General features: G+C 41.9%; 50 protein-coding genes and 1 pseudogene (1 of these 51 only partly in view). 7 read left to right on the plus strand and 44 right to left on the minus strand.

Going from position 1 to position 55,966, the window contains the following annotated elements; translation table 11 throughout:
- From A5882_RS14875 to A5882_RS14905, 7 genes are all read right to left on the minus strand, one after another.
- A protein-coding gene (locus tag A5882_RS14875; protein ID WP_008378231.1) for a peptide chain release factor 3 crosses the window boundary here: on the minus strand, window positions 1–1,030 show its 5' portion. It extends 551 nt beyond the left edge of the window; only the first 1,030 of its 1,581 coding nucleotides appear in the window; it begins with the start codon at window positions 1,028–1,030; its stop codon lies beyond the left edge, outside the window.
- A 192-nt stretch (window positions 1,031–1,222) separates the two neighbouring features.
- Window positions 1,223–2,038: a MetQ/NlpA family ABC transporter substrate-binding protein gene (locus tag A5882_RS14880; protein WP_016612200.1), complete on the minus strand. Its 816-nt coding sequence runs from the start codon at window positions 2,036–2,038 to the stop codon at window positions 1,223–1,225.
- Between the two features lie 5 nt (window positions 2,039–2,043).
- Window positions 2,044–2,712 carry a methionine ABC transporter permease gene (locus tag A5882_RS14885; RefSeq protein ID WP_086373039.1) on the minus strand — a complete coding sequence of 223 codons (669 nt, stop codon included), beginning with the start codon at window positions 2,710–2,712 and terminating at the stop codon, window positions 2,044–2,046.
- Window positions 2,699–3,424 carry a methionine ABC transporter ATP-binding protein gene (locus tag A5882_RS14890; RefSeq protein WP_086332440.1) on the minus strand — a complete coding sequence of 242 codons (726 nt, stop codon included), beginning with the start codon at window positions 3,422–3,424 and terminating at the stop codon, window positions 2,699–2,701. The genes A5882_RS14885 and A5882_RS14890 overlap by 14 nt, the downstream gene beginning before the upstream one ends.
- 10 nt (window positions 3,425–3,434) lie before the next feature.
- Window positions 3,435–4,451: a lipoate--protein ligase gene (locus A5882_RS14895; RefSeq protein ID WP_086332441.1), complete on the minus strand. Its 1,017-nt coding sequence runs from the start codon at window positions 4,449–4,451 to the stop codon at window positions 3,435–3,437.
- A 238-nt stretch (window positions 4,452–4,689) separates the two neighbouring features.
- The gene (locus A5882_RS14900; RefSeq protein WP_005235523.1) at window positions 4,690–6,066 is read right to left on the minus strand and encodes a hemolysin family protein; all 1,377 of its coding nucleotides are present in this window, start codon (window positions 6,064–6,066) and stop codon (window positions 4,690–4,692) included.
- A 112-nt stretch (window positions 6,067–6,178) separates the two neighbouring features.
- Window positions 6,179–7,294, minus strand: a complete 1,116-nt coding sequence (locus tag A5882_RS14905; RefSeq protein ID WP_034872555.1) for an AI-2E family transporter — start codon at window positions 7,292–7,294, stop codon at window positions 6,179–6,181.
- A gap of 142 nt (window positions 7,295–7,436) precedes the next feature.
- Here A5882_RS14905 and A5882_RS14910 point away from each other — a divergent pair, with 142 nt between their 5' ends.
- Window positions 7,437–7,880, plus strand: coding sequence for a GNAT family N-acetyltransferase (locus tag A5882_RS14910; protein ID WP_016612205.1), 444 nt, complete (start codon window positions 7,437–7,439; stop codon window positions 7,878–7,880).
- 57 nt (window positions 7,881–7,937) lie between these two features.
- Here A5882_RS14910 and A5882_RS14915 read toward each other — a convergent pair whose 3' ends face one another.
- The 5 genes from A5882_RS14915 to recX form a co-directional block, all read right to left on the minus strand.
- A complete protein-coding gene (locus A5882_RS14915; protein WP_254908520.1) occupies window positions 7,938–8,735 on the minus strand; it encodes an N-acetylmuramoyl-L-alanine amidase in 798 nt (265 codons plus the stop codon).
- A 21-nt stretch (window positions 8,736–8,756) separates the two neighbouring features.
- Window positions 8,757–8,900 (minus strand): hypothetical protein, encoded by a 144-nt coding sequence (locus A5882_RS20175; protein WP_254908521.1) that lies wholly within the window; start codon window positions 8,898–8,900, stop codon window positions 8,757–8,759.
- Window positions 8,901–9,061: 161 nt separating this feature from the next.
- Window positions 9,062–9,595 carry a DUF402 domain-containing protein gene (locus A5882_RS14920; RefSeq protein WP_005225863.1) on the minus strand — a complete coding sequence of 178 codons (534 nt, stop codon included), beginning with the start codon at window positions 9,593–9,595 and terminating at the stop codon, window positions 9,062–9,064.
- Window positions 9,596–9,688: 93 nt separating this feature from the next.
- Complete coding sequence (gene mutY, locus A5882_RS14925) at window positions 9,689–10,840, minus strand: A/G-specific adenine glycosylase (protein WP_016610228.1); 1,152 nt, start codon at window positions 10,838–10,840, stop codon at window positions 9,689–9,691.
- Window positions 10,833–11,627: a recombination regulator RecX gene (gene recX, locus A5882_RS14930; RefSeq protein ID WP_008378247.1), complete on the minus strand. Its 795-nt coding sequence runs from the start codon at window positions 11,625–11,627 to the stop codon at window positions 10,833–10,835. The genes mutY and recX overlap by 8 nt, the downstream gene beginning before the upstream one ends.
- 114 nt (window positions 11,628–11,741) lie before the next feature.
- Here recX and rlmD point away from each other — a divergent pair, with 114 nt between their 5' ends.
- Complete coding sequence (gene rlmD, locus A5882_RS14935; RefSeq protein WP_008378249.1) at window positions 11,742–13,118, plus strand: 23S rRNA (uracil(1939)-C(5))-methyltransferase RlmD; 1,377 nt, start codon at window positions 11,742–11,744, stop codon at window positions 13,116–13,118.
- 329 nt (window positions 13,119–13,447) lie between these two features.
- Here the strand turns inward: rlmD and glyS are convergent, their stop codons facing one another.
- The 5 genes from glyS to A5882_RS14960 form a co-directional block, all read right to left on the minus strand.
- Window positions 13,448–15,520: a glycine--tRNA ligase subunit beta gene (gene glyS / locus A5882_RS14940; RefSeq protein WP_086373040.1), complete on the minus strand. Its 2,073-nt coding sequence runs from the start codon at window positions 15,518–15,520 to the stop codon at window positions 13,448–13,450.
- A 1-nt stretch (window position 15,521) separates the two neighbouring features.
- Entirely contained in the window at window positions 15,522–16,433 is a 912-nt protein-coding gene (gene glyQ / locus A5882_RS14945) for a glycine--tRNA ligase subunit alpha (RefSeq protein ID WP_086373041.1), read from the minus strand.
- Window positions 16,434–16,448: 15 nt separating this feature from the next.
- Complete coding sequence (locus A5882_RS14950) at window positions 16,449–16,688, minus strand: hypothetical protein (protein WP_086373042.1); 240 nt, start codon at window positions 16,686–16,688, stop codon at window positions 16,449–16,451.
- A 299-nt stretch (window positions 16,689–16,987) separates the two neighbouring features.
- The gene (locus A5882_RS14955; protein ID WP_086332443.1) at window positions 16,988–18,745 is read right to left on the minus strand and encodes a beta-galactosidase family protein; all 1,758 of its coding nucleotides are present in this window, start codon (window positions 18,743–18,745) and stop codon (window positions 16,988–16,990) included.
- Window positions 18,745–20,757 (minus strand): beta-galactosidase, encoded by a 2,013-nt coding sequence (locus A5882_RS14960; protein ID WP_086316205.1) that lies wholly within the window; start codon window positions 20,755–20,757, stop codon window positions 18,745–18,747. Before A5882_RS14960 ends, A5882_RS14955 begins: the two co-directional genes overlap by 1 nt.
- Before the next feature lie 121 nt (window positions 20,758–20,878).
- On the opposite strand from A5882_RS14960, the gene A5882_RS14965 reads away from it, so the two are divergent.
- A complete protein-coding gene (locus A5882_RS14965) occupies window positions 20,879–21,685 on the plus strand; it encodes an AraC family transcriptional regulator (RefSeq protein WP_005235493.1) in 807 nt (268 codons plus the stop codon).
- Here A5882_RS14965 and recO read toward each other — a convergent pair.
- From recO to A5882_RS15010, 9 genes are all read right to left on the minus strand, one after another.
- The gene (gene recO / locus A5882_RS14970; protein WP_005235491.1) at window positions 21,679–22,452 is read right to left on the minus strand and encodes a DNA repair protein RecO; all 774 of its coding nucleotides are present in this window, start codon (window positions 22,450–22,452) and stop codon (window positions 21,679–21,681) included. The two genes, A5882_RS14965 and recO, sit on opposite strands and share 7 nt — an antisense overlap.
- Before the next feature lie 93 nt (window positions 22,453–22,545).
- Window positions 22,546–23,445, minus strand: a complete 900-nt coding sequence (era, locus tag A5882_RS14975) for a GTPase Era (protein WP_008378264.1) — start codon at window positions 23,443–23,445, stop codon at window positions 22,546–22,548.
- 35 nt (window positions 23,446–23,480) lie between these two features.
- Complete coding sequence (locus tag A5882_RS14980; RefSeq protein WP_016612211.1) at window positions 23,481–23,870, minus strand: diacylglycerol kinase family protein; 390 nt, start codon at window positions 23,868–23,870, stop codon at window positions 23,481–23,483.
- Entirely contained in the window at window positions 23,854–24,330 is a 477-nt protein-coding gene (gene ybeY / locus A5882_RS14985) for an rRNA maturation RNase YbeY (RefSeq protein WP_086373043.1), read from the minus strand. The genes A5882_RS14980 and ybeY overlap by 17 nt, the downstream gene beginning before the upstream one ends.
- On the minus strand, window positions 24,330–26,531 hold the full coding sequence (locus A5882_RS14990; protein WP_016612212.1) for an HD family phosphohydrolase: 2,202 nt from the start codon (window positions 26,529–26,531) through the stop codon (window positions 24,330–24,332). The genes ybeY and A5882_RS14990 overlap by 1 nt, the downstream gene beginning before the upstream one ends.
- Before the next feature lie 21 nt (window positions 26,532–26,552).
- Window positions 26,553–27,527, minus strand: a complete 975-nt coding sequence (locus tag A5882_RS14995; RefSeq protein WP_005235484.1) for a PhoH family protein — start codon at window positions 27,525–27,527, stop codon at window positions 26,553–26,555.
- A gap of 171 nt (window positions 27,528–27,698) precedes the next feature.
- Window positions 27,699–28,148, minus strand: coding sequence for a GatB/YqeY domain-containing protein (locus A5882_RS15000; protein WP_005235483.1), 450 nt, complete (start codon window positions 28,146–28,148; stop codon window positions 27,699–27,701).
- A gap of 33 nt (window positions 28,149–28,181) precedes the next feature.
- Window positions 28,182–28,358, minus strand: a complete 177-nt coding sequence (rpsU, locus tag A5882_RS15005) for a 30S ribosomal protein S21 (RefSeq protein WP_002356740.1) — start codon at window positions 28,356–28,358, stop codon at window positions 28,182–28,184.
- 160 nt (window positions 28,359–28,518) lie between these two features.
- Window positions 28,519–28,950: a Fur family transcriptional regulator gene (locus tag A5882_RS15010; RefSeq protein WP_008378408.1), complete on the minus strand. Its 432-nt coding sequence runs from the start codon at window positions 28,948–28,950 to the stop codon at window positions 28,519–28,521.
- A gap of 95 nt (window positions 28,951–29,045) precedes the next feature.
- Between A5882_RS15010 and A5882_RS15015 the strand changes: the two genes are divergently transcribed.
- Window positions 29,046–29,933: a pyruvate, water dikinase regulatory protein gene (locus A5882_RS15015; RefSeq protein WP_008378409.1), complete on the plus strand. Its 888-nt coding sequence runs from the start codon at window positions 29,046–29,048 to the stop codon at window positions 29,931–29,933.
- An 80-nt stretch (window positions 29,934–30,013) separates the two neighbouring features.
- Here the strand turns inward: A5882_RS15015 and thrB are convergent, their stop codons facing one another.
- From thrB to trxB, 6 genes are all read right to left on the minus strand, one after another.
- Window positions 30,014–30,883 (minus strand): homoserine kinase, encoded by an 870-nt coding sequence (gene thrB, locus A5882_RS15020; RefSeq protein WP_008378411.1) that lies wholly within the window; start codon window positions 30,881–30,883, stop codon window positions 30,014–30,016.
- A complete protein-coding gene (gene thrC, locus A5882_RS15025; protein WP_086332445.1) occupies window positions 30,880–31,938 on the minus strand; it encodes a threonine synthase in 1,059 nt (352 codons plus the stop codon). Before thrC ends, thrB begins: the two co-directional genes overlap by 4 nt.
- A gap of 2 nt (window positions 31,939–31,940) precedes the next feature.
- Window positions 31,941–33,191, minus strand: a complete 1,251-nt coding sequence (locus A5882_RS15030; RefSeq protein WP_086373044.1) for a homoserine dehydrogenase — start codon at window positions 33,189–33,191, stop codon at window positions 31,941–31,943.
- Window positions 33,192–33,307: 116 nt separating this feature from the next.
- Window positions 33,308–33,601, minus strand: coding sequence for a metalloregulator ArsR/SmtB family transcription factor (locus A5882_RS15035; RefSeq protein ID WP_005235473.1), 294 nt, complete (start codon window positions 33,599–33,601; stop codon window positions 33,308–33,310).
- Between the two features lie 246 nt (window positions 33,602–33,847).
- On the minus strand, window positions 33,848–35,575 hold the full coding sequence (locus A5882_RS15040) for a phospho-sugar mutase (RefSeq protein ID WP_086373045.1): 1,728 nt from the start codon (window positions 35,573–35,575) through the stop codon (window positions 33,848–33,850).
- Between the two features lie 147 nt (window positions 35,576–35,722).
- Window positions 35,723–36,655: a thioredoxin-disulfide reductase gene (gene trxB, locus A5882_RS15045; RefSeq protein WP_008378419.1), complete on the minus strand. Its 933-nt coding sequence runs from the start codon at window positions 36,653–36,655 to the stop codon at window positions 35,723–35,725.
- A 185-nt stretch (window positions 36,656–36,840) separates the two neighbouring features.
- On the opposite strand from trxB, the gene A5882_RS15050 reads away from it, so the two are divergent.
- Window positions 36,841–38,226 carry an MATE family efflux transporter gene (locus A5882_RS15050; protein WP_008378420.1) on the plus strand — a complete coding sequence of 462 codons (1,386 nt, stop codon included), beginning with the start codon at window positions 36,841–36,843 and terminating at the stop codon, window positions 38,224–38,226.
- Between the two features lie 153 nt (window positions 38,227–38,379).
- Window positions 38,380–38,850, plus strand: coding sequence for a glutathione peroxidase (locus A5882_RS15055; RefSeq protein ID WP_008378422.1), 471 nt, complete (start codon window positions 38,380–38,382; stop codon window positions 38,848–38,850).
- 232 nt (window positions 38,851–39,082) lie between these two features.
- Here A5882_RS15055 and A5882_RS15060 read toward each other — a convergent pair whose 3' ends face one another.
- Together A5882_RS15060 and A5882_RS15065 are read right to left on the minus strand one after the other, a co-directional pair.
- A complete protein-coding gene (locus A5882_RS15060) occupies window positions 39,083–40,516 on the minus strand; it encodes a 6-phospho-beta-glucosidase (protein WP_008378424.1) in 1,434 nt (477 codons plus the stop codon).
- Window positions 40,517–40,536: 20 nt separating this feature from the next.
- Window positions 40,537–41,928 (minus strand): 6-phospho-beta-glucosidase, encoded by a 1,392-nt coding sequence (locus A5882_RS15065; RefSeq protein WP_008378426.1) that lies wholly within the window; start codon window positions 41,926–41,928, stop codon window positions 40,537–40,539.
- A gap of 260 nt (window positions 41,929–42,188) precedes the next feature.
- Here A5882_RS15065 and A5882_RS15075 point away from each other — a divergent pair, with 260 nt between their 5' ends.
- Window positions 42,189–43,109 (plus strand): MurR/RpiR family transcriptional regulator, encoded by a 921-nt coding sequence (locus A5882_RS15075; RefSeq protein ID WP_005235454.1) that lies wholly within the window; start codon window positions 42,189–42,191, stop codon window positions 43,107–43,109.
- Window positions 43,110–43,185: 76 nt separating this feature from the next.
- On the opposite strand, the gene A5882_RS15080 is transcribed toward A5882_RS15075, so the two are convergent.
- The 10 genes and pseudogenes from A5882_RS15080 to A5882_RS20180 all read right to left on the minus strand — a co-directional run.
- On the minus strand, window positions 43,186–45,105 hold the full coding sequence (locus A5882_RS15080) for a beta-glucoside-specific PTS transporter subunit IIABC (protein ID WP_005235453.1): 1,920 nt from the start codon (window positions 45,103–45,105) through the stop codon (window positions 43,186–43,188).
- Window positions 45,106–45,302: 197 nt separating this feature from the next.
- On the minus strand, window positions 45,303–46,145 hold the full coding sequence (gene licT, locus A5882_RS15085; RefSeq protein WP_086373046.1) for a BglG family transcription antiterminator LicT: 843 nt from the start codon (window positions 46,143–46,145) through the stop codon (window positions 45,303–45,305).
- Between the two features lie 307 nt (window positions 46,146–46,452).
- The gene (locus A5882_RS15090) at window positions 46,453–48,228 is read right to left on the minus strand and encodes an ABC transporter ATP-binding protein (protein WP_005235438.1); all 1,776 of its coding nucleotides are present in this window, start codon (window positions 48,226–48,228) and stop codon (window positions 46,453–46,455) included.
- The gene (locus A5882_RS15095; RefSeq protein WP_086332450.1) at window positions 48,228–49,976 is read right to left on the minus strand and encodes an ABC transporter ATP-binding protein; all 1,749 of its coding nucleotides are present in this window, start codon (window positions 49,974–49,976) and stop codon (window positions 48,228–48,230) included. Before A5882_RS15095 ends, A5882_RS15090 begins: the two co-directional genes overlap by 1 nt.
- A gap of 198 nt (window positions 49,977–50,174) precedes the next feature.
- Window positions 50,175–50,393, minus strand: coding sequence for a YneF family protein (locus A5882_RS15100; protein WP_005235432.1), 219 nt, complete (start codon window positions 50,391–50,393; stop codon window positions 50,175–50,177).
- A gap of 107 nt (window positions 50,394–50,500) precedes the next feature.
- Entirely contained in the window at window positions 50,501–51,304 is an 804-nt protein-coding gene (locus A5882_RS15105; RefSeq protein WP_008378441.1) for an ABC transporter permease, read from the minus strand.
- A 2-nt stretch (window positions 51,305–51,306) separates the two neighbouring features.
- Window positions 51,307–52,215, minus strand: coding sequence for an ABC transporter ATP-binding protein (locus A5882_RS15110; RefSeq protein WP_086332451.1), 909 nt, complete (start codon window positions 52,213–52,215; stop codon window positions 51,307–51,309).
- Window positions 52,216–52,467: 252 nt separating this feature from the next.
- On the minus strand, window positions 52,468–53,991 hold the full coding sequence (locus tag A5882_RS15115) for a helix-turn-helix domain-containing protein (protein WP_086373211.1): 1,524 nt from the start codon (window positions 53,989–53,991) through the stop codon (window positions 52,468–52,470).
- Window positions 53,992–54,289: 298 nt separating this feature from the next.
- On the minus strand, window positions 54,290–55,339 hold the full coding sequence (locus A5882_RS15120) for an LPXTG cell wall anchor domain-containing protein (protein WP_086373047.1): 1,050 nt from the start codon (window positions 55,337–55,339) through the stop codon (window positions 54,290–54,292).
- Between the two features lie 182 nt (window positions 55,340–55,521).
- Window positions 55,522–55,966, minus strand: a pseudogene (locus A5882_RS20180) (hypothetical protein); the annotation flags it as partial.

The following is a 55,966-nucleotide window of genomic DNA, read 5'->3' on the forward strand; positions in this document are numbered from 1 at the left end:
TGAGTTTCATTTTTTTGCCAGTACGTTCTAAAGTAACGTCCATGCCTCGTTCAAAGGTTCCTGAACAAATGCGGACAAAGGCGATCCGGTCACGATGGGCAGGATTCATGTTTGCTTGGATCTTGAATACAAACCCAGACATTTCTGGTTCATAAGGACTGACTTCCTCACCAGCTAGTGTTTTATGTCCGTAAGGTGCTGGTGCAAAAGTCAAGAAGGTTTCTAAAAAGGTCTGTACGCCAAAATTTGTGAGAGCAGAACCAAAGAATACAGGGGTTTGATCGCCCCGAGCGATTTTTTCTGTATCAAAGGCGTCGCCAGCTTCTTGCAGCAATTCCACTTCTTCTAAAACTTGTTGGAACAGCCCATCTTCGGCAAATGGATGATCTGCTGGGAATTGACCATTTTCATCTAGGGCAACTAAACGTTCCCCACCGTGATTGTCAGGACGGTAAAATTCGACCCGTTGGTTGTGGATATCATACAGTCCTTCCAAGCCTTTCCCCATGCCGATCGGCCAATTCATTGGAAATGATTCGATCTCTAAAAGATCTTCTAGTTCTTCTAATAATTCTAATGGTTCGCGGCCATCACGGTCGAGTTTATTGATAAAAGTAAAAATCGGAATACCACGTTTTTTAACGACCTGGAAGAGTTTTTTCGTTTGTGCTTCGATCCCTTTTGCGCTATCGATCACCATGACAGCACTATCCACCGCCATCAAGGTACGGTAGGTATCTTCAGAAAAGTCCTCATGCCCAGGGGTATCTAAAATATTGACCCGTTTGCCTTGGTAATCAAACTGCATAACGGAACTGGTAACGGAGATCCCCCGTTGTTTTTCGATTTCCATCCAGTCGGACTTTGCGAAATTACCAGTCTTTTTCCCTTTGACCGTACCAGCTTGGCGAATCGCGCCACCGAATAATAATAATTGTTCTGTAATGGTTGTTTTCCCCGCATCCGGATGGGAAATAATCGCAAAGGTACGGCGACTATCGACTTGTTGTTTTAATTTTGGATTATCCATTGATTCTATTGCTCCATTTCTTGTATTTACAATGCGAACAGTGTCTATTTTAGACTGTCGCTAGTTTTCTGACCAAATCAGTATATCATGGATAAGGGTGATAAAAAAGCAAAAAAAGACAAGAAACCCCTTTGACTACTCTCTTTTAGAGAGTTAGGCAAAGGGCGTTCCTTCCATTTTGATAGAAATAAATTAAAATGCTGGCAATAAGGTATCGCTATGCTCGTTTTCTAAAAACTCACGAACTTTATCGCTAGTCATGGCACGGCGCAATACAGCGATTTTTTCAGAATCTTGATTGTCTTCTCGAGCAACCAATGAGATAGCAAAGCGATCATCGATGGTCTTTTCTAAGAAAAGGGCATCTGCTGGTTTCAAACCGATCTTCGCGATATAGGTTGGGTAATTGTATACCAAAGATACGTTTGGTTCATCATAGGCTTCCGCAAGATTCAGTAAATCGACAGATAACCACTCAAATTTTTTCGGATTTTCGGTAATGTCTTTTAATGTCCCATTGACACCAACGCCTTCTTTAAGGGTAATCAATCCTTCTTCTGCTAAAATCGCTAACGCTCGACCTTCATTGGACACATCATTTGGCAATGCGACTTTCGTTCCTTCTGGAATATCATTGATATCCGTATACTCTTTGGAATAAAAACCGACTTTTGCGTTGTAGATTTTATCTAGTGCCACTAGGTTTGCATCTTTTTCTTCATTATACATTTGCATATATGGTTCATGTTGCGCAAAGTTAGCATCGACCTCGTCATTATTCAGCAACTCATTGTACTGGATATTGTCATTGACTTGGACCAATTGGATTTCCCAGCCATCTTCCACTGCTTCAGCTGCAACCTTTACGACATCGGTCATTGGCGTCGTTTGCGAAGCGACCTTGATGATTTTCTCTTCGCTCGCTTCATCAGAACCTGTACCGCAAGCCCCCAATACACCTAATGCCAATACACTCAGTCCTAAAACAAATCCTTTTTTCACTTTCATTCCTCCTATTTTCGTTTATCAAGTTTTCTTGCTGCTTGATTGCCAATCCCTTGCAGGATAAAGACCAAAAGAATCATGATGATAATTGCAAAATACATCACGCCATACTCATAACGCTGGTACCCATAACGGATCGCAAAATCGCCGATACCGCCACCACCAACGATCCCCATCACCGTCGAATAAGAAACCATGCTGACTGCTGTCGTCGTTAAAGATAAAATCAAGCCGCTTCTAGCTTCCACTAGTAAAAACGACCAAACATACTGCCATTGACTGACACCAAGAGATTTCGCCAAATAAGAAACTTCTTCTGGAACATCCAACAGCACTTGCTCCGTCAAACGAGCAAAAATACTCATAGCAACGATGCTCAAAGGAAAACTGGCGGGAATCGGTCCAAATGAGCTGCCTAAAAGCATCCGCGTCAACGGGATCAACGCTACAACAAATAATAAAAAAGGAAACGAGCGGATGATCGTCACAACGAGATTCAAACACTCATAAAGAAATGAGATTTTTTTCCCTCGGCTGCGACTGAGAAAAAGCCAGACACCTAACGGTAGACCTAAGACAATGGCTGTGAGCATCGAAATGCCCATCATGATCGCTGTTTCTTTCAAAGATTGCAGCAATTCAGGCAGATAATACAAAATACTCTCACTGATCGTCATGCAGCAGACTCCTCTCCACTTTGTTCACATAAGAGCTTTCAATGCGGACGATTGGTTGTGGCTGATTGGCAAACTCCGCCTCAAAGACGGCATCCTCCAATACAAACACACGTTGACAAATTTGTCGGACGGCCGATAGCTCATGACTGACAAAGACGACAGCTGGTTGAAACGTCTGTTGAACTTTTTGCAGCAAAGCAAGAACATCGGCTTTCGTATCTTCGTCCAGCGCACTAGTGGGCTCGTCACACAGCAAGATTTTTGGCTCACGGATCAAAGCCCGTGCAATAGCCACTCGTTGTTTCTCTCCGCCGCTTAACTTGGCCGGATAGATGTGGGCTTTATCTTCCATGCCAACAAACGAAAGCATCTCAAGTACCATATCTGCTGACTTTCCCATTAACTTCAAGGGCAAATAGACATTTTCGAAAACGGTTCGATTGTGTAACAGATTGTAATTTTGAAAAATCATGCCGATTTCTTGTTGTGCACGTAGCAGATGCTTTTTATTCGATGTATCGATTTTTTTGCCATCAAAAAGTAATTCCCCGCTGTCTGGGGTTTCAATAAAGTTTAAAAGCCGCAACAACGTCGATTTTCCTGAGCCGCTTTTGCCGACGACCCCAACGATTTCTCCTGCCTGAACAGAAAAAGACAAACCATCGAGAACCTTTCGATCGTAACGCTTTGTGAGATTGATCGCTTCTAACATCTTTTTCCTCCTAATCAAACAGCAATGCTAAAAATTCAGAAGCGGTCATCTGATGGATAAACTGATCGATGGCGATTCCCTCTAGCAAGCGGCTAATGGTGCTTTTTTCAAAATCAATACCTTGCAACATCGCTTCAAGTTCACTGATCTCTTTTTGTCCAAAAAAATCACCGGTAATTTGAATCGCTGCAATCTTGCCTTTGTTGACAGTAAAATCGACTTCAACAATCCCAACCTGCTCAAACCGCTTTCTTTTTTGCCATTCGAAAGCAGGCGCTTCATTAAAAATCCACTCATTATTGGCATATCGTTCTTCAAACAGTGCTTGGATCGCTTGTCGATCGTTTTCCGTTAAGACGATCTCTTGCTCACTGATTTCATCAATCGATTCTACTTCATAGATTCGGCAAAGCAGTGTATCTCGAAATTCCTTGGTATCCATTGATTGGTATTGCTCTGCCAAAAAGGGCTTGATATTCGTCACACTTTTCCGAACTGATTTCGTGGCTTTAGAAGCAATTTTTTCTTGGGCAACATGTAGAACTTTCGTCAATTCTTCTAGATCCACATCATACATCAACGTGCCATGAGAATACGTCCGGCCTTTTTTTGTATACATCGCATTGCCAGAAAACTTTTTCCCATCAATGAACAGATCATTACGGCCATGTACTTCAACATCCTTGGCTCCCATTGCCGCTAAGCCTTTCATGATCGGTTGTGTTGCACTTTGATAGTCACCAAAACTCGTGGCATCTTTTTTGGTGACAAAACTAAAACTCATATTGCCTAGATCGTCATAAACCGCTCCACCACCAGACGTTCTGCGAGTCAAAACGATCTTACGGCTTCTTAGATAGTCAAAATCAATCTCTTGATACGCATTCTGATTTCTGCCGATTATAACACATGGTTTTTGTATGTATAACAGAAGACAAGGTTCCGAAACATCTACGTTATTCATCAGATACTCTTCAGTCGCCAAATTGTAACGGATATCTTCACTAAGCATACGGTAAAATTTCATTTCAAGCCCCTCATTCTCATTATATTTCTATGGATATTCTCGCTTTTCTTACGGAAAATTGCAATCAAACTGCTTAACGATAAGATACACGTGTTTTTTTATCTGTTTTTAAACTGTATTATTCAATAAATTTATCGTAACCGTTTCTTCCATACAAATCAAGGGGAATACGTAAAAAAACGGACAAAAAAGACCAAAGCAACTGCCTTGGTCTTTCTCATTTCATTTATACGGAACTTTAACGGCGAGGCTCATCTTCCTCAAAATCTTTACGGAAATAGCGCCGCTCTTCCTCTGGTTCCACTTCCCCTTCTTCTGGGTCGTGGAAAATCACCCGGATCTTCAAGACGCGTGATCCTTCCATTTCTTCAGAGATCAGCTTCACATTGTCCACTTCGAAGGATAGTTTTTCTCCTTCATCAGGGATTAATCCTAAAGCAGTGATCAAATATCCTGCCATCGTATCCACATCACTCATATGCAAGCTCATGTTGAAGGCTTCATTAAAATCATCGATCAACATGCGTCCTTGGATGACATATTCTTTATCAGAGATTTTTTCATAAAGCTCTTCGACTTCATCTGATTCATCATCGATCTCGCCGACGATTTCTTCTAGCAAGTCTTCTAGTGTAACCAATCCAACGACGCCGCCATATTCATCAAGCAAAATCGCCATTTGGTTTTGGGTTTTCTTTAATTCATAAAGCAAATCATCGATAAAGACCGTTTCTGGCACAAACAATGGTTCCTGCAGGATTTGTTTGATGTCCATCGTATCAAAGCCGTATTTGTACGCACATTTCAAAAGATTTTTGGTATGTAGAATCCCTACGACTTTGTCTTTATCTTCATTATATACAGGAATACGAGAATAATTTTCTGCTAAAATTTCAGTCAAAATTTCTTCTACTGAGTCATTGATGTCCACCATAAAGGCTGAGGTTCTAGGAACCATGACTTCCCGGGCGACTTTCGTGTCTAATGAAAAGATCCCTTGCAGCATCTCTAATTCATCTTCTTCAAAGACCCCTTCTGTTTCCAACATATACCGCATTTCATCACGGGTCATCTTCGTGTCTTCATCGTCAAATTCCATTGGAGTGATGCGCGCCAATAAACTTGTCGAAGCAGATAAGAACCAGACGAAAGGTTTTGCAATAATCCCGATCGTTCGAATGACACCAGAAGTGAACTGGGCAACTTCTTCTGATTTGTTCATGGCGATCCGTTTTGGATACAACTCACCGAAAACGATCGACACATACGTCAAGATCGCTAAAACAATAATGTTCGCTAAGCTTTTAGCCGCCGTCCCTCCACCTAATAAAGGTGCCAAACGGGTCGACAAGGTATCTGCCAGAGATGCCCCAGATAAAATATTCACCAAGGTAATCCCAACTTGGATCGTTGACAAGAAATTTGTTGGATTATCAATGATTTTCAATAATTTTTGTGATTTGACATTTCCTTCTTCCGCTTTTTGCTCCACACGGTTTTTGTTAACTGAGACAACTGCGATCTCAGAGGCCGCTAGAAAAGCGTTGATCAATGTCAAAACGATCAATAATAAAATTTGCGCTAGAAGCGACTGACTCTCGGGGTCAGCATTCATAATAGCATTCTCTCCTTATTTTTTCATTTTCTAAAAAAAATCGTGGGCTTAGCCCACGATAAAATCCTATCACAAAGTTTTTTTCTTTGCAATAAAAAACACCAGTCATTGATTATTCGATCAACCGTTCCTGATTTTTCTTGATTTTGTCGTCTTTGATCAGGCGAACAATAAAGACGACGATCGTTCGGCAAATCGCATAAAATGGCACACCTAGGAAAATCCCCAGCAAGCCAGCTAGATTTCCAGCAACTAATAAGACCAAAATGATCGTTAACGGATGGATCGCCAATGATTTTCCGATTACATTCGGGTAAATAACATTTCCGTCTAATTGTTGGACGACCAGAACCACGATACAGCATAATAATGCGCGAAATGGTTCATCAAAGACCGTCACTAACACCGCCGGAATCAAACCAAGATATGGGCCTAAATAAGGGATCAAGTTTGTGACGCCTGCAATTACCCCAAAAAGAAAGGCATAGTTAACGCCGATCATCCAGTAACCAATAAACGTGAAGGTAGCGACAAAAATACATTCGATCGCTTGCCCACTAATGTAATTGGATAATGTCTTGTTTAAGTCACCTAGCAACCCAACAATCTGATCTCGTCTTCTTTCTGGAAAGACAGTTTTCAGATTAGGAACTAGCTTTTCTCCATCCTTCAACATGTAAAAAAGGATGAATGGTACTGTAACGATGATCATCGTCGCGGAAGCAATCGTACTGACGATCGATCCTAAGCTAGTGGATAACCCACTAAGAAACTGCTGCAGCAAAGAACCATAAGAAAGATTTAGGTTTTCTAACTGCTGCGCGATATCGATTTGTTTGAAAAATGGATCATCTGCGATTCTTGAGATCCAACTTTCCATATTTTTGGCAAATGTTGGAATATTTTCCGCCAATGAAGTAATCTGACTCACTAGATTAGGAATAACGCTGACGAAAATCAAGATGATTGCTGCTACTAATAACAACAGAACCAATATGACAGCAAACAGTCGTTTTATTTTTGTGGTTCTCATCAAAAATAAGACGATTGGATTTAGCAGGTAATACAGAAAGCCAGCAATCAATACTGGTGCAAATAAAGTAGAAAAAAACGTGCCAATCGGTGCAAATAGAAAATTGACTTTACTTAACACAAACACGAGTGTCACTAAAACCAATGCTTCCAATGACCAAAAGAACAGTTTTGATTGTTTGAATTTGTCGAACAAAAGATTCCCTCCCTTTTTTATAACATTATAGATGATTTTGAAAAAAAAAGCTTGCGACTTTAGCCGCAAACAAAAAAAATTTGTAAAAAAAGTGGTATACTATTAAAAATAACGGAGAAATCTTAGCTGAGGTGAATTTTTTATGCATATTGCACAAACAAAAGATACGCTGAGTGACATTTATTTGGCGTCATTGAAAATACGAAATCAAGTATTCGTGAAAGAGCAAGGTGTTCCATTAGCATTGGAAGTAGATGAAAATGAAGCATTGGCAGTCCACTTTGTCTTATATGACGACGATAATGAAGCAGTCGCAACCTTGCGTTTCTTACCTATCTCTGATCATGAAGTGAAGTTGCAGCGAATGGCGGTCCCCGCTGCTCATCGAGGTTCAGGTTATGGCAGACAACTGATCGAAGGTGCGGAAGCCTTCATTCAAAAACAAGGAATCAAAAAAGTCACTTTAGGGGCACAAATAACCGCCAAAGAGTTTTACTTGAAGTTAGGCTATCAGCCTGAAGGCGATGTTTTTTTAGACGCAGATATGCCCCATATCAAAATGAGCAAAATCTTTAACGAGAAGTGATTCCTTAAAATAGCGACCACAAAACAGATCCTTCCTCTGTTTTGTAGTCGCCGTTTTTTATTCCTCTGCTTCAACGATCTCTTCAATCGCTGTCAGCAACGCTTGCGCCACCCTTTGATCATACCCTTCACTTGTAATCATTGCCAAATCATTGTCACTGTTCAAATAGCCTAACTCCAATAATACTGCTGGAAGATATTGTTCTCGCAACACATAATAGTTACCAAAACGAGTGCCGTTGGAACTCAATGCCACCGAAGAACTCAAATTGGCAGTGATCGTTTCTGCCATCTCTTTTGACCCAGTATAGTAATAGTAAGTTGTCAGTCCTTGATTACTGTTTGGTATTTCTGAATTATCGTAATGAATGCTAATAAATAAATCTGGTTCTTCTGAAAGCGAAGCAGCGGTGATATCAGACAGCGAGAGATAACGATCTTCAGTGCGTGTATAACTGACTTGAATACCTGCTTCTGTCAACACTTCGCCGATCGTTTGGACCGTTGTTAGCGTCAAGTCTTTTTCCATGATCGTTTGATCCGTTGACAGTGCCCCAGAATCTTCGCCGCCGTGACCTGCATCAAGGACGACTTTGAAGTTCGATAGATCTTTTGGGATTGCCGAAAGCGCGACTTCTTGAATCGATGCTGATTGCTTTTCAATATAACCAGTTACCCCATCGTCTGTTTGAATTTCAACCATGTCTTCTGTTTGACTGATGAAGGTTGCCCAACTTCCCCGATGGATTTTCCCAATGACTGTCTCTTGACTTGTTGACTGATAAATCGGTACATAATCGTTCTCACTTTCAATCGCTGCATCGTATTCTGAGGGATCTACATAAATTTGAACCATACTGGCAGTCTGAGCGGTCTCTTAAGTTTGAGCGTTAAGCTCAGTTTGAGAAGTACTTTCTTGACTCTCCTCACGAGCGGATTGGTCGTTTCTCAACACAGCAAACCCCGCTGCAAAAAGCAGAATCATGGTGGTCCCGATAACAAGCTTCCCTTTTTTCTTCATGTGCTTCCCCCACTAATTTTCTTGGTCTCTCTATCATGGGACTGTCAGCTTAAACAGAACTTAAAACCTGCTGATTGAAGCATTCCATTAGAAACACAAAAAAACTCCAACCAACTTGGTTGAAGTTTCTTAGGGAAAATGAGCGATTCGACCCATTTTACTTATTTTTGAGACAACTGCTTGTAGCGATCATACCAAATGTCCACATACCCTTGCGAAAAGGGTCCTTTGCCATTATTGATCCAATCTACTAAAATTTTGACATTTTCTTTTAAGATAAAATCAATGTCTTGCGGATATTGCATAATCTTACTGTGCAATTCATACTCATCCACATCTAGTAAACGTTTCTCGCCATCAGGAAATACTTTGATATCAAGGTCATAATCGATATATTTCAATGCCTCTTCATCAAGTAAATACGGTGAAGCAAGATTACAATAATAGGAAACCCCCTTTTCTCGAATCATTGCAATAACATTAAACCAGTATTTTTTATGAAAATATACAATTGCTGGTTCACGGGTAACCCAGCGTCTTCCATCTGATTCGGTCACTAATGTATGATCGTTGACCCCTATCACTGAGAATTCACTGGTCTTTAAGACCATCGTATCCCGCCACGTTCGATGCAAATTGCCGTCATGTTTGTAGCTTTGAATGCTGACAAACTCTCCTTCTTTTGGAACTCGCATAGCAACCCTTCCCTCAGCAAGAAAACTTGCGTTTTGTTTGGGTGTTCATTACACCGACATCGTTAATATTATAGCAATAAAAGAAAGCTTTGCCTAGAAATCTTTATCGAGTTTCTGATATTTCTTTAATTGATCCACCAATTTCTGCTGGGGTTTTGGGAAAACATAGTTTTGAAAGGATTCTTTTGCTGCCCATTCGCTGTCTTGTAACGTGAGCTCTCCACGTTTTCTGCCGTAAAATAAAAGGACGTGCCATTTCAAATGACTAAAGATATGAGTGATCTCGCCAAAATGTCGTTTTTGCCAAACGACAGGCAGATCAGGAAAAATTTCGAGCGCATCATCTTCGGCAATCAAATCCAACTGCAGCTGCTCCTCTTTTGCCCATGTTCGCTGCAGAGCCTCGTACTGTTCTTTCGTCACTTCTACCAAAGGAAAATGCCACATAGAAGCTAATAAGCCTGTTTCAGGTCGCTGCACGAGTAAAAACGAGCCTTGATCTTCGATGGCGCCTGCGATGTAATAGACATCTTTTGGCTTTGCTTTTTTCGATTTCACTGGAAAGTCTGTTTGTCGATTCTCCGCATAAGCAAGACAATACTGACTGATGGGACACTCTTCACATTTCGGGGTAGTGGGTGTACAGATTCGTGAGCCAAGATCCATCAAGGCTTGATTAAACTCACCAGGTTCATCGGGGGAAATGATTGTTCTCATCGCCTCGTCAAATGGTCTTCGGCTGCTGGCTTTCGCAATATCTGCTTCGATACAAAATAACCGACTGACGACCCGCATCACATTTCCATCGATTGCCGGTTCTGGCAAGCCAAAAGCAATACTGCCAATGGCTCCAGCTGTGTAGGGACCAATTCCTTTTAATGAGCGAATCTCTTCAATTGATTGGGGCATTTCTCCGTCGAATTCGGCAACGATTTGCTGTGCAGCAGCCTTAAGGTTACGGGCACGAGAGTAATAACCTAAACCTTCCCAAACCTTTAAAAGCTTTTGTTCTTCGGCTGCCGCCAAGTCTTGGATCGTCGGGAATTGTTCCATAAAACGATAGAAATAGCCAATCACTGTTTCCACTCGTGTTTGTTGAAGCATGATCTCTGAGATCCAGATTGCATACGGATCGTTGGTCGCCCGCCAAGGCAGATTGCGTTTTTCTTTATGATACCAAGTTAAAAATGTTTCTTGGAACGTCTTGATTTTTTCTTCATCCCAAGTTTCCCATTGCTTACTCATCCATTACTTCCTCATCTAAGAATCGTTGTATATCATCGATGGCAAACCCTTTTTGATAAAGGCCTTGCTTGATTTTCATTTTTCGTTTCATCAATGGTAACCGCTGATGCCGCCGCATAAGTCGGGCCCCTTCTCTTTGGAGCGCTTCATTTTCTTGGTCCTCATCTTTTTCCATCGGTAATTCATCCAAAATCATCTGAATGACTCCTTGATGAAAACCTTTTTGCATCAAATGCATTTTTATCTTTTGGATCATTTCTTTATGGCTTTTGTTGTGAAAACGACGCATCGCTTTTTCAGCCGTATGATACCCGACTTCAAACTGCATTTCCTCGGTATACAAAGGCAATACTTCCTGAATCACGGGATCTTTTAATCCTTTTTTTCTCAATTGCTGACTGATGACCACGGGTCCTTTATCACTCATGCGGACTTGGGTGCGAATGTAGCTTTCTCCGTAGTTTTTGTCATCGATCAAATTCAACTCTTTCAGACGTTCAACGACTAAGTCTCGGTCTTGTTTTTCGATTTCTTTGTCTTTCAAATAGGTACGGACTTCCATTTCAGAACGCAGCTGATAGCTGATATAGTTCATGGCTTGCTGCAATCCTAAATCAAACCCCGCACTTTTTTTGATTTCTTTTAATTCTTCTTCACTCAGTTCCTTGCCTTTTAATAGCCGAAAACGGACCAAAAGATCTTCTGAGACCCGCAGCGTTTCACCTTCTGATGTCGCCACTTCATAAAATGGTCCTTTTCCTTTATTGATACGAATAATTGTATTCATCTTCTTCACCTCGCGAACGTACATTCTATTTTACCACAACTACGATGAAATTCCTTCTAATCAAGCTGAAAAAATGTGGTAAAATGAACTGACTATTTTATTTAAGGAGTTCACATGGCAAATACACAAGTCCAGCTTGGACAAAAACTACAACTAACGATCAAACGCTTGGGGATCAACGGAGAAGGCATCGGGTATTACAAAAAGCTGATCATCTTTGTTCCCCGTGTTCTACCGGGGGAACAGGTCATTGCCGAAGTCACCAAAGCCTCTCCCCGCTTTGCTGAAGCTAAGATGACCAAAATCATCAAGCCAAGCAGCGATCGCATCCAACCACCCTGCAAGTTTTACGACCGGTGCGGCGGCTGCCAATTGCAGCACTTAGTCTACGACAAACAATTAGACTTCAAAAAAGACCTATTGAAACAAGCACTTGAAAAATTTAAGCCAAAAGGTTACCAACAGTTTGAACTAAGGGATACTTTAGGCATGGATGTTCCTTGGCATTACCGCAACAAAGCACAATTTCAATTGCGTTACAACAGTCAAACCAAACGAATCGAAGCGGGTTTATACGAAATGGAGTCTCATCGCTTAGTCGCCATTGATGATTGCCTCGTACAAGAACAAGATACGCAAAAAGTGATCAACGGCATCGTCCAATTGTTGAACAAATACCAGATCCCGATTTACGATGAACGAAAAAATAGCGGGATTCTACGGACATTGATGGTTCGTATCGGGATCGCGACTGGCGAAGTTCAAGTCGTGTTTATTACCAACTCTGTCAAACTGCCGCAAAAAAATGCGCTGATTCGCGAGATCAATCAGCGCTTGCCGCAAGTCGTTTCCATCATGCAAAATGTGCAAAACAAAAAAACGTCCGTCGTCATGGGAGAGGAAACGATTCATCTTTGGGGCAAAGAAGCAATCGAAGAACGGTTGAATGAACTGACCTTCGATTTGTCCGCCCGCGCATTCTTCCAGCTGAATCCGCAGCAAACCAGCGTCTTGTATCAAGAAGGGTTAAAAGCCCTTGACTTGAGCAAAAATGAAACAGTTGTTGATGCTTACTGTGGTGTGGGGACGATTGGGTTGAGTGTGGCACCTTATGCCAAAGAAGTCCGCGGCATGGACATTATTCCTCAAGCGATCGAAAATGCCCAAGAAAATGCCCACCGTATTGGTGCCCAAAATACCCATTATGAAACGGGAACTGCTGAGGAGCTCTTACCAAAATGGTTCAATGAAGGCTTCAAACCTGATAGCATCATTGTTGATCCGCCAAGGACAGGCTTGGATGAACGATTATTGCAAGCTTTGCTGAAACAACCACCGAAGAAGATGGTCTATATATCTTGTAATGTTTCTACTTTAGCAAGAGACTTAGTCCAATTAGCCAAAGTGTTTCACGTAGAATATCTGCAATCAGTAGATATGTTTCCACAAACCGCACGCTGCGAAGTGGTGGTAAAATTGACCCGCAAATAAACATTCGCCTGACAAATCATTTTGTGATCTGTCAGGCTATTTTATTGCACCTATCGTTTCAGCGTATTTTCAATGGAAAAATGAATCGGTCTGTATGATGAGAATCTTTGTATCATTATAAGCATCATCAAATCCCCAATCATTAAAGCCGAAGAATCGTTCGATTCCTTGAAAAGTAATGGGTCAAAATGTTTTTTATTATATAATATTTAACACTGCAAGAAAGCAATTCTAAGTACAAAAAAAATCGAGAAACATAGAAAAAAAGCCAGAACTGATTCTTTCAGTTCCAGCTTTTTTATTTAGAAATGTGCAACTGCAAGCTTCTTTTATTTTGTAATCAAAGCATCTAAACTAGCCACTGCCAGACTCATCTTCGCGATTTTATCCAACAAGGCAAAACGGTTGCGGCGAATCTGTTCATCTTCCACCATGACCATTGTTTGATCAAAATAAGATTCAATCAATGGGCGCAGTGCCACTAAGCTTTGGTAGTTTTCTTCCATCGTTTGATGTGGGAACTTGTTCTCTACTGTTAAGACCGCTTCATACAAGGCAGTTTCAGAGTCGTTTTCAAACAAGGCAGGATCAATTGCTGCTTGTTCCAATTCGGCTTTTTTCGCTAAATTGATTACTCGGGTCAAGGCTTCCATCGATGGTTTGAAGTCGGTGTCTTGCAAATGTTCTCTTAACATCTGAGCCGTTTCAAATAGCGTACTGATATCTGCTTGGCGTGCGCCTAAAACAGCTTCAATGACATCATGACGCGTATTTTTGCTGAGTAAGAATTGACGCAGACGGCCTTTCACAAAATCGGTCACTTGTTCTTGACCTGCGGCAAGTTGAATACCAAAAATTTCCGGTTGGGCATTAATAGCTTCACGAATCTCTTCTTGTAACTGAGCAAATGGGAAATACCAGCGTTTTTCAGCTAGGATGCGGATAATTCCGTACGTTTGCCGGCGGAGTGCGTAAGGATCGTTTGAACCACTCGGAACCATATCGACAGCGAAGAACGCAAGCAAGCTGTCCAATTTATCCGCAATGGCTAAAACAGCCCCGATTTTCGATTGCGGCAGTTCACCTTCTGCTGAGATCGGCATGTAGTGTTCACGAATCGCTTGGGCAACTGTTGGTTTTTCTCCTTGGATCAAGGCATACTTTTCCCCCATGATTCCTTGCAATTCAGGGAATTCTCCCACCATATTTGTCACTAAATCAAATTTATAGATTTGAGCTGCCCGTTGGAGATCAGTCAGTTCTTCTTGTGTTAAACCAACAGTATTCCCGATGATTTGTGCAGCTAATCCAACACGCTGCATTTTTTCATACAAACTGCCAATTTTTTCGTGGAAGGTGACTTGCTTAAGCTTTTCCACGCAATGGTCGATGGTCAATTTTTTGTCCTCATTATAGAAAAACTCAGCATCTTCTAGACGGGCGGTCAGTACTTTTTGGTTTCCTTTGATGACATTATCAATTTTCACGGCATCCCCGTTGCGGGCAGAGATGAAATGCGGCAGCAATTCTCCATCAAGGGTGCGGACATCGAAGTAGCGTTGATGTTCTTTCATAGAAGTAACTAACACTTCTTCAGGTACAGAAAGATATTTTTCTTCAAAGTCCCCTACAAAAGCTGTTGGGTATTCAACCAGATTTGTCACTTCTTCGAGTAGGTCTTCATCTAAATCGATCCGCCAGTTGTTTTCTTGAGCGATCGCATTGATTTGTGAGGTGATCATTTGTTGACGTTCGCTTGGATCAGCAATGACAAACTGATGCTTCATTTTCTCCAAATAGTCGTCCGCATGATCAAACGTGACTGCCTCACCTAAGAAACGATGACCTTTTGACTCGCGTCCGGTAACAATATCAAGGATTTGGAAAGGAATGACTTGCTCACCAAAGAGTGCGACGATCCAATGAATTGGCCGGATATATTCAAAATCGTAGTCTGCCCAGTGCATCGTTACTGGGAAAGTCAAACTCGTAATTACTTCCTGCAATCCTTTCAATACCTCAACGGTTGGTTGACCTTGGGTATGTTTCGTTACATAGACATACTCAACACCTTTTAATTCACGGAAGGTGATGTCATCGGTTGTCAATCCTTGCCCCCGAACAAATCCTTGAGCTGCTTTCGACCAATTGCCTGCTTCGTCTAAGGCGATTTTTTTCGCTGGCCCTTTGACCTCTTCTTGTGTATCGGCTTGTTTTTCAGGAAGACCGGTGACATAGACTGCCAAACGACGAGGTGTCGAATAAGCTTCAATCGCTGTATAAGGTAATGCATGAGCATCTAAGAAAGCTGCCGTTTTTTCTTGTAATTGTTTCATACTTGGGGTTACGACATGCGCAGGTAATTCCTCTAAGCCGATTTCTAATAATAGGTTTTGTGCCATCTTATTTTCCCTCCTCAATCAGTTTTTGCGCCACTTCTGGATCAAGCAATGGATAACCGAGGTTTTCCCGTTCTGCTACAAATAGTTTTGCTACTTGACGGGCCATATTACGGATACGTGCGAGGTACCCAGCACGTTCAGTGACGGAGACTGCGCCACGAGCATCCAACAGGTTGAAGGTATGGCTGCATTTTAAGATATAGTCGTAAGCTGGATGAACTAAGCGTTCATCGATACAGCGTTTTGCTTCTTTTTCAAAACGATCGAAGTTCCCTAAAAGCAAGTCTTGGTCACTGACTTCAAAGGAGTATTTTGAATGTTCATACTCAGGTTGGCGGAAAATCTCACCATATTTGACACCTGCAGACCATTCAAGATCGTAGACACTTTCAACTTCTTGAATATAAGATGCTAGACGTTCTAAGCCGTAAGTGATCTCTGATGTCACTGGCTTACACGCTAAGCCACCAACTTGTTGGAAGTAAGTAAACTGGGTGATCTCCATCCCATCTAACCAAACTTCCCAACCAAGACCTGCACAACCCATTGAGGGGTTTTCCCAGTTATCTTCGACGAAACGAATATCATGTTCTAATGGATTGATCCCTAAAAGACGCAAGCTTTCTAAATAAAGCTCTTGAATATTTTCAGGAGAGGGCTTCATCACGACTTGGAACTGGTGGTGCTGATACAAACGATTTGGGTTTTCCCCGTAGCGGCCATCAGCTGGACGGCGAGAAGGTTCTACGTAAGCGGCGTTCCATGGTTCTGGACCGATTGCACGTAAAAATGTGTATGGGCTCATGGTTCCAGCCCCTTTTTCTGTATCATAGGCCTGCATCAGCATACAGCCGTTTTCAGACCAGAATTTTTGCAAAGTCAAAATCATCTCTTGCACAGTTAGTTTACTCATCTTTTTCTTCCTTTCTTATAACGCATTGACGACAGGATAAAACTCGGCAACTGATCCGGGGATCAATTTTACTTCGACCACGGCATCTGCTTCTAAAATATCAGATAAGTCGTAAAGCATTTGGTCTGGACTCGTTGTAAATTCATGTAAAAGCTGTTCATCCTTTAAAAGGCGAACCTGCAGTGGAATACTTGCTAATACTTTGAGCTTTTTTTCGGTAAACGCACTTGCTGGAATCGTCATATCAAATAACATAAAAAAACCTCCTTTGTTTTTGGCTATTCTTGGTGTGAAACATAAAAAAGTCCCTATATCTATACAAAGTGTATAGATATAGGGACGATACATTCGCGGTTCCACCCTACTTCCGACAAGTCGGCAGCTTCATTGATCATGCTCACGGACGCCTGCGAAATAAGGTTCCAACTTGGCTTTCACTCTCCCAAGTTCGCTTCATGGAATGGTCTTCTTTCTTTCTTCCGGTCATAGCACGGATTCGATTACCATTATGATAGTAGTTGAAGCTAGGGTTTGTCAATGATTAATTTGAACTTTTATCCTTCTGGACCTAAATCCGCCTGATCATGAAAGACGATCTCATCAGCGATTTTCCCATCACTTTCAAAAACAATGATCTCATTCATTCCAGTTTTTAAAAACGGCGCCGGGACGTACAAGCGCTGCTGCGGTCCTTTTTCCCAGAAACGGCCGATCATATGACCATTGACTTGGACAAACCCTTTGCCCCAGCCCGGCAATTCGATAAAGGTATCTGCACATTCATCAAAAACACATTCAAAGCGTGAGAAACTTGGTTGGCCTTTTTGCCATTTCCCTTGGAAATCAATGGCATGCAAATTATCCATCGGCAAGGGATAGATTTCCCAGTTGCTTTGGAATGCGCCATTAATGATCACACCGTCTTTAATGCCTTTGTGCTGATGGTTCATTTTAACGGAATAATTGACCCGCCCCATATTCTCCACCAAGATCCCCAACTCGTTTTCTGATTCTGATAGATCGAAACTGTAGGATTGACCGATTTCTCGATCGTAATCGATCCGCAAAAGTTCCTGGTTGATAAACGTATGGGCACGATCCATCGTATTGATCAGACGGTAGTCGGCAATCTTCCGTGCAGGCCCAATCAGTGAGCGATAGTAGATATAACCTGTCGCTTGATTGCAGGCTTCCATCGATAAAGGGTAATTCCTTATGATCGGTTGACTGATCGTGTCGATCGTCGAAAACAAGGAGACTCGTTCTTTCACTGAGAATGTTCCATAAGCTTTTCGCTCAAGTTTCATACTCAAGGGAAACTCAGGAATTTCCGCATAGTCAGCGATCACTTTTTTGAAGGCTTGGTATTTGGCAGTAGGTTCTCCCCATTCTGTCAACAAGGCATCATAATCATAGCTAGTGACATCCGGCGCTAAGCGCTCGTAATAGTTTGACCCGTTCATAAAGCCAAAATTGGTCCCGCCATGGAACATATAAATATTGACAGAACCTTCTGCCAAGCAATCCTGAAGTTCCTTTACTGCATCAGCCGTTGATGTTGTATGATGATGGTCATCACCCCAAGCATCAAACCAGCCGATCCAAAATTCCATGACCATCAGTGGCCGTTTTTCTCCGTGAAATCTTCGAAGTTTTTCAAAGTTTTCCTTGATGTTGGAGCCGCAGTTGATCGTAGGCAATGCCAAGTCTTTGATAGTGCCGTTTTCTAACATATCGTGCCAAGGTCCGTCAGAGGTCACTAACGGCGTTTCTACACCCTGTTGCCGCATCGCAGCCACCATTTTCCGCAAATACTCTTTATCATTGGCGTAGCTGCCGTATTCATTTTCTACTTGCATCACTAAAATCGGACCGCCTTGGGTGATCTGCAGATCCCGCACTTGTGGAAACAAATGGGCGAAATAACGAGTGATTTTTTCCATAAATGGTGGATAATCAAACCGAAGCTTCATCATGGGATCTTGCAAAAGCCAATAAGGCAGTCCCCCAAATTCCCATTCTGCACAAATATAAGGTGCTGGTCGCAAAATGACATAAAGCCCTACTTCTTGTGCCGTTTGGATAAATCGCCGCAAATCAAGGATCCCCTCAAATTGATAGACGCCTTCCTGTGCTTCATGGAGATTCCACGGAACATAGGTTTCCACAGTATTACAACCCATCAAGCGTAGTTTCTCTAATCGATCTTGCCAATATTCAGGAACGACCCGAAAATAATGGATCGCTCCAGAGATCACTTTGAACGGCTTTTTGTCTAGATAAAAGTCATCTTCGATAGCAAAAGTTCGCATCAGTTACGCTCCTCTTTGACGATATAGGTGGTGTATTGTGTCAGCATCATTTCTGAAGAAAGAACCTCACCCGTCAGAAGATCCGTCTTTCCAACAAACATTGCTGGCAACGGTTGTGCTTCTTCGTGGAAATTGATGATAACGAAGAATTTCGCCTCTGCATTTTCACGACAGGCAACTTCTAGTTTTGTTGCTTCCTCGATCACTGGGGTGATATCGTTTTCTTCGACAATCGTTTTGAAAAGCTGATCTTGCAGCTGATCTTCCAACTGTCCACCAAAGTAATAGACGGTGCCATCGCCAAACATATTTTTCGTCACTGCCGGCATTCCTGCATAGAAATTGCTTGTGTAATGCGCTAGCGCTTCGGCGGTTTCTAAATGGATCAAATCGCTGACTAAATTACTGGTTCCTGTCAGTTCTTCATTGACTAAGGAAACGCCGTTTGATTGTTCTGGGGCTAATGCATCGATTTCTTCCACCCAGATGCCAGCTAACTCCCGCAATGGCCCAGGATAGCCCCCTAAGTGAACGTTGTCAGATTGATCAACGATACCGCTCATATACGTGGTAAGTAAAGAACCACCTTGTTTGACGAAATCAGTGAGCCGCTCTTGCATTCCTTCTTTGATCATGTAGAGAACAGGTGCTGCGACTAATTTGTATTTTGATAAGTCAGCATCCACGGGAACCAAGTCGACGGCAATATTTTGTTCATGAAAATAACGATAGTAGCGATGGATCTGTTCTACATACTTCAGATCAACGGTCGGACCACTCGTATATTCTAATGCCCAATAATTGTCCCAATCGAAAATCACGGCAACCTGTGATTGAGTTTGCGTCCCAATAATGTCTGAAAGCTGCGCTAATTCAGCACCAAGAGCTGCCGTTTCTCGGAAAACTCGCGTGTCTTCATGACCGACATGTTCGATAACAGCTCCATGGAATTTCTCACAAGCACCGATGGAACGTCGCAATTGGAAATATTGGATCGTGTCCGCCCCATGAGCGATCGTTTGGTAGCTTTGCGCCCGCATTTGTCCCGGTTTTTTTAATGAGTTATAGGGTTGCCAGTTTTGTTGAGAGGGTGTTTGTTCCATCAGCATAAAGGGCTGTTGTTTCAAGCCGCGCATTAGATCATGTGTCATGGCTACTAAACTCCATGGCGTATTATACGCTGGATAATTATCCCACGAAATAAGGTCCATTTCCTTCGCCCACTTGAAATAATCCAGTCCTTTAAAGGTTCCCATCAAATTCGTTGTAATCGGTGTCGTGGGATCGATTTTCCGAATAGCGTCCCGCTCCATCATATAGTTTTTTAAAAGGCTATCCGAGTTGAAGCGTCGGTAGTCAATAGAAATTCCTGCAAATGCCGTCTTGTCATAGCCGATTCCTTCTGACAGCGCATTTGGCAGAACGATTTCATCCCATTCATATACAGTATGACCCCAAAATTCCATATTCCAGGCTTTATTCAGTGCTTCGATCGTTTGATATTTATCCTTTAGCCAAACACGAAACGCTTTTTCACAGTTGTCGCAATAACATTCGCCGCCGTATTCATTATTGATGTGCCAACAAGTCACTTGTGGATTTTCGCCGTAACGTTCGGCTAATTTCGTTGCCAGACGTTCTGCGTATTTTTGATAAACCAAACTATTGGGACAGGCATTATGCCGTTGCCCAAACTTATGATGGCGTCCATCATAATCGGTGCGAGCGACTTCCGGATACTTCTTAAACATCCAAGCTGGCAAAGCGGCTGTGGAAGTGGCTAAGACGATGTCGAAGCCCTCCGTACTTAATTTTTCGATGATTTGATCCAATTCCTCAAAATCATAACAATTTTCAGAGGGTTGGATCTTTGCCCATGAAAAAACATTGACGGTCGCGCTATTGATACTTGCTTTTTTAAAGATCCGAATGTCTTCTTCCCAAATCTCTTTCGGCCACTGATTTGGATTATAATCGCCGCCGAATAGAATTCGATCAAAAAATTTTGTCATATAAGTGAACGCTCCTTTAAAATAAAATGATTTCTACTCTCTTATTGTAAGGCTTTTCATTTTGTTGTAGTATAATACATGAAACACTATTTTATAACTTTTCGAAACATGGAGGTTGAACATGCCTATTTATTTTTATCAAACAAACCAGCAGTTGCCTTTGTCGCTTGAAAGTATCGGAAACGATTGGCCACAAGATGACGTTGTTCGTCTCGATGGCTACCCTTACTTTCATTGGCTGCAGACAGAACAAGGAGAAGGTCGCGTCACCTTTGGTCAAGAATCCTTTATTTTACGTCCCAGTGAAGGCATCTTGATTTTCCCTTTCACTCCTCATCGCTACTATCCCTTATCAGATTGGAAAACCTCCTTCGCTACCTTTCAAGGACCTTTGGCAGCTGAGATATTAAAACAATTTACAAGTCAACCTTATCTTTTAGTTGAAGAGTCTAAAACTTTTTCCTATATGACTTGGATCAAACAACGCATTAAAGAAGACCCAAAAATCAGCTGGGATCCGTTACGGGCTTCTAGTGAGTGTTATCGTTTTTTGCTGGCGATCATGCAAGAGCGCTCTGGGAATCCAACCGAAAAACACCCCTTGTTTCAACAATATCTGGTCCCTGTTATACAAGAAATCGAAACCAATTATGATCAGGCGATCACGATCAAAAACTTGGCTGGTTTAGTCTATGTTTCGCCTCAATATCTCTCTCGGTTGTTCCAGCGTTTTTTAGGACAATCCACCGCCCAATACTTATTAAACTATCGCATGACCCGTGCCAAAGAGCTTTTGGTGGCACAGCCGGATCTGCCCATTCAGCAAGCCGCTTTTGCTGTAGGGTTTCAGGATGCGAGTCACTTTACCGCATTATTCAAAAAAAGAGTCGGCTTAACTCCATTGAAGTTTCGCCAACTCTATCATTGATTTTTCGGTTTTAAGACGTCTTGCCATTGCCCCATCTGATCGATAAACTTCTTACTTTTTAAATGAATGCCCACATATTCATCATACAATAGATCGATCACTTGTCGAATCGCTGCTTTCGTTTCTGGCTTTAATTTGATCGAAGCAATCTGCTCGTAGGATATTTGCGAAAATAAGCGAATAAAATGGATCGCACGAGAATCCGCATGATAGCGACGTTCGTCCATCCCCCAGTGTTGTTCGCATAAAATACCGCTATACTTTGAGGAATAGTCAAACCGACCGTCGGTTTTTCCGCAGATGGCACAATGGGTCCAATTCGGAGTGATCCCGAAACGGTGCAAAATCTGGATCTCAAAGATATTGGTGATGATCTCTGCGTCGTTCCCTTGATCCATTAAGTGCAATGCCTCATGTAAAAATTGGTATAGATGTGGGTCATAGACCCGATCATCGATAGCAGAATCAGCCAAATTCAACAAGTAGGTCGCATAACCAGCAATAAAAATATCACTTTGGATCGTACGAAAAGGATGGATGTCTTTGGCATTGTTTAAAAAGGACAAGCCTTCCGTTTTGATGGTTCCCATGTAGGTGGCTTCAGTATAGGAGAGCAACGCTGGTGCCAAGGGGTTATTTTTCCGATGAGCACCCTTGACATAAAACATTTGCTTCCCGGCAGATTCCGTAAAGATTTTGACTAGCTTGTCTTTTTCTTTATGGTCCTTTGAAAAAAGCAAAATTCCTTTTGTTTCAACAAGATTCATCGTCGCACCTCATTTCTTGAAAAAAACTGATCCAGTTCGCTAACTGCATCAGTTTTTCCTCTTTAAAGCAGACCGTGATGGATCTGCCTTTCCTTAATACTCATCTTTACGATAGCCGTAATCCGTTAAGAAGGTTTGCTTGTCGCGCCAATCTTTTTGAACTTTCACCCATAATTCCAAGAAGACTTTGTCATCTAGTAAGTGTTCAATATCTAGACGGGCTTTCGTCCCGATCTGCTTCAGCATTTTACCGCCTTTACCGATGATAATGCCTTTTTGGCTGTCACGTTCGACAATGATCGTCGCTTGAATATGCACCTTATCATTATGATCTCGTTTCATGGAGTCAACGACGACCGCTACCGAGTGAGGCACTTCATCTCTGGTCAGAAGCAAGACTTTTTCCCGTACCAGCTCGGAAACGATAAAGTATTCCGGATGGTCAGTGATTTGATCTTCTGGGAAATACTGAGGACCTTCAGGCATTTCATCGACCAATAGTTTCATTAGCGTTTCGAAATTATTGCCTTCCGTTGCAGAAATCGGTACGATCTCGGCAAAGTCCATTTGTGAGGAGTAATCTTCAATGATTGCCAATAAAGCATCCGGATGGACTTTATCAATTTTATTGATCACTAGGAAAACCGGCGTCTGGCTTTGACGCAACCGTTCGATGATAAAATCATCACCCTTGCCGCGCTTTTGATCGGCACTGATCATAAATAGTGTCACGTCAACTTCACGAAGTGCGCTATAGGCGGTTTCCACCATAAAATCGCCCAGACGGTGTTTGGGTTTATGGATCCCTGGTGTATCGATAAAGATGAGCTGTGCGTCATCTGTCGTATAGACCCCTTGGATTTTATTACGAGTCGTTTGCGCCTTGTCACTCATGATCGCGATTTTTTGTCCTACAACTCGATTTAGTAGTGTGGATTTCCCAACATTTGGCCGTCCGACGATCGCAACGAAGCCTGATTTGTGTGTTGTCATTGTTGTTCCCCTTTATCTTGTGGTTTTAGTGCGTATCAGAAGAGCTGCAGTAATTTTGGCAAGAAGATGATCGCTGCGACCACTAATGCAAAAACTGCGGTCATCAGCACAGCACCAGCTGCCATATCTTTGATTTTTTTCCCGATTGGATGGAAATGAAAGTCCGTAAACATGTCAACGACATTCTCAAAGACTGTATTGATGATCTCCACGATCCAGACCAAGAAAACGGCTAACAGCAGCCAAAGCCATTCCATTTGATTCAAACGGAAAATAAAACCTGCAATGATCGCAACGATGCCTAACCCAACATGTTTACGCATATTACGTTCCTCTTTAAAGACAGTTTTTATACCGGTGAAAGCAAATTCGATTGACGAGATAAACTGTTTATTTTTCCCAATATTCTTATCTTTTGAGTCCATAGGCATCCAGTATTTCCTTTTGCAATCCAAACATTTCCTTTTCATCTTCTGGTGTCATATGATCATAGCCGTTGATATGCAAGAAACCATGCAGCGCCAAGAAACCAAGTTCCCGATTATAGGTATGCCCATATTCAGCAGCTTGTTCCTTTGCCCGTTCAATGGAGATCATAATGTCTCCTAGATCACGAGGCATCTCTTCAAGGGCTTCGTCAAAAATAATCGGCATCTCCTCCGCCGTTTCTTCTTCGAAGGCAAAACTGATGACATCTGTCGGCATATCTTTGCCGCGATACTCCCGATTGATTTCTTGGATGGCTGCATTGTCCATAAACGTGACGGACATTTCCGTATCCTCTGGAAGGTCTAAATGTCCTGCAGCAAATTGCAGAAGTCCTTCGATCTCTTTGATCTTCGTTTCCCCCACTGAATTTGTCTCATCTAAAAAGGTAATCTCCATTAGCGCTCTCTTCTTTCTTGTTCTTCTTTCATTTTCTCTGCTTCCGATTTCATTTTTGGGTATTTGATCCGTGAATGGAAGGTACTGCATAGTCCGTTGACCAGTGATTTTTCAATCATCCGGATTTCTTTCAACGTTAGTCCCGTTTCATCTAATTGACCGTCTAAGATCCGATCATTGATGAGATTCGCAACAAATTCTTGAATTTTTTGATTGGTCGGATTTTCCATCGCTCGAACAGCTGCTTCACAACTGTCAGCGATACTCACGACACCCGCTTCTCGTGTCTGCGGTTTTGGCCCAGGATAACGGAAATCTTCTTCTGTCACCTCGGGATTACGCTCTTGAGCTTTTACATAGAAATAACGCATCAGAGTTGTGCCATGGTGTTGACGGCAAATATCGATCACCATCCGCGGCATTTTGGCTTCTTCGAGAATTTCCGCTCCGTCGATCACGTGACCGAAGATGATTTGTTTGCTGTCTTCCGGCAGCAAAAAATTATGCGGGTTTTCGGCACCAGCAGGTAAATTTTCTACGAAGAAATTGGCATGTTTGACTTTGCCAATATCATGGTAATAACAAGCCACGCGGGTCAGTAAGCTTTGCCCACCGATCTCGGCGACGGCATTGGCGCTAAGATTAGCAACCATCATACTGTGATGATAGGTCCCTGGTGCTTCTTCCAGCAACTGCTTCAATAACGGGTGGTTCGGGTTACTCAATTCATTCAACACGATCATACTTTCATCCGTTACCAATAATTCGATATATGGATGCAACCCCATCGTCAGCAAATAGCTAAGAAGCGAGCCGGCCAATCCACAGACGAGTGTTGTCCACGTATTGCCGCGGGCCAAATCCATTCCTTGGAAAATGACCAACATGATGCTTAAGAGTAATGGGAAAACGATCACCCACATGACTGCGATTTTCCCTTGACTGGCGATACGTGCTCGTTTGATCATCGTCCCCATCAACCCAGAGAAGAGATAGGTCACTAAAACAGTCGTCAACAAGTTGGTCCCGCTGGAATCAAAGTAAATGAAGAGTGCACTGACCACTTGGAAAATCGCGGCTAATATCCCTAAACGTCTGCTGGAGAAAATGCTTAGAATCAGCGGTGTAAAGGCTGCTGGGAAAAAGAGCGGGATAAAGGTCACTAATTCTGATTGGAACAGTTGGAAAAATTTCATGATCAAGATACTGAATGCCATCGCCAAAATATAAAAAGTGACGGCGTTCATTCGCTTTTCAACATCTTTTGTCTGTCTTGTATAATAAAACAGCATGAGCATTTGTAAGCAGGTCGCTAAAACTAAGGCGATTAATGGAAAAACTGAGAAGGTCTGATTGGTCATTCCTAAAAGCTGCAGCTTTTCCAATGCGTTGGCATCGATCTGTGATCCTTCACGAACAATGATCTCCCCTTGATAGATCATTACCGGTGGAACAGCATCCATGGCGGTTTGTCTCGCTTCTTCCGTCCGCTTTTCATTGGGAATATCATTGACGACGATTCCTTGATTGACAATGAAGCGTAAAACGGACGCCATATCCGAAGTAACATCTAGAAATTGGATCTTGTCTTCCGCCTCTGAGCGGAAAGTACTGAGTTCTGTTTGACGGATCTGTTTGGCCATTTGCTCGTCTACTAGCTGCAACGCATAGGTTCGTACCGTATTCAATTCATCGGTACTTAATGAAAACAATGTCGACAAAAAATTATTCGTCAATGACTGATAGAAATCGAGTTCATCATCACTCATTTTTTCAAACTCTTTTTTTAAGGCTGCAATGTATTCATCCGTACTCGGTTTAGGGATATTTTCATCCTCATCCGCCTCAGCAACTTCTTTTGCATGTGTCTCATCCGTTGATTTTTTGACTGAATCAACTAAGTCAAAAAGGTGGTCGATGCGATCGTGCTGTGTCTGCGCTAGAGTATCCTGATAGGTGTACTCTGGCGGAACCGCTTCTGCTGCCAATTTGCGTTTTTGTTCCGTTGCAGTAGTGTTTTCGATCGTTTTATTGGCACGAATGTTTTCTTCCGCCACCTGGCCTTCGCTATAATCGACATTATTCTGTTTGACACTGGTGTACATGATACCAATCGAAAAAAGAAAGAAGAGAAACATCAAAACTGGTAAATAAAACTTCCCGAGTCTTTCTCTAAGTTTCCGTAGTGGTTGAATGATCATAGTTCTCCTCCTGAAAGACGATCAGCGCTTGTCTTTAAGATCTGCTTCTTCATAAGCTCGAATGATATCGGCCACAACTGGGTGCCGCACCACATCTCCTGCTTCAAAATTAGCAAAAGCAATTTTAGGGATTTCCTGCAACGTTCGCTCCGCATGGATCAAACCGCTTAAAGTCCCTTTTGGCAAGTCGATCTGACTCGTATCGCCATTGACGATCATTTTGGAGTTGAATCCTAAACGCGTCAGAAACATTTTCATTTGAGCGATCGTCGTATTTTGCGCTTCATCTAAAATGACAAAGGCATCTTCTAATGTACGCCCTCGCATATATGCTAATGGTGCGATCTCAATGACGCCTCGTTCCATCAGACGGTTCGTATGATCCATCCCGAAAATTTGATACAACGCATCATAAACCGGTCGCAAGTAAGGATCGACTTTTTCTTTCAAATCGCCTGGAAGAAAGCCAAGGTTCTCTCCTGCTTCAACCGCGGGCCGTGTCAAAATAATCTTTTGCACTTGACCTTTCTTTAAAGCAGCGATCGCCATTACGACGGCCAGAAAGGTTTTTCCGGTTCCGGCTGGTCCGACCCCAAAGACCACATCATGTTTACGGACAGCTTCGATATATTTCTTTTGACCGGCATTTTTTGCCCGAATCGGTTTCCCATTACGGTCCTTGATGATTTCTTCTTCATACATATCTTTGAAATAATCAAGACTGCCTTTGTTTACCATGTTCAAAGCTGTGATCACATCAGGAGTACTGATATTGATGCCTCGTTTGATCAACTCTTGCAACGCTCGGATCACGGATTGTGCTTTTTCTGTAGCTTCCGCTTCGCCGACGATTTGGATCAGCTCCCCACGAGTGTGAATGACCGTCCCCGTCGAGTCTTCAATGATTTTAATGTTCTTATCGTGAGCACCTAAGAGTAAACGAACGTCATCGTTCTCACTAAGTGTTATCTCGATCGTCATAGTTTTGTCTGTCAAATATGTTACAGCTCCTTTTTTGGCGTTCTTATTAATAATAACATAAGATGGAAAAAAGAAAAATTACTTATAAAGTCCAAGGGTAGTTTCCTTTTTGTCCTTATGCTTTTTTTAAGTTTTTGAAATCAGAAAAAAAGCCGCGAGCATGTCATCCATACTCGCGGCGTGAGCTTACATTTGATCCAATAATTCTTTAACGATCGCATTGACTTGATTGCCGTCTGCTTTGCCTTTGACTTGCGGCATTACAGCACCCATCACTTTTCCAAATTCTTTGGAAGAAGAAGCACCAGTCTTTTCAATCGCTCCAGCAACGATTTGGCGGATTTCCGCTTCATCAAGTTGTGCTGGCAAATATTTTTCAACAACTGCAATTTCAACTTTGACTTTCTCAGCTAGATCATTTCGGTCAGCTTTCTCAAACTCATGTAAAGAGTCCCGACGTTGCTTCATCTCACGAGATAAAACGGTCAACTCTTCTTCTTCATTCAAGTCAGAACCTTTTTTGATCTGCTCATTTTGAATTGATGCTTTCAACATGCGGATCACCTGCAAGGTTTCCTTGTCTTTGGCTTTCATCGCTGTCTTCATGTCATCATTCAGTGTACTTAGTAGTGTCACACTACCAGCTCCAATTCTCAAAACAGTAGAAAATTAGAATTTTTTGCGTTTTCTAGCTGCTTCAGATTTTTTCTTACGCTTTACGCTAGGTTTTTCGTAAAATTCACGTTTACGAGATTCCTGTAAAGTACCCGCTTTTGACACGGAACGTTTGAAGCGACGAAGAGCATCGTCAAGTGATTCGTTTTTGCGAACGACTGTTTTTGACATGTAAATTCCCTCCCTCCGAGCTTAAAAAGTAACCGTAGTTGTTATTGAAATAAAATCCCAAAAAACACGACTGTCCTTTAAAAATTATAGCTAACCCCTGAAAAAGTGTCAAGGCATTCTGTTAAAAAAGTCTTCGATACTGTCAAGTTTGTTTGGGTTTTCATTGACATTCTTCACAACGACCCAAAATCTCGAAGCGATGACCCTCGATCAAACAACCGGGAAGCTGTTCTTGAAAGAAGTCCATTGGGCAAATATGCAGTTCTTTTGTTTTGCCACAAACCGTGCAAATAAAGTGATGGTGATGATGGTCTTCTAATTCTGCACAACAGTTATAGCGAAACTTCATCTCACCGTTCAGTTCTGTTTCTTCTAAAATACCGATCTCAGAAAAATCGTGCAAATTCCGGTAGATCGTATCATAACTCAAGCCAGGGTACTTTTCCGACATGTATTCATGAATTTCTTTTGCCGGTAAATAGCGATTGCGTTTCACTAAATAGGTAATGATCGCTTCTCTTTTTTTCGTATTTTTAAAGCCATTTTCTTTCAACGTTGTCATGGCATGCTCTATGAGCGTTTGATTTTTCATCGTAGACCCTCCTGATAAATCAAAATCATTCCGATTCTATCAATCTTAAGTATGGTATAATGAAATCAATAAAAAAGCAAGAGAGGATTTTTCTTATGAAGCCAAATGAACCAGAACAACTAGACTTGCAAGAAAAATTGCAAACCAGTGCTGCAGTGACGATGTTCGTTTTGTCGGACTCTGCCGGTGAAACAGCATCGAAGCTTGCCCAAGCGACAATGGCACAGTACCCCAGCGTCGAATTTAACCTTTTTAGACGCACGTTTATCCACACGAAAGAGCACTTGATCAAAGCATTATCAGATGCTAAGAAACACAATGCCATTATCCTTCACACTTTGATCAAAGAAGAACTCGTGGATTTGACGAATCATTTTTGTGAAGAAGCGGATCTCTATCATTTCGACGTATTAACACCGCCTGTCAGTGAAGTGGCACGCCGCACTGGAGTAGCACCTTCACGAGAGCCAGGGGCTTTGCACCACCTGAACGAAAATTATTTCAAACGCATCAAAGCCATGGAATTTGCGGTCATGTACGATGACGGAAAAGACCCTCGTGGCTTCTTGGAAGCAGATGTCGTGTTACTAGGGGTTTCTCGAACCTCAAAAACACCGTTGAGTCTATTTTTAGCGAACAAAAACTTAAAAGTCGCTAATTTGCCTTTGGTTCCACAAGCCCACATCCCGAAACAGCTCTGGGAAATCGATCCGAAAAAAATCGTCGGGTTAACAAATGATCCGAATGTGTTAAACAGTATCCGCAAAGAACGGATGCGTTCTTATGGCCTGAACCCTGACTCTGCATATTCCGATATTGAAAAAATCAAAGCAGAGCTGACGTTTGCTAATGATCTTTACGAGAAATTAGGTTGTGTCGTGATCAATGTCGCTTCCCTTTCCATCGAAGAAACCGCCTCAATGATTTTAAATGCATTAAACTTAGAAGACCATAGCTATTACACTTCAGAGACAAAAGACTGAAAACGATAAAGCAATAAAAAAAGATGAACAGACTGCCGTCTGCTCATCTTTTTTAGGATATCTATCATTTCAAAGTTTTTTTAAAAAACTTGCAGCCCTTCACGATCGATTTGTAATTGTTCGATATACGCATTGCTCTCCAAGGCATGTAAAAGTTTTGAGATTCGTTCTGCCCGTTCCTCTGGGACGATCGCTAAGACCGTTGGTCCAGCGCCGCTTAAGAAACAGCCATAGCCGCCTTCTTCTTCGCAAATCTGGCGAATGGTCGACAAGTGTGGCACAAGCTTTTCCCGATAGGCTTCATGAAAACGATCCTGCTGCATCAATTTCCCTGCAAGAGGCAGATTGCCATTGATGACCGCTGCGATCATCACGTTGGCGATCGCACTGGCCTCAACTGCTTGCTCGTGAGAAAGTGTTTGCGGCAAGACTTGACGACTTGCTTCAGTCAAAAGTTCTTCATGAGGAATATAGGCAATGATCTCGCACTCTGGAAAATGATGCTTTACTAAATACGTATGCTTGTGCTGATGATCATAAGCAGCAACTGCAAAATCTCCATAGATCGCTGGTCCAACATTGTCAGGATGCCCTTCAATGGCAGTTGCGATCTCAAGCTTTTGTGCTGCACTCAGATTCATGTGTGCCATTCGGTTGGCTAGTTCAATACCAGCGACGATCACCGAGGAACTACTGCCTAAGCCTCGTGCCAAAGGAATATCCGAACTCATACGGATCTTCAGGGGTTTCATGTCTGGTGCTAATTTTAGTGCCACACGCAAAAGTAAGTTAGTTTCATCGTTTGGGATCTCTGAGCCTAGCTCATGGATGATCTCCCATGTATCGTTTTCTTTTAAAACTTCGATGAACAAATACTTTGACAGGGCAATCCCGCAGGAATCAAAGCCAGGCCCTAAATTCGCACTGGTTGCAGGAACGCGGATCTTCATAACTTGGCAACTCCTTCACGAAGATGCTGGCGCATTTCTTCTAAATCACTCATTTTATTGATCGTAACTTCCGTTGCTTTAATTGCTGTATCAGGATCTTTCAGCCCGTTTCCAGTAAAGACGGCAACGACAGTTTCACTTGGTTTGATTTTCCCTGCTTTCACGTGCTGGATGACACCAGCAAGCGATGCAGCAGAGCCTGGTTCAATAAACACACCATCTTGCGCAGCAATTTTACGATACGCATTCAAAATTTCCTCATCGGTTACTGCATCGATGTATCCTTTTGATTCATCACGAGCGGCTTCTGCCAACTGCCAGCTGGCTGGATTGCCGATACGAATCGCTGTAGCGATGGTTTCCGGCTGTTCAATGACTTCCCCACGAACGATGGCAGCCGCACCTTCTGCCTCAAACCCATGCATTCTTGGCAACGTGGTGCCTTTTTTCTCATGCCATTCTTTGAATCCTTTCCAATAAGCCGAGATATTCCCAGCATTACCAACTGGAATTGCAAGAACATCAGGCGCCTGTCCTAGCTGTTCGCATACTTCAAAGGCAGCTGTTTTTTGTCCTTCTAAACGATAAGGATTGACAGAGTTCACTAATGCCACAGCTTCTGTTTTCGCAATATCCCGGACTGCTTTTAACGCTTCATCAAAGTTTCCTGGAATCGAAATGATGTCCGCTCCATAAACGATTGCTTGCGCCAATTTTCCCATAGCGATCTTGCCATCTGGAATAACAACGTAAGCTTTGATCCCCGCTCTGGTCGCATAAGCGGCTGCGGCTGCACTAGTATTTCCTGTCGAGGCACAAACGATCGCTTTCGCGCCTTCTTCCACCGCTTTTGCCACCGCCATCACCATGCCGCGGTCTTTAAATGAGCCTGTCGGATTCAGGCCTTCGTATTTTCCATACAATTGGATCCCTAATTCATTTGAAAGACTTGGTAATGGAATCAGAGGTGTATTTCCTTCAGCCAGCGACAATGCTGGGGTATTTTCATTAACTGGGAGATATTCCTTGTATTGATGCAATAATCCTTGATACATGTTTATTCCTCCATCACTTTCATTATTTGCACGTTTTGCGTATTCGCGTATGCCTTGAGTGCTACTGTTAGTTCCTTTTCACTGATTGGCTTCGTGATTCCAGCTATTCGTTGGCTTGCTTCATCAAATGCTGTGTGCTTTGATTCAAACCATTCTGGGAAAGAAGCTGCATTAAGGTCTTTACTTGAAAAGGAAACATAGTGTTGCACAGGAACTTCTTGTACCGAAGCCAATGCTGTTTCTTTTTCAAAGGTTAAAAAAGGTTCAACGATCCCGAATGTTTTGTTTTTAGCCAATACCGTCAAATCGGCAACCACACTAGTGGCTGTCGGACGCGATCCAGCCCCTGGTCCATAAACCATCGACTGATCAATTCCGTCGCTTTTGATAAAAATACCATTGAACTCATTTTGGATCGTCGCCAAGGCGTGGTTTTTTGGCACTAACACCGGCCCAACCGATACAGTAAGGGAACCGTCATCAGTCTTTTGAGCTGCGCCAATCAATTTCACTTCATAGCCAAAAGCTTGTGCCTGCTTAATATCTTCTACAGCTAATCCGCGAATACCTTTTGTTGCAACATCAGCAACGTCGATTGTTTTCCCAAAAGCAAATTTGGTCAGGATCACCATTTTATAAGCCGCATCGATACCGTCAACATCATTGGAAGGATCTGATTCGGCAAAACCTTTTACTTGAGCTTGTGACAACGCATCTTCATAGGTCATGCCATCTTCCGTCATTTTCGTCAGCATATAATTGGTCGTCCCATTGACGATGCCAAAAATTCCTGTGATCGTATCAGGTAGATAGTGGGTGCTCAATGTGCGCAAAATCGGAATTCCTCCCCCCACACTGGCTTCATAATAAAGAGAAACACCGGCTTTTTCAGCAATTGCCAGCAGTTCATGTCCATGGGTGGCAATCAGATCTTTATTTGCCGTCACAACATGCTTTTTATTTTCTAAAGCAGCTGAAATAAACGCTTTTGCCGGATCGATCTTCCCGATCAATTCCACAATTACGTCGATGGTCTCATCTTCAAACAACTCATTTGCCTCATTCGTCAAAGCAAACCCATACTTAGCTGCTAACGCAGACTTATCCTCATAAGGCGAAGCTAATGCTTTCGTGATTTGCACACTGACTCCTGTGCGTGCCAGAATGGCTTCTTTTTGCTCTGCCAACACTTGGCATACCCCGGTGCCGACAACACCCATTCCTAATAATCCAATGTTCAATTGCTTACCCATAATGCCCCCTAACTGAAAACGTTATTAAAAACCGTTCATCCAATTTTAATATTTCCACTAGCATACCAAAAACAATAAGAAAAAACTAGGACTTTTGAGAAATTCTCGCCCTAGTTTTAACGGTGATGGATATGTTCGAATGTTTTTTGCAAAATATCCACAACATGTTTGTCATCAAGACTATAAAGGATGGTTTTTCCTTGTCTTTCCGACTTTACGATCCGATTATCTTTCAATAGTTTCAACTGATGAGAGACTGCTGATTGTTCCATATGTACTTGTTCCGCGATTGAAGTGACATTGCGTTCACCCTCTTGAAGGGACAACAAAATTTTTAATCTGGTCGGATCACTAAGCATCTTAAAAATCTGCGTTACTTGCTGAATTTCCTCTAATTTAGGCGGAGTCATCGCGCCACATCCTCTCTTATTTCCTTTTGCATTTTAGCCCTTGATAGACGGCTTGTCAATCAGCGGCCGCCAAACAAGGAGAAGTAATTAGATAAAAGACAAGAATAGATCCAAGTGTCAGAAAATTCCCTTTAGAAGCTTAGGTCCCTCAACAACTGTTCGTTGGCGAAACAAATGCTTCTTTTTCTACCACTCGGATCATTCAGTCAAATTGCAATTTTTTGATTATGAAGGCAGCAGATGACTTTATTCACCTGTGATTTCTTCAATCGCTGCTTGCAGATCAGCAATTTTTTGTTCTGCTGCTTCTGCCGTTTCGCCTTTTACACCAATATAAAACTTGATTTTCGGTTCGGTCCCAGAAGGACGAACCGCAATCCAGCTTTCATCTTCCAAGGTGTATTTCAAAACATCAGAAGGCGGTGTGGTCATTTTTTGTTGGTGACCATCTAAGCCCACACGAGTCAACAGTTTAAAGTCTTCTGTTTGTACGACAGGGGTTCCTGCGAAGACAGAAGGTGCTTTTTCACGGAAAGTCTTCATCAAGGCAGCAATCTTAGTTGCCCCTTCCATGCCGCTCATCGTTACAGAAATCGTTTTTTCTGCATAATAACCGTACTCTTCAAAAATATCTTGCAGACCGTCATACAATGTTTTGTCTGATTGTTTGTAAAAAGCAGCCACTTCTGCTAATAAAACGAGCGCTTGGATCGCGTCCTTGTCCCGTACGAATGGTTTTACTAAGTAGCCATAGCTTTCTTCAAAGCCAAACATAAAGGTTTGAGAATGGTCTTTTTCAAATTGTTGGATTTTTTCGGCAATAAATTTAAAGCCGGTCAATACGTTGATCATATCCACATCGTAGGATTTAGCGATCGCTGTTGGCAATTCACTAGAAACGATCGATTTTAAGACTGCTGCATTTTCTGGCAATGTCCCAGCTATTTTATGGGCTTCTAAAATGTAACGGATCATCAATGCGCCTAACTGGTTACCTGTCAACACTTGGTAGTTGCCATCTGGCATTCTTACTGCAGCTCCTAAGCGATCGGCATCTGGATCTGTTGCGATCAACAGGTCAGCACCTTCTTTTTCTCCTAAAGCAATCGCATATTCAAAGGCAGAGTGCTCTTCTGGATTCGGTGATTTCACTGTACTGAAATTTGGATCGGCAACCGCTTGAGAAGGTTCAATAATGAATTGTTGGAAACCAGCTTGTTTCAACGCTTTCTCCCCAAGCATCCGCCCTGTTCCGTGAAGTGGTGTATAGACAAGTTTCAAATCTTTGCCCACCGTATCGATCAATTCTTGATCGATCGTGACTTCTTTGATCTCTTTCAGATAGGCAGTATCGATTTCTTCGCCAATAATAGAGATCAAGCCGCTGTTTTTGGCTTCTTCTTCACTTAATACAGGGATCTCTAACGGATTTTCAATTTCCCGAACGAATTTTGTCAATGCATCCGCATCTGCTGGTGGCATTTGTCCACCATCTTCCCCATATACTTTGTAGCCATTGTATTCGGCTGGATTGTGAGAAGCTGTGATCATGATTCCAGTAAAGGTTTTTAAGTATCGCACAGCAAAAGATAATTCTGGCGTCGGACGTAAGCTTTCAAAGACGAAGGCTGGAATATCGTGTTTTGCCAATGTTTTTGCCGCTTCCATCGCGAACTCAGGTGAAAAATGACGGGAATCATAGGCGATCGCTACGCCACGACGTCTTGTTTCAGGATCTTGTGTATCCATAAAGCGAGCCAATCCTTCGGTTGCTTGACGAATCGTATAAATGTTCATCCGATTGATACCAGGTCCTAAAATTCCTCGCATACCGGCAGTCCCAAATTCCAAAGGCATATAAAAAGCGTCTTCTAACATCGCAGGATCTGCTTCTAATGCGGTCAATTGTTCTTTTAATTGTGGATCTAAGTGTTCACTGTTTTTCCATTGATTAAATGTTTGTTCCCATGCCATAAAATAACCTCTCCTTTTTCCGTTAAAATGCTCTAAAATTAGTATAACACTACTTACAGATTTCTCAAAGAATAACCAAACGAAAAATAAAAACAGCTGCTATCAAAAGTGATTGACACTTTAAAAATAACAGCTGATTCCATTAAACTATTTCGTTAATTGAGCATCCTTTTGTGTTTCAATAAAATCAAACACTTGTTGACCAGCAATACTGCCATCGCCGACTGCCGTCGTGATTTGACGCAAGCCTTTTTCACGAACATCGCCAACCGCGTAAACACCAGGAATTGAAGTTTCCATCTGCTCATTGGTTAAAATCCAGCCAGCATCATTCGTGATACCGCTGGCTTTGAATGGTTCTGTCAACGGATCTAAACCAACATAGATAAAGACACCGCCAGCAGCTTCTTCTGTCACTTCATCCGTTTTTACGTTTCTGATTTGCACGCCAGTCACGACCATCTCATTGCCTTTGATTTCTTCAACAACAGAATCCCAAATAAAAGAGATTTTCTCGTTGGCAAATGCGCGATCTTGAATGATTTTTTGTGCTCGTAATTCGTCACGACGGTGAACGATCGTTACTTCGGAAGCAAATTGTGTTAAGTAGATAGCTTCTTCGACTGCCGAGTCGCCTCCGCCAACAACAATCAAGCGTTTGTTACGGAAAAAGGCACCGTCACAAACCGCACAGTATGAAACACCGCGTCCCGCGAATTCTTCTTCGCCTTTGACGCCTAACTTTCTATGTACGCATCCTGTGGCAATGATGATTGTTTTCCCTTGATAGGTTTTGTCTTCGGTGGCAACTTCTTTGAATTCACCTTGATCCGTGATGCTCTGAACGATCCCATAGGCATTTTCAACACCAAATTTAATGGCACCTTCATACATTTTAAATGCTAATTCAGGGCCTAAGATTGATTCGTATCCTGGGTAGTTTTCAACTTCAGCCGTATTGTTCATTTGACCGCCAGGTGCGCCTCGTTCAATCATTAGTACTGATAAATTCGATCTTGACGCATAAAGCGCTGCTGTCATCCCCGCAGGGCCTGCGCCGATGATAATTACATCATACATATATTTCCCTCCAATTTGGACTACCCATACTTTACTTTCAAAAGCAAATTCTATCAACTCATCTGCTTACAAAAAATAATAAGATATTCCTGCTTTTACTTTTGAAAATTACATTGACTTTCTTTTCAATTTTTGTAAAATTTTCACGATACGTCTATTATATAGAAAATAAGGAGTCCTTACAATTGAATAAGAAAAAACTTTTAGGAAAATCAGACCGTGAACTGCTTTTCCTCAGCTGGCCGATTTTTGTTGAGCTATTTTTGCGGGTCGTTATTGGGAATGTCAACGTTTGGATGATTTCTCATTACTCCGAGCCAGCAGTAGCGGCCGTCAGTGCTGCCAATCAACTATTGAATTTAACGGTCTTTATATACGGTTTCATCACCGTGGGTACTCAGATCATTATCGCACAACTGATTGGTGCGAAAAAACGCGACCAGATACCCAAAGTCATCAATACCGCTCTCTTTGGCTCATTGTTCATCGGTATTTTGATCAGCTTAATGTTCCTTTTCGGCTCAACCTATCTCCTTCGTTTCATGGGATTGGATGCTGAATTAGTTGCTTTAGGTCATGGATACTTACAAGTGTATGGAGGAAGTCTGTTCCTTTCATCGATCACGGCGGTCATAATTGCTGTCATGCGTAGCCACAGTTTCACAAAACCTGCGTTATTGGTGCCGATGTTTGCTAGTATCCTAGCCGTCATTGGGAATTACTTTGTCTTATATAGCCCCTTTGGTTTACCGAATTTTGGTGTGACCGGATTGGCATTTTCTAGCGTCTTTGGTAATTCGATTGGTTTAATAATTGCCGCAATGTTGCTGAAGAAGCATGTGAATTTTTCTGTTTTATCTGCCCGTTTCTCGAATGTCTCTTGGGGTGTGATGAAAAACATTTTGACTTACGGATTGCCTTCTTCTGGCGAGTCTCTTTCCTATCAAGGAGCGCAAGTCGTAGTGACGATGATCGTGGCTCAACTTGGTGCCAGCGTCTTGATTGCAAAATCTTACGTAACAGCTATCACCCAATTTGTTTATTTGATTGCCTCCGCATTGAGTCAAGGGAATCAAATCATGATTGGCCGCAATGTCGGTGCTGGAGAATACGATCGCGCGCATCAGCGAGGCATGCGCACGATGGTGATCGGGATCATTGCCTCGGTAACGATCTGTTTATTGACTTACTTGTTTATTGAGCCAATCATGGGAATCTTTACCACCAACGCGGAAGTGATCGAGATTGCCAAAGGTGTCTTTTTGGTAGAGATCGTTTTAGAAACGGCGCGTGCAGTCAATATGATCCTTGTGGGTTCCTTAAATGCAAGTGGCGATGTGAAGTTCCCATTGATCTGTAGTCTAGTTGTTCTATGGGTCATCAGCTTACCGTTTTCCTATTCACTGGCGATCGTCTTTAAATTCGGCTTGATCGGCGTTTGGATCGCTTATGCCATTGACGAAGCATTGCGCAGCGTCTTAATGATTTATCGTTGGCACTCCGGTGTATGGAAAACTAAATCTGTCGTTCATCCACAAGAAACAGAACCCGAAGTATTGCCAGAAGCATAATTAAAGTCCAGCGGTCTCGGTGACTGCTGGACTTTTTTGTTTTCCATAAAAAATAAAATGCGCCAAGAAGTTTGCTTGGTTTTTTTGAAGACTTTGCTCTATACTTGTCTCAGAAGCTATCGACTACGATTTACATTAAAAGGAGCGTTTGCTATGTCAATCTATGACTACCAAGCAACATTGGAAAATGGCGAAACTTATTCGCTAGCAAAATACGAAGGTCAACCGCTAGTGATCGTCAATACAGCTACGAAGTGTGGTTTGAGCCCGCAGTTCAAAGAATTACAAGGTCTTTATGAAACTTATAAAGACCAAGGATTGGTCGTTTTAGGGTTTCCTTCTGATCAGTTCAAACAAGAAGTCGGGTCAGCCGAAGAAGCCGCAGCCTCTTGCCGAACCACCTATGGTGTCGACTTTCCGATGCACAAGTTAACAGTGATCAATGGAAAAGACGCGGATCCCTTGTTTCGCTATTTGGAAGAAGAAGCACCTGGCACGCTAGGAAAAGCCATTAAATGGAATTTCACGAAATTCTTGGTGGATCGCCAAGGTAAAGTCGTTGAGCGTTTCGCTCCCCAGACAAATCCTCAAAAAATGATTCCAGAAATTGAAAAAGTTCTTTAAAAAACAGAGAAAGGCGATTTTGAGGACAAAACATGTCATCCTTAAGGTCACCTTTTTGTGATTGCTACAACATAAACATTATACAACAATCACATTGGCGCTTGTCAAAATATCTGAATGTCTATTTCTTCTTAAAGAAACCATTCGTTACAAAGATTTCAAAAAGACTTTAAAAAAAACTGCAGTTGATCCCCTTTGATTTCTCAACGGGATCAACTGCAGCTTCTTTTGATTAGTTATTCGATAAATCTTCACCATTTGAAGCAATCACTTGTTTGTACCAATCAAATGATTTTTTCTTTGTTCGTTTCAAGGTGCCGTTTCCTTCATTGTCACGGTCCACATAAATGAAACCATAGCGTTTTTTCATTTCACCTGTTCCAGCTGAAACTAAATCGATACAACCCCAAGTCGTGTAACCCAATAAGTCGACACCATCTTGTTCAACCGCATCTTTCATTGCTTGGATATGCTCTGCCAAATATTGGATGCGGTAATCATCTTCCACATAGCCATCTGCATCTGGTGTATCCACAGCGCCTAGACCATTTTCAACGATAAACAATGGTTTTTGGTAACGGTCATAAATGTCATTCATTGTAATCCGCAAACCAAGTGGATCAATTTGCCAACCCCACTCACTTGCTTCCAAGTATGGGTTTTTCACAGAGGCAAAAATATTGCCAGCCGTTTGTTCTAACAATTCAGCGTCCGTTGTTGATACGCGTGAAGAATAGTAAGAGAAAGAAATAAAGTCTACGGTGTGAGCTTTCAACAGCTCAAGGTCGCCTTCTTCCATTTTGATTTCGATCCCATTGCGTTCCATTTCTTTCAGCGCATATTGTGGATATTCCCCACGTGATTGAACATCAATAAAGAAATAGTTTTCGCGATCTGCTTTGCGTGATTCCCAGACATCTTCTGGTTTGCTTGTATATGGATAGTACGCGCCAGCAGCCAGCATACAACCTACTTTGTTTTCAGGATCAACTTCGTGAGCGATTTTCGTTGCGATTGCGGATGCCAACAACTCGTGATGAGCCGCTTGATATTTCACTTGCTCAACGTTATCGCCTTCTTCAAAATAAAGTCCCGCTCCCATAAATGGCGCATGTAGAATCATGTTGATTTCGTTGAAGGTCAACCAGTATTTTACTAATCCTTTGTAGCGGTTGAAAATCACGTTACACAAGTTTTCATAGAATCCGACTAATTCACGAGAACGCCATGCTCCGTATTTTTCAACTAAATGCATTGGGCAATCAAAGTGAGTGATCGTTACTAATGGTTCGATCCCATATTTGTGGCATTCTTTGAAAAGATCTTCATAGAACTTCAAGCCGTCTTCATTTGGTTCTGTTTCATCCCCTTTAGGGAAAATCCGACTCCAAGCGATCGACAAACGGTAGGTTTTAAAGCCCATTTCGCCAAATAGCGCGATGTCTTCTTTGTAGCGATGATACATATCGATCGCTTCTTTTGCTGGGTAGAAATGTTCGTCATCAAAATCGAACATTTTCATTTGACCAGTAATGACTGGAAAACGATCTTTGCCGATCGGTACCACGTCAACGTTTGCCAAGCCGCGTCCTCCTTCTTGGTAGCCTCCTTCACATTGATTGGCAGCTGTTGCGCCGCCCCATAAAAAGTCTTTTCTAAATGCCATGTTTCTTTCCTACTTTCTCTTTATTTAACTAGTTCGCGATCAAGTTCGCGGGCTACTTCATCTTGTACTTCTACGCCTTCTTTTTCAAGACGTGCGATCGTTTCCTTAAATTTAGGCAAGTGATCTTTGTGGGCAATAAACAGTTCGTCCATGACACGTTTTGCCGTATCACCTGATGGAACCAATGGGTTGATGGTGAAGGCTTGTAATGCGATATTGTAATCCCCAGTCACTGCTGCTTCGATCGTTAATAATTCCATTGCTTTCATTACCTGTAACCAACCTTTTTCAGCTGTCGGTAACTCACCAAAGGCAACATTTCTAGCACCTTGTCCGCCAACGTAAGCTGTTACTTCAACTACGCAATCGGCAGGAAGATCTGGAACGGCGCCTTCATTTTTTGTTGAAACAACGATTTGGGTATTTTTATTGGCATAAATGGAAGCAATCGTTTCACACGCTGCATCTGAGTAATACGCACCACCACGTTTTTGCAGCTGTTCAGGTTTATGATCCAATTCAGGGTCTTTGTACAACTCAAACAATTCGGCTTCGGTTTGTTTCACTTGCTGTGCACGGGTCCCAACAGTCTTGTATTCTTCGATCGCATGATTCAGCATTTCTTCTTGACGATAGTAGTAACGATGATAACCGCAAGGGATCATCTTCATTTGTTCTAGCTGTTCTTTGTAAAATGGAATATCAAAGATATTCTTCGGTAAGCCATTGTCTTCTTCATACATTTTATCAATAATATCCATCGTTACATCGTTGCCGTGTGAATCAGCAACTTTGTGCCAATGGAAGTGATTCAATCCTGCAAATTTGTAGATCAATTCGTCCGGTTCTTTACCGATCAAGGCTGGCTCAATCATGGTTGCCATGACTGGCACATTACACAACCCGATCACTTTGTCCCATTTTCCGTAACGCACGATTGCTTCAGTCACCATGCCGCTTGGATTCGCAAAATTGATCAACCAAGCATCCGGACATAAACGTTTCATGTCTTCAACAATTTCAAGAATGATTGGAACCGTACGGAACGCTTTGAACATTCCGCCAGGGCCGTTGGTTTCTTGACCAATCATGCCATAATAAGCAGGAATTCGTTCATCTTTAATGCGGGCATTCAGCAACCCTACTCGAAATTGGGTCGTAACGAAATCAGCATCTTTTAGCGCTTCTTCTCGATCCAATGTCATGTGGATTTTTACATCGTAGGGTGACGCATCCCACATCCGTTGTGCCATCGCACCAACGATTGCTAATTTTTCTTTTCCTGCTTCGATATCTACTAGCCAAATTTCACGAATCGGCAATTCTTCATAGCGTTTGATAAAGCCTTCCATTAACTCCGGGGTATAGCTGCTGCCGCCACCAATGGTTGCAATTTTAATTCCTTTTGTCATTGTATTGCTCCTTTGCTATTTTATTTACATTCTTATTATCATTCATAAAAACATTTGATTCAATGTAAATAGCATATTTAGAAAAAGCGTTTGCAAATCTCGCTTCTTCTTGCAGATGTTTTGTAAAAAAGATTTACAAAGAGCATCAAATAAGGAATAATTAGGATGTAAACGATTCGCTAGGTACTGAATAAAAACGAATTTTTGTAAAAACCATTTACAAATAATCATAAAAAAATGTAAAAAGGAGCATATATACCATGTTGTTACAAGAAAAAATGCGCCAAATCAAACTAGCACCAGCGGAACGATCGTTGATCGATTATTTATTAGCCAACCCGACTGCGATGGCGGATCAAACCATTAAGGAATTGTCAGAAAAGACCTACGTTCATCCTTCTACTTTTATTCGGATTGCCAAAAAATTAGGCTTCAATGGTTGGCTCGACTTAAAAACGGCCTTTGTGGAAGAGCAAACTTATATGAGCAGCCATTTTACAGATGTAGATGCGAACTTCCCTTTTTCCTCCCATGACGGCATTATGACCATCGCCAAAAAGTTGGCAAAGCTTGAACAAACAACGATTGAAGATACGCTTTCCTTGATCCATCATGATGAATTACAAAAAGCGAAACAATCGTTGCTCAACGCCAACCATATCAAGATCTTCGCCAGTAATGCCAATACCTTGATTTCTCAAGACTTTGTTTTGAAGATGCGGCGTTTAGGAAAAAACATTCACGTCTGCGACACCTTCGGCGAGAGTGCTTACGAGGCATCTAACTGTACCTCCGATACGACCGCGATCTTGATTTCTTACACCGGTGAAAACAAAATGGTCAAAGAAATCGGTAAGATCCTTGCCGAGCGGCAGGTTTCCATCATTGGCATGACGAGTATCGGGGAGAACTCCTTGGCGAAATTAAGTAATTGTGTTTTGAATATCACGACAAGAGAACGGCTCTACTCAAAGATCGCCAACTTTACGATCAATACGTCCGTTTGCTACTTGCTGGATTTGTTGTACGCAGTCGTCTTTTCGGAGCATTATGAAAAAAACTTGCAGCATTTGATCGATATTGGCATGGCTTATGACAAGCGCCCTACATCATCGACGATAATCGCTGAGCCAACCTACGATAAAAATCTTCATTATAAAGACTCACTGTTTCCCAATTAAATGACTGACAAAAAGCGATCGCTTCACATGGGCGATCGCTTTTAACCTTACGTAGAACTTGTTAGAAAGTTTTTGGCTAAACTAAAGCCGTGATCAAATCATCGGAACAGCCTACCTCACGTTTGTCTGACTCGATGATATCCAAATAATCGGCGGAGTTGGTGACTAACACTGGGGTCTCAATATTAAATCCAGCTTTGATCAATGCATCCTTATCAAAGGTGATCAATTTTTGTCCGCGAGTCACCGTGTCTCCTTGCTTCACATGGGCTTCAAAGTATTCACCGTTTAATTGAACAGTATCTAAACCAATATGGATCAAAAGCTCTAAGCCGTTCTCAGAGATCAACCCAATGGCATGTTTGGTTGGGAACAAGGTCATTACTGTTCCGTCAAAAGGAGCCACAACTTCGCCTTTTGAGGGATGGATCAAGATGCCTTTTCCTAGAATCCCTTGTGCGAAGGCTTCATCTTTTGCACTGCTTAGTGGTGCGATCGTTCCTTCAACAGGGGAAGTGATTACTTCTTTCCGAACAGTCATCGCTGGTTGTCCTTCTGCGATTTCTTCTTCCACCGCATCATCTTTCCAGAAAGCCATCGTCAAACCAAAACCAATCGCTGCAGCGATCAAGATCCCGATGACCGAGAACCACATGCCACTGGCATCGCCTTCTGGAGTGATATAGTTAAAGATTCCAAAGACGCCTAAACCACCAGAGGTATAGCTCGTTGTGCCATTGATCATTAAGAAGGCACCTGCGACCGCCCCACCAATCATTGAGAAGAAAAACGGCATTTTTTTCGGTAACGTGATCCCATAAATTGCTGGTTCTGTTACACCAAAAAGTCCTGAGATAATGGCTGGTGGACATAGAGCTTTTAGTTTTTTGTCTTTAAGTTTAAAGTACATAGCCATCACTACCGCTGTTTGGGCAAAGCTGGCACCAAATGATGCTACCAAAATTTGACTGTAGCCGAGCTGTGTCACTTGCATAATGTGTAGTGGCACAACTGACCAATGCAAGCCGAAAATAACCAAGACTTGCCAGAAGAAGCCTAATAACAAACCATAAATCGCTGGAGAGAAGTCCATCAATGCTTCAAATCCTGAGCTTAAAAGATCCGTCAACATACTGATCACAGGTCCAATCACCAAAAAGCCAATTGGCAATGCAATCAATAAAACCAAGAAAGGCACTAAAAATGTTTGGACAACAGACGGAATGATTTTCTTCGCCAATTTTTGAACTTGTGCAGCGAATGCGATGATAAAGATTACTGGAACCACACTACTAGTATATGTCGCACCAACCCACGGAATCCCTAAGAAGGTTTCATACGCTGGCAAGCCTAATAAGCTATAAGGTGCAGCAGCTCCCTCGCCAGCTCCGGCAACAAATGCCGCTTGCAAGGCTGATCCTTGAATCGTCGGATAGCAAAGCGCCGACCCGATCACGATTCCCACCATTGGATTTAAGCGGAATTTTTTTGCTGACGTATACCCTAAAATCACCGGCATAAACATGAAGATCGAATCACCGATCGCATTGAACATCACATAGGTACCAGTCGTTGTTGTATAATCGATCAAACCTGTTGTACCAATAAAAAGCAACAGTGCGTTTAGTCCTTTGATCATCCCAGCCGCACACAAAGCACCTAAGAAGGGTTGGAAGCAGCCGCTCAAAATATCGATCAAACGATCAAACAAGTTGCCACCTGAGGCTGTTTCTTCAGCATCACCACTGATTCCTGCAACATCGATAACTTCTGCATAGACATCTGGCACATGGTTTCCGATAACCACCTGGTATTGACCGCCACTCTTCATGACCGTCACGACACCTTCCATGTTCTTTAAGACTTCATCATTTGCGACGCCTTCATCCTTTAATTTAAAACGCAGGCGTGTGATACAATGCGTCAAGCTATTGATGTTCTCTTTCCCACCGACATTTGCGACGATTTTTTCTGCTAATTCACGGTATTTTCCCATTTTTGATTCCTCCAATTTTTTTGTATTGAAGGTTTAGCCAACTGAATGTCACTATCCAAAATGTTTCGTCTTTGATATGCTGCTTCTTAACTAGCGGTCCTAAAAATACGTTTTAATAAAAATCATTGCCAAAAAATTATTCTTTCTTCTATATCTTGCACTGAGTAAAACTCTTTCTCCTTTCTTCTTTATTTCAATCAACGATTTTTTTGCACAAGTCTGGCAATATGAATCGTTAAATACAAACTTTCGTCACTGGACATTTGATACTTATACTGATTTTCTAATAGTTCAGCGATTTTTTGTACGCATTGATACGCATTTCGGTACTTCACTTTGACCATAGCCAAAAGATCTTCATCGGTTTCATCCGTATGAGGGGTATGGTTTTGCATTCTTGAGACAAAAAATTTCAAATGCGTAGTGAAGCGATAAAAATAAACGGACTCTTCATCAAAGGTGGTTTTGAAAAAATATTTAACAATGTTAATAATGTCTTGCATCGTTTGGGTTAGCTCAGCAATATTGCCTTGGTCACCATTTTCGGTTTGCGCATTGACCAGATGCAGAGCAATAAAGCCAGCTTCATCATCTGGCAGCTGAATCCCGTAATGTTCTTTGATTTTTTCTACTGTTTTGCAGCCTATTTGGTACTCATCGGGGAAAAAACGCTTGATATCCCACAATAAGACATTTTTGACCGTCATTCCTTTTTTCGATCGTTCAATGGCACAGTGCATATGATCTGTCAGCGAGATGTAGATGGAATCATTGATGGGGGATGACAGTTCTCGCCGAGCATACTCAATGATCTCATTGGATAATTCAAGATATTCCAGTGGTAAGTCAGCAAGCAGCTCTTGAAATTGAGATAAGATCGTCTGATTTTCTAAGCGATATACTTTATCGACCGTTTCTGAAGAAATGTCATCTCCCACTTTTTTCTTAAAGGCAATCCCCCGCCCCATAACAATAATCTCGTTTTGACTTTGATCGGTAGTGATCACAACATTATTGTTTAACACTTTACTGATTTTCATGTCCTACCCCCACTTACTTTATCATTGCGGATATGGTTCATTGCTTGTCTTTATTGTTTAGCCAACAGTCAACACAGAAAAAACCTCATGAAAGCAGCGCAAATACCGCAGCTTCATCAGGTTTAGCTTGTTAAAAATCAACAATCACTATCCATTAGAACCAGTTCTATTATCTTTATCATAGCAAAGGTAGAAAGCGCTGTCAATCGTTGTTCGTTATTTTTATTTTTCATCCCTTCCTTCTTTTTTTCGTACAAAAAAACCTTAAAAACGAGAGTCTTTAAGGTTAGCATTACTATCAAAGCTATTAAACTTCACTTGCCTGCAAACGGTACATATCGGCATACAACCCTTTTTGAGCCAAAAGTTCATCATGGGTGCCTCGTTCGACGATCGAGCCTTTATCAAGCACCAAAATCAACTCGGCATCGCGGATGGTAGATAAGCGATGGGCGATCGCGATCGTGGTTCGCCCTTGACGCATATTTGCCAAGCCTTCTTGGATCAGTCCTTCTGTTTCAGTATCGATATTGGCAGTCGCCTCATCCAAGACCAGCACTTTCGGATCGGTCACCATCGTTCGGGCAAAGGAAATCAATTGCCGTTGCCCGCTTGAATAACTGGCACCCCGTTCAATCACTTTGGCGTGGTATTTACCAGGTAGTTTTTGAATAAAGGCATCTGCTTGAACAAATTTTGCTGCTGCTTCGATCTGTTCTTCACGAATGTCCTGATTCAATAAGCGGATATTGTCAGCGATGTCCCCATAAAACATGAAAGCATCTTGCAATACGAGTCCAACTTTTTTCCGAAGCTCTTCCATCGTGAAGTCGCGGATATCTTGATCATCGATCAAAATTTGCCCTTCCCCAAATTCGTAAAAACGCATCAACACATTGATGATCGAGCTCTTGCCACTTCCTGTGTGACCGACTAGAGCCACGGTCTCACCTGGATAGGCGATGAAAGAAATATGATTCAATACGTTGTTTTTTCCATCATAGGAAAAACTGACATCACGAAATTCAATTTTTCCTTTGGTGATGGTTTGACTGGCATCGGAGTTTTGCTGCGGCGTATATTCTTCGTTATCCATAATCTTCAAAATCCGGCTGCCGGCTACCATCCCATCAGTAAAGACGCTGAGAAAATCCATCATCTGTGTCATGGGATTAAAGAATCCTTGAATATAGGTCGTAAAGGCGAAAATCAACCCAACTTCAATGGGCGATTCTAAGGCATCAAACCCAAAGAGCGTCAATGACAAGGCAATCGCTAAGGCATACAACAAACTAATGATTGGTGATAGTAGCAGCGCATTCGTGCGGATCATGGCGTATCTAGTTTTCAAATAATCATCGTTGGTCGCTTCGAATTCTTCATTCAGCCGCGCCTCTTGGCGGAATTGCTGAATGATCTGCATGCCAGAAATCGATTCATTCAATTTCGTATTCAGCTGACTCAGTTTTTCCCGCATTTGACGATAGATACGAGAGCTGAATTTTTGATAATACCAGATGACTACCATTAGGATTGGCAGAAAAATCAAGTTTAGTAAGGCAATTTTGACGTTGATGCGGAACATGGCGGCAAAAGAAGAAACCACCGCAAAAATTCCTGTCAATACCATCAAGAAGACATACCAAAATTCATACAATGTTTCTGTGTCGTTGCTGACCCGTGAAACGATTGAACCCGCTGGCGTCTGATCGAAATAGCGCATCCCAAGACTATGCAATTTTTCAAATAATTTTGCTCGAATATATTGATAGGTTTTTAAAGAACCCATTGAATAAAGGAACCATTGGAAAAACCAAATCACGGCTTTTACCAACACCCCAAAGAAATACAACGCAGCAAAGAAATAAATGACTTGCTGGGTCGCCGTCTGATTGGTCAAATAATTATCCATAAAGGTTTGAATGATCAAAGGCAACAAGATATTGATGATCGATAGCACAAAAGCAAAAAAGATCGCTGCATAGAAGGTTTTTCGAAACGGTTTGGCAAAAAGAAACATTCGTTTGATGATGTTTTTTTGCTCTTTAAAGGGAATCGATTTGCTCCATTCTGATTCTTGCATTAGGCTTCACTCCCTTCGATTTTGGCTTCTAGTTGCTGCTTGTCCCACATTTTTTTATACCAGCCATTTGCAGCCAATAATTGTTCATGGGTCCCACGTTCACTGATTTTCCCATTGTCGATCACGAGAATTTCTTCTGCATGCTTGACACTGCTTAGGCGGTGGGCAGCAATGATCGTTGTTTTATTCTGACGGAATGTCCGTAATTGTTGTAAAATAGCTTCTTCCGTTTTGGCATCTACTGCTGAAAGGGCGTCATCTAAAATCAATAATTCTGGGTCAGTGATCAAGGCACGGGCAATGGATAAACGCTGTTTTTGTCCGCCGGAAAGAGAAACACCACGTTCCCCCACCATCGTTTCGTACCCTTCAGGAAACTGACTGATATCCTCGTGGATCACTGCTAATCTAGCAGCCGCTTCAACTTCTGCTTGAGAAGACCGTGGTTGCGCGAAGCGGATATTGTCTCGAATCGTCATGGAAAATAAGAAATGATCTTGCGGAACATAACCGATCGAACCCAAAAGAGCATTCAAAGAGTATTGCTTGCTGTCGATGCCCCCGAAGGTGATCGCCCCATCAAATGAATCATACTCTCGCAACAAGAGCTTCATCAAAGAGGTTTTTCCTGCACCAGTTTTCCCGACCACACCAAGTGTTTGCCCGGCAGGCAAAGTAAAGTGGATGTCTTGCAGGGCAAAATCATCTCCTTGATAGTGAAAATCATTGATTTGAACGTTCACCGTTCCTTGGGCTGGGGTATCGACCGCATCTTTGGCTTCAATGATATGGGTCTTTGCCGCCAATAATTCGGCAACCCGATCATAACTTGCATTGCCTCGTTCCAGCACATTGAACAGGCGTCCGATGGCAAACATTGGCCAAACTAACATACCGATATAACTGATGAAAGATACCAATTGACCGATCGAGATGGTACCGTCCATGACATAATTGCCGCCAACGATGATCGTCAGCACATAGGAGATTCCAATGATGATCGTAATAAACGGATCAAATAAGGCATCCAGAAAATTGACTTTGCGGTTTTTGATGATGGCATGGTCGATTTTGGTTTGAAAATCAGCGATGTCCTCTTTTTCCTGTCCAAAGGTTTTGATGACTTTCATCCCAGTAATACTTTCTTGGGCTTTGTCGTTGATGGAAGAAAATGCTTCTTGCGAGTCACGAAACGCATCATGCAATTTGCTACCAAGAACCCGTGCCATGACTGCTAAGAAAGGCAGCGGCAATAGAGCAATGATCGTTAACCGCCAATCGATAAAGAGAACCATCGCAATGATGGTAGCTCCACCAGAGATGAAGGAATCAGCAAAGGTCAAGATCCCCGCCCCTGCCACATTCTGGATGGCATTCAAGTCATTGGTGGCATGGGCCATCAAATCACCTGTCCGATGCTTTTGATAAAACAACTGATCCATCCTTGTAAAATGTGCAAATAACTGTCTGCGTAACGTTTTTTCTAGCCGAGCGGCACTGCCCCAGATATGCGTTCGCCAGACAAAACGAAACACATATTGAGCGATAGCTGAAGCAATCAAGATCATGACCCAAAAAAAGATCGTCTGCATCGAGATCTCTTTTTCAGCAATTTCATCGATGATGATCCCGATAACTTTGGGAGGGGCCAACTGTACCAAGGCGACTAGGACTAAAGAGCCTACGCCTAACAAATAATGTTTCTTTTCTTGTTTAAAAAACCAACCTAACTTCCTAAATATTGACATAACACTCTCCATTTCTTTGTGACCTGTTGCCTAAATTTTGCGATTTTTCCGAATATTTATTAGATTCAGATTCGATTGCTACCCCGCTATTCACAGAACGTAAATAGAAAAAGCAGCCTGGGGACATTCTTTTAGTTTCTTCATTTTGCCGCAATAAAAAGCGAGCTGATAAAATCAGCCCGCTTCTTAGAAAAAAACCTACTTTTGGTTTTTCATTTGCTGCATCATCTGACGAATCTTTTTCTCAGAAGGTTTTTGACCCATTGACATCATCATCGAGCGAAGCATATCCTCATTAACGGGAGGATTTTTCTTTAGATAATCTTGCATATATTTACGCGCCAAAAAGAAGCCGCCGACAGCGCCTAGTAATGCTGCAACAACAGCGATCACGATTACGATTCCTACACTAACCATTTGAAAACTCTCCTTTCTCTTGTACTCTCAATGAATCATTTTACTAGAAAAAAACACAAAAAGAAAGAGTGAAAGTTGGATTTATCCAAAAACTTTCACTCGTTTCCTCAACTTAATGCGACATCTCTTTTATTGAATAACCAATTTGTTAAAAGGTAGATTAAAACACTATAAACAAGGATCCCGATCGCCATTTCCCAATAGCCCAATCCCGGATCAAAGGCAGTCATCTGCATGTCAGGACTATTTAATAAACTCGGTATCTGCTCTTTGATATTCATAAAATTAAACGGGTTCCACTTCAGCCATGGGTATTTTTCTTGAGCAAAAAGCATGATCGAGTTGATGATGCTGCTTCCAAACAACATACCCAAGCCTAAGCCAACCGCCAGGCTTTGAGAGCGAATGACGGCTGAGATAAAGATGGTCAATGCAATATAAAAGACAATCAATAGCAAGTTGGTTCCCGCAAAAACAAAGGCAACGAGAATCGCCGCTAGCCCGTTGTAGCCAGTAGCAGCAAAAGGTGATTCAGCTGCTAAAAATAAATTGGCGGCTGCTAAACTACTGATTAGTAAAACAGCAGTCCCTAAAAGCGCAAATAAAAACGTGTTGATGGCTTTTGCTGCTAAGATTTGGCTTCTGGAAAAAGGCCGAATCAATAAGAACTTGATTGTTCCACGACTGAACTCTTCCGCCACTGAAGAAGCTGCCACAATCACCACAAATAAGTTTAAAAAGGAAGTCATGTCGCTCAAAGAAGCGAATAAATCATTGGCACCAATCTCGGGACTACCTAAGCGAACCACATAGGTCAACCCAAAAGTCATTAGAACCAATAAAAGCAGCATGATCCAAGTAGAACGTTTTTTGGTTAATTTGATCCATTCATTTTTAATCAATGTCAGCATGCTTACAAACCTCCTTCTTCGGTCCAAGCCAAGAATGTATCTTCTAGAGAAGATTGCTTTGTCCGTAGTTCTTTCAAGCCGATCCCAGCCGTCACGATCGCTGCAGCGATTGCCGAACGCTGATCTGTTGCTAGAGTGACTTGCAATTCATCTGCAACCTGCAAGACCTCGACCTCAAAGGAAGCTTTTAACATTGCTTCTGTTTCCGCATTATCATCAGTTTTAATAATCAGTACATTTTTCTCTGCTTTCAACTCTGCCATTGCTACTTGATGAGTGACTTTTCCTTTTTGCACCACGATCAAATGATCGGCAATTTGTTCGATATCGCTTAATTGATGACTGGAAACTAAGACAGAAACGCCTTTTTCTCTCAAAGAAAGAATCATTTCTCGAAACTCCCGCATGCCTTTAGGATCCAGGCCATTCATCGGTTCATCTAAAACTAATAAGTCTGGTTGATGGACCAATGCCTGGGCAACACCTAAACGCTGACGCATCCCTAATGAATAGGTTTTGACTTTTTGATGGATGTGTCCTTCTAAATGTACCTGACGAATAAGAGCTTCTAATTCTGCTGTCGTACTTTTTTTCTTCGCCATGCGCTGATACTGCATCAAATTTTCATAGCCTGTCATATAATTATAAAACTCAGGATTTTCAACGATCGCACCGACTGAGGCAATCGCGGTTTTAAAAGAAGAATCCAGTAAATTCCCCATAATGGCAATCGATCCTGTGTTGTGCTTCATCAACCCAACAATCATCCGAATGATCGTCGTCTTCCCAGCCCCATTAGGCCCTAATAAACCAACGACTTGTCCTTGGTCCACCACAAAGGAAACATCCTCAATGATTCGTTTGGTTCCAATCAATTTGGAAACATTTTGCAGTGCTAATACTTCTGTCAAAGTTACCCCTTCTTCCTAACACCTTTTCTGCAACGATTTTAAATAAAAAACGTTATGATAATATGTATACCATGCCATCTCTGTAAAAAAAAGTCAAGAAGCGAAAAAGGAACGACGATGTTCCTGTTTTTGCTTCTTGACACCTGTGTTTATCAAAGTCGCTTTTCACTTTCGCCTTACTGCCGAAACTTACGAAATTATAAGTTCTGTCTGCTCAGCCAACCCACGCGGCTGATTATTTACATGGTACGATCAAATCGATTGGGCAAAAACGAGCTTTTCAAAAGCTGCCTTGTTCTTGGCACTTCTGATCTGTTTGATCGTTTGTTTAAGTTGTTTCCACTCCTTTGCGCTTGGTTGACCGTTCCAATAAAAGATATAGGGCTGTTCTTCCTCAGAAAATTCTTGATGAATCGGATAATCACTGATGACCAAATCTGGTTTTTGAGTAAGTGAAAGATGCGCCATCGCTCGATGCGTTGCATTCAATAGTCGGTTCTTCATCCAAAGTTCTTGCGTTTTTCCGTATTTCGAATGGATCGAGAAAGTGACTGGCTGTTCATATTTGATAAAAATAACTCTCAATAACATACAGTATTGGAAAATCAATCGGTCATTCTTTTGCAGCAATGCACGCAAATCAGGTAAAGAAACAGTCGCTTCCTCAAAAAATCGTTTCACGGTCGGATAAAGCACTGGGAAAGCCGCTTGTAGCTCTTGCTTGTCGGTCGGTTTACCAAAACTATCACTTTTTTGTCGGGTACCAAAAAGGTTGGAAGCAGAATGGATCATTACGAAATTAACTAGTAAATAGTTTTTTTCAGCATCGGTAAACCTCAGACGAAAACACTGGGCTAGTTGTTCAACAAGTAATACTTCTGGCTGATACTTGGGTTGGGTCAACCACGAGAGTTCCGCCTCGCAAAGATCCTCTTCAAGATAGGTGTTCATTACGCCAAACATAAAATACAAGAAGCTGCATTCAGGCTCCGAGATTTCAGTTAGAGAAAGGTGATTGCCGTTGAATAATGGCTTTAAAAAGACCTCAAAAAACTGATTCCTTTCAATCAGTGGATGTTCAAAGGTACTTACTTCCTCTGGTAAAAAAGTGATTGGATGCTTTTGATGAATTCTTTGCAGGGAGATAGCGAATAGATTAAGAAACTTATCGATATCGATTTTTCTCATATAAAAAGCATGAGTTTCAAACAAAGCCATAACGCTTTCTTTATCCTTGATCGATGCCACGACCTGTGAGTGCTTCTCATCGAAAATCTGCCAATAGGTTAAATGATAAAAATAGCGGATTGCGTATTCCTCACCTGTCAAGGGATCTCCTTTCTTCAGACTATAGGACAAATGATAGTTCGCCAAAATGTGATTTAGTTCTTTCAATTTTCGTTGGACCGTTCGGAGACTGCTGAAGGTTTTGAGGCTGAGTTGTTCAAGGGAGTGATAGTCCCCATGAAAGAGTGCATCGAGTAAGATAAACCCAACGGTTCCCTGTAACAATACATTATATGCTTGACTCAATAAAAATCGTGGAGAAAAAGCAATCACCACTTCTTTTTCTTGTTCATCATAAATCAACGTAAACTGAGGATAGCGGGCACAAAACCATTCGACTTGTTGCACGATCGACTGCATTTTATTCGTTCTCCTATTGAAAACATCAGAAAGCTCTTTAATTGTATATTTTGGTTTGTTCGTTTCGTAACAATAACTTAGAAACTGAAAAATTTGTTTTTCTGTGGTATCCAAAAGTGCGTGTAACATGAAAATTCCCTCGCTTGTATGGTCAGCCAAAGCTGTTTTTTGCTTTGAATCTATCACCTTACAAAATTGTAAGCTGTGAATGTTTGGTGATCGTACCACTGTGCCCTCTTTTCTGTCAAATTACTTTTAACAAATTTTCCTTTTGTTATCTGTATATTTTCATAAAAAAAGTCTGACGCCTCAAAACGATCGTCAGACTAATTATGAATTACGGCAAAACAACACGTGATTGTGCATTCTGGGGAAGAAATTTCCAATCGTGGGTTATCAATTTTCTCATGATTTTTGGGTATGTTCGTTACAGCTTCTCATCATAAAATAACTTTCGCTTCAGCCAGTAAAGAAACACAGTCAGAACCACTACTAGACCAAAGAGTAGATAGCGAAGATTGGTAGTTTTGCTGCCGGTTTTCGGTAGTACGGCTGCATTGACCTCCTTGCCACTGCTTATCTCCGTGGGTTGAAGTTGTTCCTTTTTGTCTTGAGAAGATGTTGTCGCTTGGTGCTCTTCTGTACGGACACTAGATGAAACGCTCGCCTGACTTTTCTGGGATTGATTGGCTGGCAATCCTTTGGTTTTCTTTTGTGAATCTGAATGCTTTGACGAAGCAGATTCCTTCTCGGTAGACGTTATGGCTGTCGCTGCGCTTTCTTGACAGCTCTCTGTCTGACTTGGCTCGCTTTTAGTGACTGGTTGGGTGCTGACGGTTTCCGAATCACTGATATCGATAGTGCTTTGTGTGCTTTGGATGTCTTCACTGGTAATTTCAGCCTCAGAAGTCGTTGGACTCGTCGATTGAGACTCGCTAAATTTCGGCTCGATACTACTAGAGGAAGCGCTTGTTGCTACCGTTTCGTTTGAGCTTTTACTTGTCTCAGCTGTCGTACTCTCATTACTGCTTGGCGGCGCGGTTACTTGCCAATGACCGGGCTTCAGGTTTTCAGTTATTGTTGTTTCACCATCATATATAACAACTAAATCAACTTTATCCATACTTTTTATCTCATCAATAGCCATCTCCGCATGGATCCTTAAGTAGTTTTCAACACCTGAAAACCAATCGACTTTCGTTAAAACTGTTTCGCCGATCACTTTTTCACTGTGTCCGTTCCCATCCCAACCATAAGTTAGTAAGACACGAACCTTTTGTGAAGTCAGTGTTTTGTTCGGACGTACCGGAACCGTGATCATTTTCAAGGCTTCGTCATAAATCACTCGGTTCGTTTGTACAGAAAACGACAGATTCCCTCTGGAACGTTCTTTTGCTGAAGTATGATCGAAACCAAACACAAGAATCAATAACCCTATTAGCAGTATTGTGATTAATACACCAACCAGTTTTCTCATTTCCTCACTTCCTAAATGAATATTTCAAGATAACTTGATAAAGAAATTATAATAAAATCTCAGAGAAAACATGCGCCGAAAAAAAAAGGAAAGTGGCCATAAAATGGCATCTTTCCTTTAAATAAGTCTTTATTAATTTTTCTTCCAAGTAATAAAACTGCCTCCAAAATTTCAGTTTCTATCTACCTGATAAATTTACTCCAACCTAACTTCAATGCGCATCCTGCTAAAACCATTCCTATTGCAATCCATAAATGATTAGACACTTCATTCGTTTGAGGAAAGTGCTGTTTTTCTGATTGATTATGCAAATTATTTGTTTTGGATAACTTATTGATCCCAGAGGATGAATTTTCAGGTGACACCGCCCCAGTATTACTAGAACTACTCCTGTTAGTTGCTTCGGTGGATTCACTGGTGCTACTGTCGCTACTTGGTTCCGTACTACTACTAGTGCGGCTTTCACTACTTGGTTCCGTGTTACTACTTGTACTGCTTTCACTACTTGGTTCGGTGGTACTACTTGTACTACTTTCACTACTTGGTTCGGTAGTACTACTAGTGCTGCTTTCACTACTTGGTTCTGTGCTACTGCTGGTGCTGCTTTCACTACTTGGTTCCGTGCTA

The sequence above is a fragment of the Enterococcus sp. 4E1_DIV0656 genome, from assembly GCF_002140695.1.
Taxonomy (GTDB): Bacteria; Bacillota; Bacilli; order Lactobacillales; family Enterococcaceae; genus Enterococcus_D; species Enterococcus_D entomosocium.

Coding starts and splice junctions, on each gene's coding strand:
- A5882_RS14880 (WP_016612200.1), bottom strand. CDS start 2,038: ATGAAAGTGAAAAAAGGATTTGTTTTAGGACTGAGTGTATTGGCATTA.
- A5882_RS14885 (WP_086373039.1), bottom strand. CDS start 2,712: ATGACGATCAGTGAGAGTATTTTGTATTATCTGCCTGAATTGCTGCAA.
- A5882_RS14890 (WP_086332440.1), bottom strand. CDS start 3,424: ATGTTAGAAGCGATCAATCTCACAAAGCGTTACGATCGAAAGGTTCTC.
- A5882_RS14895 (WP_086332441.1), bottom strand. CDS start 4,451: ATGAAATTTTACCGTATGCTTAGTGAAGATATCCGTTACAATTTGGCG.
- A5882_RS14900 (WP_005235523.1), bottom strand. CDS start 6,066: ATGAATGCTGACCCCGAGAGTCAGTCGCTTCTAGCGCAAATTTTATTA.
- A5882_RS14910 (WP_016612205.1), top strand. CDS start 7,437: ATGCATATTGCACAAACAAAAGATACGCTGAGTGACATTTATTTGGCG.
- A5882_RS14915 (WP_254908520.1), bottom strand. CDS start 8,735: ATGGTTCAAATTTATGTAGATCCCTCAGAATACGATGCAGCGATTGAA.
- A5882_RS20175 (WP_254908521.1), bottom strand. CDS start 8,900: ATGAAGAAAAAAGGGAAGCTTGTTATCGGGACCACCATGATTCTGCTT.
- A5882_RS14920 (WP_005225863.1), bottom strand. CDS start 9,595: ATGCGAGTTCCAAAAGAAGGAGAGTTTGTCAGCATTCAAAGCTACAAA.
- mutY (WP_016610228.1), bottom strand. CDS start 10,840: ATGAGTAAGCAATGGGAAACTTGGGATGAAGAAAAAATCAAGACGTTC.
- recX (WP_008378247.1), bottom strand. CDS start 11,627: ATGAATACAATTATTCGTATCAATAAAGGAAAAGGACCATTTTATGAA.
- rlmD (WP_008378249.1), top strand. CDS start 11,742: ATGGCAAATACACAAGTCCAGCTTGGACAAAAACTACAACTAACGATC.
- glyS (WP_086373040.1), bottom strand. CDS start 15,520: ATGGCACAAAACCTATTATTAGAAATCGGCTTAGAGGAATTACCTGCG.
- glyQ (WP_086373041.1), bottom strand. CDS start 16,433: ATGAGTAAACTAACTGTGCAAGAGATGATTTTGACTTTGCAAAAATTC.
- A5882_RS14950 (WP_086373042.1), bottom strand. CDS start 16,688: ATGTTATTTGATATGACGATTCCAGCAAGTGCGTTTACCGAAAAAAAG.
- A5882_RS14955 (WP_086332443.1), bottom strand. CDS start 18,745: ATGCGAACTTTTGCTATCGAAGATGACTTTTATCTAGACAAAAAGCCG.
- A5882_RS14960 (WP_086316205.1), bottom strand. CDS start 20,757: ATGACAAAATTTTTTGATCGAATTCTATTCGGCGGCGATTATAATCCA.
- A5882_RS14965 (WP_005235493.1), top strand. CDS start 20,879: ATGCCTATTTATTTTTATCAAACAAACCAGCAGTTGCCTTTGTCGCTT.
- recO (WP_005235491.1), bottom strand. CDS start 22,452: ATGAATCTTGTTGAAACAAAAGGAATTTTGCTTTTTTCAAAGGACCAT.
- era (WP_008378264.1), bottom strand. CDS start 23,445: ATGACAACACACAAATCAGGCTTCGTTGCGATCGTCGGACGGCCAAAT.
- A5882_RS14980 (WP_016612211.1), bottom strand. CDS start 23,870: ATGGACTCAAAAGATAAGAATATTGGGAAAAATAAACAGTTTATCTCG.
- ybeY (WP_086373043.1), bottom strand. CDS start 24,330: ATGGAGATTACCTTTTTAGATGAGACAAATTCAGTGGGGGAAACGAAG.
- A5882_RS14990 (WP_016612212.1), bottom strand. CDS start 26,531: ATGATCATTCAACCACTACGGAAACTTAGAGAAAGACTCGGGAAGTTT.
- rpsU (WP_002356740.1), bottom strand. CDS start 28,358: ATGTCAAAAACAGTCGTTCGCAAAAACGAATCACTTGACGATGCTCTT.
- A5882_RS15010 (WP_008378408.1), bottom strand. CDS start 28,950: ATGAAAAATCAAACGCTCATAGAGCATGCCATGACAACGTTGAAAGAA.
- A5882_RS15015 (WP_008378409.1), top strand. CDS start 29,046: ATGAAGCCAAATGAACCAGAACAACTAGACTTGCAAGAAAAATTGCAA.
- thrB (WP_008378411.1), bottom strand. CDS start 30,883: ATGAAGATCCGCGTTCCTGCAACCAGTGCGAATTTAGGGCCTGGCTTT.
- thrC (WP_086332445.1), bottom strand. CDS start 31,938: ATGTATCAAGGATTATTGCATCAATACAAGGAATATCTCCCAGTTAAT.
- A5882_RS15030 (WP_086373044.1), bottom strand. CDS start 33,191: ATGGGTAAGCAATTGAACATTGGATTATTAGGAATGGGTGTTGTCGGC.
- A5882_RS15035 (WP_005235473.1), bottom strand. CDS start 33,601: ATGACTCCGCCTAAATTAGAGGAAATTCAGCAAGTAACGCAGATTTTT.
- A5882_RS15040 (WP_086373045.1), bottom strand. CDS start 35,575: ATGGCATGGGAACAAACATTTAATCAATGGAAAAACAGTGAACACTTA.
- trxB (WP_008378419.1), bottom strand. CDS start 36,655: ATGTATGATGTAATTATCATCGGCGCAGGCCCTGCGGGGATGACAGCA.
- A5882_RS15055 (WP_008378422.1), top strand. CDS start 38,380: ATGTCAATCTATGACTACCAAGCAACATTGGAAAATGGCGAAACTTAT.
- A5882_RS15060 (WP_008378424.1), bottom strand. CDS start 40,516: ATGGCATTTAGAAAAGACTTTTTATGGGGCGGCGCAACAGCTGCCAAT.
- A5882_RS15065 (WP_008378426.1), bottom strand. CDS start 41,928: ATGACAAAAGGAATTAAAATTGCAACCATTGGTGGCGGCAGCAGCTAT.
- A5882_RS15075 (WP_005235454.1), top strand. CDS start 42,189: ATGTTGTTACAAGAAAAAATGCGCCAAATCAAACTAGCACCAGCGGAA.
- A5882_RS15080 (WP_005235453.1), bottom strand. CDS start 45,105: ATGGGAAAATACCGTGAATTAGCAGAAAAAATCGTCGCAAATGTCGGT.
- licT (WP_086373046.1), bottom strand. CDS start 46,145: ATGAAAATCAGTAAAGTGTTAAACAATAATGTTGTGATCACTACCGAT.
- A5882_RS15090 (WP_005235438.1), bottom strand. CDS start 48,228: ATGCAAGAATCAGAATGGAGCAAATCGATTCCCTTTAAAGAGCAAAAA.
- A5882_RS15095 (WP_086332450.1), bottom strand. CDS start 49,976: ATGTCAATATTTAGGAAGTTAGGTTGGTTTTTTAAACAAGAAAAGAAA.
- A5882_RS15100 (WP_005235432.1), bottom strand. CDS start 50,393: ATGGTTAGTGTAGGAATCGTAATCGTGATCGCTGTTGTTGCAGCATTA.
- A5882_RS15105 (WP_008378441.1), bottom strand. CDS start 51,304: ATGCTGACATTGATTAAAAATGAATGGATCAAATTAACCAAAAAACGT.
- A5882_RS15115 (WP_086373211.1), bottom strand. CDS start 53,991: ATGTTACACGCACTTTTGGATACCACAGAAAAACAAATTTTTCAGTTT.
- A5882_RS15120 (WP_086373047.1), bottom strand. CDS start 55,339: ATGAGAAAACTGGTTGGTGTATTAATCACAATACTGCTAATAGGGTTA.